Source organism: Curtobacterium sp. MCLR17_051 (genome assembly GCF_003234395.1).
GTDB lineage: Bacteria > Actinomycetota > Actinomycetes > Actinomycetales > Microbacteriaceae > Curtobacterium > Curtobacterium flaccumfaciens.
Window position 1 is genome coordinate 1 of record NZ_QKTA01000004.1, and the last position, 57671, is coordinate 57671.

Sequence of the window (57671 nt, forward strand, 5' to 3'; positions counted from 1 at the left end):
TCGCGGGGGGGGGTGCTGGTTCGTGGAGTGGGGACCGGCCGCGCCGTCGCGCGGATCAGGGGTGCGGCGACGCGACCGGCCGTTCGGGGAGCGCCCGGGTCAGGCGGCGGGGGTGGCCGGTGCTTCGGCGACCGGGGCCTCGGTGGCAGCCGGCGCGGCCTCGGTCCGACTGACTCCGACGCCGCGGATCAGCCCGACCTTGCCGGCGACCACGTAGAGCACGAAGGCGATGACCACGGAGTTGATCGACGGGATGCCGACGGCGACGAAGTACCCGATGAGCGAGGCGACCGCCCAGATGACCAGGGTGGCCGGCACCCAGGTGGGCGAGGTCGCCGGGATGTTCTCGGCGTCGCTCAGCTCGCGGCGCCAGCGCTTCACGACGAAGTACTCCGCCACCATGATCCCGGCGATCGGCGGGAAGACGACCCCGAGCACGGACAGGAACGGTGTGAGGGCCCCGAGGAACCCGACCGCGGCGAGCACCGAGCCGACGACGCCCATCACGAGCGTCACGAGCCCGCGGTTCACCTGCTTGCCGAACACCGCGTCGATGAAGTTCGTGACGCCGAGGCTCGAGCTGTAGATGTTCCAGTCGTTGATCTTGAACGTGCCGAGCAGGATCACGAGGATGCCGACCCAGCCGACGCTCGACGTGATCACGCGGGTGATGTCCGCGGAGCCGACGGCGTGTGCGAGCAGGACACCGGCCAGGCCGATGACGTACTCGCCGAGCGTCACGCCGAGCAGCGTCTGCTTCACGACGTCGCCGACCGAGCGGTTGAAGCGCGTCATGTCCGGCGTGATCACCGCACCGACGATGAACCCACCCGCCACCAGGGTGGTGCCGGCCACGAAGCTCAGCTCCGGACCGGCCGGGGCACGCGCGGCGAGCTCGGCGATCGAGTGCCGGCTCAGCTCGACGATGACCGCCCAGCCGACGAGCACCAGGAACAGCGGCACGGTCACGTTCGCCAGCCACTGCATCGAGTGGAACCCGCGCAGGACGATCGCGGTGACGAGCAGCCCGAACACGAGCGACCACGCCCAGGCGGGCAGGATCGGCAGGATCGAGACGAGGCCGGCCGCCGAGACGCCCGACTGGATGCCGAACCAGCCGATCAGGCTCAGCCCGATCGCCAGCCCGACCAACGCCGAGCCGGCCTTGCCGAACCCCGTCCAGCGGGCGATGACCGAGGTGTTCAGGCCCTCCTTGACGCCGATGACGCCGACGAGCACCGAGACGATCTCCAGGATCACGGCGCCCAGGGTGATCGCCCAGAAGGCGTCCCAGAAGCTCATGCCGAAGCCGAGCGTCGCACCGAGCAGGAACTGGGACAGGGCCGAGATCTGCCCGAAGCGCTGCACGGCGACCTGGAACCAGCCGTAGCGCGCGGACATCGGGACTCGGCTGAGCGAGTAGTCGTCGACGGCGACCGACTCGGAACGGGGGGTTCGTGGTGCTGACACTGCTGTCTCGCTGGCCATCGTGGCTCCTCGGGGAGGGGTGTCGGCGTGGGCCGATCGGGGTGTCAGCCACGGTAGGACGGCTTCGGATTGCGGTACATGTGCAGAACGTCGTTACGGGCATGTGAATCCGTGCCCTCTGCACAGGTGCGTCTTCGCGCTCCCAACTGCGAATTGCCTCTTGTGGAAGTGATGTATCAGGTCCAGAGTTTCAGCATCTGGCAACGACGCTCGACAGGAGAACCCATGAAGCTCAGCACCGTCAACCCCGTCCGCACCGCCCTGGTCGCGATCTCAGCCGCAGCGGTCTGCGCCTCGGCACTGGTCGGCAGCCCCGCCAACGCAGTGGAAGCCGATCCGGACGCGTCGACCTTCTTCTCCGCCACGGATCTCGATGAACTGGCTCCGAACGGCAGCGCAGCACTCGATCCGGCCGTCTTCCTCGAAGGGCTCGAGGAGCTCGAAGCATCGTCCGTGCGCCGCCAGGCGGTCACCGAAGCCGGCCTGACCTCGTACCGGTACATCGTCGACGAAGGAACGCTCACGCTCCCGAGTGCCGCCGACGTCAGGGCGGCCATCGAGGAGGCAGACGAGACCGGATCCGCCGGAACGATCTCGCCGTTCCTCGAGGCCCGCTTTTCGGGGATCAAGACAGCGATCGGGTTCAACACCGTCGACCAACAGGCTCTCGCCGCGGGTGGCGGCGCAGCCATCGGTGCCGCCATCTGCCTCATCCCGGGCGTCGGCTGGGCAGCCTGCGCCGTGATCGGTGTCGTCGTCAGCGTTGCGACCACATACGTGTTCCAGCACGGCATCTGCAGCGGCGGGCGGAAACTGTGGTGGTACGACGTGAAGGGTGGCTCGACCGTCGGTTGCCGGTCATCGGCACCGTTCTGAGCGAGGACAGGGAAGGACGACACCATGCGGTCATGGCTCCTGTACATCGCGATCGTCATCGCTGCCCTCGTGGCACTCCTGGTGCTCGGCAACTGGATGCCAGCTGCTTCGTCGGCCGTGTTCTCCATCGGCACCCCCGTCATCGTGATCGGCGCTGGGCTGGGAGCGAAGTACGTGAAGGAACGGCTCAAGGGCCGACATGCGCACCAGCGATGACGAGACGGCGGCGGCGGCGAGCCCTCCGCCCGGTTAGGCTTCCGGGGTGCGTCTCGTCATCGCCCGGTGCTCCGTCGACTACGCGGGCCGGCTCTCAGCCCACCTGCCGCTCGCGACCCGCCTGCTCATGCTCAAGGCGGACGGCTCCCTGCTCGTGCACTCCGACGGCGGCAGCTACAAGCCGCTGAACTGGATGAGCCCGCCCTGCTCGATCGAGATCACCGAGCCGGACGAGGAGCAGTCGGTCGCCGGCATCACGCAGGTGTGGACGGTGACGCAGAAGAAGACGCAGGACAAGCTCATCGTCTCCCTGTACGAGGTGGTGTCCGACGAGACCCACGACCTGGGCGTCGACCCGGGCCTGGTGAAGGACGGGGTCGAGGCGCACCTGCAGCAGCTCCTGGCCGAGCAGATCGAGCTCCTCGGTGACGGCCACACCCTGGTCCGTCGCGAGTACATGACGGCGATCGGGCCGGTCGACATCCTGGCCCGCGACGACGCAGGGGCGAGCGTCGCGGTCGAGATGAAGCGCAACGCCAACATCGACGCGGTCGAGCAGCTCACCCGGTACCTCGAGCTCATGAACCGCGATCCGCACCTGCGCCCGGTGCAGGGCGTGCTCGCCGCGCAGACGGTGGCACCGCAGGCACGCACCCTCGCCGAGGACCGCGGCATCCGCGTCCTCGTGCTCGACTACGACGCGATGCGCGGCATCGAGGGCGGCCACACCCGCCTGTTCTGACCCGCGTCGGGCCGTCCGGCCTGGAGGCACGGCCCACCCCCGCCCCGCCGCCGACGGATCCCGGATGGTCCCCGCCACGTCCCGGCTAGGGTGGGCAGGACATGACCAGCCCGTTCTCCGCCATCCTGTTCGACCTCGACGGCACCATCAGCGATTCAGCGCCGGGCATCCTCGAGAGCCTGACGCACACCTTCCGCACCGTCGGCGTCCCGGTGCCGGACCGCGACACCCTGATGTCGTTCGTGGGCCCGCCGATCATGGACACGTTCCGGATCGCGATGGGCATGGACGACGAACTGGCCGACCGCACCCTCGCCGTCTACCGCGAGCACTACTTCTCGCACGGGGCGCTCGACTCCGAGATGTTCCCGGACATCGACGTCGTGTTGCGCACCCTGCACCAGGCGGGGCTGCCGATCTCGACGGCGACGAGCAAGCCGGAGACCCCGGCGACCTACATCCTCGAGCACTACGGGCTCACCGGGGACATCGACATCATCACGGGCGCGAGCGACGACGAGGTGCGGTCGAGCAAGGCCGACGTCGTCGAAGAGGCACTGCGACGCCTCGAGGCCCACGGCTTCGACACCAGCCGCCCGGTGCTGATCGGCGACCGGAAGCACGACGTCGAGGGGGCGACCGTGCACGGCGTCCCGGTCGTCTTCGCCGAGTGGGGCTACGGCTCCCCCGACGAAGCCGAGGGCACCATCGCCCGCGCCGCCACCCCGCTCGACCTGCTGCCGATCCTGCTGCCGTCCGCGACGCCGTCCGCATGAACGACGTTGCACGCCGGGGCCTCCGCGGCGCCGCCTGGTTGCTGCCCGCGGCCATCGTCCTGATCGCCCTGAACTTCCGCGGCCCGATCGTCGCGACCGCCCCGGTCATCGGGGACGTCCGCGCCGACCTCGGCCTGACCGCGACGATCGCCGGGCTGCTGACGACGATCCCGGTGCTGTGCTTCGCCCTCGCGACGCCGTTCGCCAGCTGGGTCATCGCGAAGGCCGACCCCGAGCGCGCGGTGTCCCTGTCGCTCGTCATCGTGCTCGTCGGCACCGTCGTGCGCTCGATGCCCTCGTCGGCGGCGCTGCTGATCGGCACCGCGGTCATCGGCATCGGCATCACGATCGGCAACGTGGTGATCCCGGTGGTCATCCGGCGGGACACCTCGCCGGAACGCGTCGGCCTGGTCACCGGCGTCTACACGTCGGCGCTCAACGTCGGGTCGATGATCACGTCGCTCGGCACCGCTCCCCTGGCCGCCCTGTGGGGGTGGCCGGTCGCCATCGCGATCTGGGCGGTCTTCGCACTCATCGCCGCCGCGGCCTGGACCTACACGGTCGGTGCTCGTGCCGCCTGGCGACGCCCGCTGCCCTCCGAGCGGGACGAACCACTGCCCGTCACCGGCCCGATCGACCAGGTGCTCGACACCGGGGCGATCCGGACGGCCCGTGCCGCCGAGGCCGCACGGGTCGCCGCCGCCGAGCCCATCCGACCGGCACGACGGCTCATCACCTGGGGGCTGACGCTCGCCTTCGGCGGTCAGGCGTTCTCGTACTACGCCCTCACCGCGTGGATCCCGACGCTGCTGCACGACGAGATCGGGTTCTCGAAGGCGTCGTCGGGCGCGAGCTCGTCGGTGTTCCAGATCCTGGCCGTCGTCGGGGCACTCGGTGTCCCGCTGCTCGCGACCCGGTGGCGACCGGCGGCGATCATCGCCCTGGTCGGCACCCTGTGGCTGGCGATGCCCCTCGGGCTGCTGTTCGCCCCGCAGCTCTGGTTGCTGTGGTCGGTGCTCGGCGGTGCGGCCCAGGGCGGCGGCATCACCGTGATCTTCATCGTCATCGTGCGGATCGTCTCGAGCGACGCCGACGCCCGTCGGATGTCCGCGTTCGTGCAGGGCGGCGGGTACCTGCTCGGGTCGGCCGGGCCGCTCGTCGCCGGCGCGCTGCACGGTGCGACGGGGAACTGGACGGCACCGCTGCTCGTCGTGCTCGTCGCGGTGCTCACCCTCGGCGTCGTCGGGACGTTCGCCGCCCGACGGGTGTCCTGACCCCGAACCCGAACGCCGGCTGAGACCCCGCTCCGGCTCGACCCCCGAGGCGCTGACCGACGGGGGCCGCACCCGCACGACCCCTCAGCGCGCGGACCGGCTTCGCGGCCAGCTGGCGGCACGGTCCCGGCCGGTCGTCATCCCGGACGGCCAAGGTCCGGAGAGTGGACATCCGACGACCCGCCCGCTGGCGGGACCAGCCGCTCGCGGCACGGCTCACCCTGCTCGTGATCGCGGGCGGCACGACCGCGCTGCTCGCCTGGAACCTGGGCCGTGGCGGGGACTTCAGCTTCTACCAGGCGTCGGCGCGGTCGATGTCCGAGTCGTGGCCGGCGCTGTTCTCGGGCGCGTTCGACCCCTCGGCGACGGTGACGCTCGACAAGCTCAGCGGCTTCGCCGTCCCGCAGGCGCTGAGCCTCCGGCTGTTCGGGCACTCCACCGCCGCACTCGCGTTCCCGCAGGTCGTCGAGGGCCTCGTCACGCTGTGGGCCTGCTCCCTGGTCGGACTCCGCTGGGCCGGTGTCGGGACGGGCCTCGTCGCCGCCGCGGCAGCCGGGTCGACGCCGGTCTTCGTGTCGATGTTCGCGCACCCGATGGAGGACGGCATGGTCACCGCCGCGCTGGCGGTCGCCCTGCTGTGCTGGCAGCACGCGGCACTGACCGGGCGCTGGTGGCCGCTCGTCACTGCGGGCCTGGCGGTCGGCGTCGGGTTCCAGGCGAAGATGGTGCAGGCCTGGTTCGTCCTGCCGGCGCTGCTGCTCGGCACCCTGCTGGCCTCGGCCCGGTACGACGGCGGCTCCTTCCGCTTCGGCACCCGGGTGGTCCGCGCCGGGGTGCTCGGGATCGTCGCAGTCCTGGCGTCGGTGTCGTGGGTCACCGCGCTGGCGCTCACGCCGTCGGGTTCGCGGCCGTGGGCGGACGGCTCCACCGACGACAGTCCGCTCGCGATGGTGTTCGGGTACAACGGCATCGACCGGTTCCTGCCCGGCGCGGTGCCCGGGTCCGTCCGGTCGTTCACGGTGCCGTTCGGTCCGCACACCTGGCGCGGTGGTCCGGCCGGGTTCGGCAAGCTGCTCGGACCGCACCTGGCGTCGCAGGTGGCCTGGCTCCTGCCCGCGGCGGTGTTCGGCGTGGTGGTCGCGGCCGTGGTGCTCGTCCGCCGCCGTGCGGAGCGACCCGGTGCCCTCGGCTCCCCGTTCGGGCACGCGTTCGACACCCGCGCCGGATCCGCCACCCTGGCCGTCCTGGTGGTCTGGCTCGGCACCGCGGCGGCCGTGCTCTCGGTGGCCGCCGTGCCGCACACCGCCTACGTCGCCGCGATCGGCGTGCAGCTCGCCCTGCTCGCAGCGCTCGGGTGGCGCGGTGCGGTCGGGCTCGTCCGGGCGCAGGCTCGAGGGCTCCGGGCGCTCCCGGTCGTCCTCGCCGCGGCGCAGCTCGGCTGGGTGGTGTTCCTCGCGCGGGGCACCGCGATGCCGAGCGTGCTCGCCGTGCCCGCGATCGCCGTCTCGACGGTCGCCGTCGTCGCGACGCTGGTGGCGGTGTGGTGGCGACCCCGCTGGGAGGCGACGCGCGGGCCGGACCGGCACCGGGCCTCCAGGACGGTCATCGCGCTGGCAGCCGGGCTCGCGCTCGTCGCCGGCCCCGCCGCGTTCTCACTGCAGGCCCTCGACGCGACCCGCGACGGCAGCGGCGTCGACGCGTCGGTCGGGCCGTGGCCCGCACGCTGGCCGATCCCGGTCGGCAGTCCGGACGTCTTCCACGTGTCGCGCCCGGACCCGTGGGGCGGGTCGACGCCCTACCCGCGTGCCCTCAGCCGGCTCGTCGCGACCGCGCGACGCCTGGAGGGGTACCGGCACGACGAACCGCTCTTCATGACGGACACGTGGCACATCTCCGCACCCGTGATCGACGCGACCGGACTCCCCGTGCTGACAGACGGCGGGTTCTCGGGCACCGTGCCCGTCTTCACGACGCACCAGATCCGCCGGAGGATCGCCGACGGCCTGCGCGTCCTCGTCGTCGAGGCCCACGCGCCCCGCACGGACCCGGTCCTGCGCGCCGCACTGGTCGGGGGCTGCCGAGCACTCACCAGCGGCACCCGGCACGCACGCCTGCCGATGCAGCCGCGCCGGGCGGACGGCATCGCCTGGACCGTCTGGCACTGCGGGCTGCCCGGGCCGTCCGTCGGACCCGGTGCGCACCGCCACCACGGGTCAGCTCGCGGCGAGCACCTCGCGCAGGGACATCGGCGGACGCCCGGTGATGCGTTCGACGTCGCCGGACACGTGCGCGAGCGCCCCCTCGGCGATGGCCGTGTAGGTGCTCACCCAGGCGTCGGCCTGCCACGGCTCCGGGTTCCACTGCGCACGTGATGCGTACGCCTCGTCGAGGGTCTCCGGGTGGTAGCTGATCGTCCGGCCGCGGACCTCGGACACGATCGCCGCCGCCTGGGCCAGGGTGATCGCCTCGGGGCCGGTCAGCTCGTACGTCTGGTCTCGGTGCGCGTCCGGGTCGTGCAGCACCGCGGTCGCGACGCGGGCGACGTCGGCACGGGCCACCGCGGCCATCGCGCCGTCGCCGGCCGGGCCGCGGATGACGCCGTCCTCACCGACCAGGTCCTCGACGAAGTCCAAGTAGAAGCTGTCGCGCAGGAACGTGAACGCCATCCCGCTCTCGCGGATCGCCTGCTCCGTCGCCCAGTGGTCGCGTCCGAGCGTGAAGGTCGCGTCGGGAGCCGCGCCGAGGAACGACGTGTAGACCACGTGCCGCACGCCCGCGTCGGCCGCCGCGGCGACGAACGCCCGGTGCTGGTCGAGGCGGTCCTGGGCCTCGGCCGCCGAGACCATGAGCAGCACCTCGACGCCCTCGAGCGCCGCTCGGCTTGCGTCGGCGTCGGCGAAGGTCGCGACGGCGACCTCGGTGCCGGGCAGCTCCGGCGCACGCGAGGCGTCGCGCACGAGCATCCGGAACGGCACGGCGTCCGCGGCGAGCGCCGCGCTCACGGCGCCCCCGATGTTGCCGGTCGCTCCGGTGATGGCGATGGTCATTGTCGCTCCTCGTGTCGGTGTCGGTGTCGGTGTCGATTTCGGGTCGCGTCGGTCGGTGGTCACGTCCACACAGTCCTGGAGGCCCGGATCACCGTGGGCGCGACCCTGGCGGCGTTCACGCCGTCCACCTCCACCGCCCACGCCCGGGCGGCGTCGTGGTCGCGGCCGTGCCGCATGTGCCGTCCGACCAGGCGGTCGAGCCGCACGTCGTCGGCGACGGCGCAGAACCAGGTCTCGGTGAAGAGCGCCGGCAGCGCCGACCACGGTGCGGTGTCGTCGAGCAGGTAGTTACCCTCGGACACCACGAGGCGGGCGGCGCGGGGTACCGCGATGCTGCCGGCGACGGGTTCGTCCACGCGACGGTCGAAGTCCGGCGCCCACACCACGTCCTCGTCGACGGTGACGAGTCGGCGGACGAGCGCGACGTAGCCGTCGGCGTCGAAGGTGTCCGCCGCGCCCTTGCGGTCGTGCCGGCCGAGGGCGTCGAGCGCCGCGTTCGACAGGTGGAAGCCGTCCATCGGGACCTGCACCGCCGTGCCGGCACCCAGGCGGTCGTCGACGGCGGTGACGATGCGACGGGCGAGCGTGGACTTGCCAGCGCCCGGTGCTCCGGCGATCCCGAGCACCGTGCGGCGGCTCGAACGGGCCAGTTCGACGGCGCGCTCGACGGCCTGGTCGACGGCCGTGCCGGAGTCGCTCACGGCCTCATCCTCGCAGAGCGCACCGACGCCGGGCCGCGGTGGTTCACTTGCCGCATGGTCGATGCGACGAAGGCGTTCAGCGGGTTCTCGGTGCGCGACGTGCCCGAGGCGAAGGCGTTCTACGAGGACGTCCTGGGGGTCGAGGTCACCGAGGACCACGGCATGCTCTTCCTGCAGCTCGGCGGTGGACACCAGGTGCTCGTCTACCCGAAGGGCCCGGGTCACGAACCGGCGGCCTTCACGGTGCTGAACTTTCCGGTGCCGGACATCGACGCCGCGGTCGACGAGCTCACCGCGAAGGGCGTCGTGTTCCTGCAGTACGAGGGGATGACCGACGACCGGGGTGTGAACCGGAAGGGCGGGCCGCTCATCGCCTGGTTCACCGACCCGTCGGGCAACGTCCTCAGCGTCATCGAGGAGTGACGCCAGCGGTCAGCGGGACAGGGCGCCCGCCCAGCCGAGGGCGATCGGCACGAGCAGGCCGTGGCGGTGGTGCGGGAGCTCGGCGACGGGGATCCACCGCGACTCGTCGGTCGAGCCGTCGAGCTCGTGCCGCAGGGCTCCCCCGGTGATCGTCGCCCGGAACACCACCTGCACGGCCTTCATCGTGCGACCGTTGGCGTGGATGCGGCGCTCCGCGGGGACGATGTGGTGTCGGACCCCGAGCAGGGCACCGGCTTGGGCCTCGTACCCGGTCTCCTCGCGGATCTCGCGCACGACGGCCTGCTCGACGGTCTCGTCGAACTCGACCCCGCCGCCCGGTAACGTCCACGTGCCCGCGTCGGGGTGACGCAGCTTCGCCAGGAGCACGCGGTCACCGTCCGTGATCACGCCGTAGGCGGCGAGCCGGGTGTCGTAGTCCGTGTACTCCATGGGCCGACCATGCCAGGTGGGTGCACCGACGTCTGCCAGCCGCGCCGGGCCTCCAGGCCGTGGACCGGGGTGGTGCGGACGCTCCTCCAGCCCGCTAACCGGTCACGACCCCCCGCGGCCCGCACGCCGAGCGGTCACAGACCGTCGGCCCCGCCGCCCGCAAACGACGGAACGTGACCACGCGACGCAGCACGTGCGGTGTGTCGCGACCACTCCCCGGGCCGGCAGGCGCGAGTCGCCGCCGCCATGGGCCTCCCGGCCAACCGCACCCGACGTGGGCGCCCGACCCGGATCAGGCGTCGACGCGTGCCGCCGCCCAGCCCACGCGCATCCGAGCGACCGCCCGGTCGAAGGCGCTGAGCGGTTCCCCGTCGTCGCGGATCACGGACTGCAGCTGGAGCCCCTCGTACAGCGCCATGAGCTGCTCGGCTGCGTGCCGGGGCGATGCGCCGCGGGGTTCCCGGCCGGCGACGACGTCACGGACCAGGGCGAGGGTGACGTCCTCGAACGCTCGCGTGTACTGCGTGCGGAACCACCCGGCGGCGGGGTGGTCGGGGTTCGAGGCGGCGCTGAGCACGGCGACCCGGAGGCGCACGAGGGCGGGATCTTCCACGCCCGCCGCGAGCCGGGCACGCAGGTAGGCGACCGTGCCGTCCCGCTCCGCGATCGGCCAGAGCTCGAGTCGGCTGCCGTTGTTCCACTTGTCCATGACCGCGACCACCAGGAGTTCCCACATCGGGTACGCCCGGTGGAACTCGTCGGCCGTGACACCGGCGTGCTCGGCGACCTCGTCGGGCCCGACACGGTGGAAGTCCCCGGCTCGGTAGGCACTGATCGCCCCGGCGATGATGCGTGCGCGGAGGTCGACATCGGTCGTGGGCATGCTGACGATTGTGCGGGGCCGGTCAGCGGCCCGCGACCGCCAGTTCAGGGGGCGCGGCCACCGTCGCCGGCTCCCGGTCAGCCGCGGTCGAACGTCAGCGTCTCGTCGTCGGGGGCCCGGACCTCGCCGGTGCGGGCGAAGTCGGCCCAGATCGCCCGGAAGGCCCGACCGCGGCGCTCGACCTCGGGCCAGTCGCGTTCGGGGACGAACCGGGTGCCGGCCCAGGCCTCGCGGCCGCCGAGCAGCAGCGGCAGGTCGCTCATGTGCACGGCTCCGGTCGGGGCGCTCGTGACACCGCGGTGCAGTCGGTACGAGGTCGCCCGGCCGCCGGCGCGTCGGTGCCGCTCGGTGAACCGTCGGGCGTCGCGCCCGTAGATGACGTCGGACAGCGGACGCACGACCCACCACCGCAGGGCCGACCGCAGCACCCGTGACCGGGTGACCCGACGCAGGCCGGGCACGAGCGGCACGTACATGCCGGCCTCGTCGGAACCAGACCCGATCAGCACGTCGACGTCGGGGGCGACCCGGCTCCACGCGGCGTCGAGGTCACGCTCGGCGGGCAGCGGCGCGAAGCCGTACTGGGTGCCGAAGGGCATGCCGGCGGCGAGCCCGTACGGCGCGGCGGCCCGGGTTCCGAGTGCCTGACGGTCGAGCAGGTCCTCGAGCGGGGTGTCGGCGTGCACGGTGCCGACCGCCCGGACCATCGCGCGGTTCATCCGTGCCCGACGGCGGGACAGCCCGAGCGGAGCGCTCTGGATGATCGCGCGGCGGAAGAGCCCTTCGGCGCCGGCACTGATCATCAGGTGCGCGGCCGCGTCCCCGCCGGCCGACTGCCCGAAGACGGTGACCAGGTCGGGGTCGCCGCCGAACGAAGCGATGTTCGCGCGCACCCAGCGCAGCGACTCGACCAGGTCGAGGAGCCCGAGGTTCGCCGGGATCGTCTCGCCGTCACCGAGGAATCCGAGCACGCCGAGCCGGAACGTGACCGACACCACGATCACGCGCTGCTCGGTCACCAGGTCGCGGGCGTCGTAGATCGGCAGGTCGCCGCCGCCGATGACGTACGAGCCACCGTGGATCCAGACCATCACGGGCAGCTGCTCGCCTGGACGGACGTCGGCGGGCAGCGTGATCGAGAGCCGCTGGCAGTGCTCGTCGACCTCGATGCCCTGGATCGGGTTGAGCAGCAGGTCGACGAACTCCTCGTGCGGCTGCGGTGCCACCGGCGACGGGGTGGACGCGTGCAGCTCGCCCGCGAACGGTGGCATCGGCTGCGGCGGGGCGAACCGTTCGGCCTGCGCGTACGGGATCCCGAGCGCCCGCACCACGTCGCCGTCGACCGTCCCGATGATGCGGCCGGCGGGGGTGTCGAACGGGGCTGGGGCGGCGGCGAGCATGTGGATCACGCTATCGGGGCCGGCTGACGCAACCAGGCAGACGGACGGGAGGCCCGTGGCGGCGTCGCCACGGGCCTCCCGTCCCTCTTCTGGTCGCGGTGCGCGACGGGCGTTACCGCACCCGCTTGATGGGGATCACGACGAGTGCGCCGATGAGGGCGATCGCGCCGGCGGCCCAGCACATGAGCTCGTAGTTGTCGGCGGCACCGTCGGACCCGACCTTCAGGAAGAACAGGGCGATCGCCGGCGCGAGTGACTGCGGCAGCGCGTTCGCGATGTTGATGACACCGAGGTCCTTGCCGGGCCGGTCGGCGTTCGGCAGCACGTCGACGACGAGCGCCGTGTCGATGGCCGAGTAGATGCCGTAGGCGAAGCCCATGATGACCTCGGCGACGTAGAAGCCGGTGACCGTGTCGGCGTGCGCGAGCGCGACGAGCCCGACCGCGAACATCGCCGTCGACCCGCCGACGAACACCTTGCGGCGACCGAGCTTGTCCGACGCCCAACCGGACAGCGCCGCACTGACCAGCAGCGCGATCGTGTAGAGCAGGACGCCGAAGGCGACGGCGGCCGTGGCGTCCTTCGGCTTCTCGATGCCGATGTGCTCCTGCATGTAGAGCAGGCGGTACGTCGTGAACATGAACGTCGCGAGGATGATGAGGAAGCGCGACCACCACGCGAACGCGAAGTCCGGGTTCTTGACCGGGTTCGTCCAGAACGACGCGACGAGGTTCAGGAACGTGAACTTCTTGACCTTGTAGGTCGGCAGGTCGTCCCGCGCGACGACGGCGTACACGGCGACCAGGATGATCGCCAGGATGCCCGGCGCGATGAACAACACGGGCAGGTTCGCGACGAAGAAGACCGACAGGTAGGTGCCGGCGAGCACGGCGATGTTCTGCGCCAGCGCGATGATGCTCGAGGACCGGCCGCGCTGCAGCTGCGGCACGTTGTCGGCGAAGCTCGCGAGCAGGGTGGCGAGCGTGGCGTTCGCGGCGAGCTGGGCGAGCAGCCAGGCCAGCGTCAGGTTGAGGACGTCGGGCGAGTAGGCGATCCACGCGAGGGCGATCGCGAAGACCACGACACCGCTGAGCAGCCAGGGGCGACGACGGCCCCAGCGCGTGCGGGTGCGGTCGGACAGGGCACCCGCGAGGGGGTTCATGATGAGCGCACCGAACGCGCCGATCGGCAGCACCGAGCCGATGACGTTCGCAGCGTCGTCGCCGACCAGGGCCTGCGCCTTGAGCTGCATGCTCACGTAGACGGGCGCCATGAGCGCGACGAAGAGGCCGAACTGCCCGAGGAACAGGGCGATCTGGTAGCCGATGCCCACCTTCACCGTGCTGACGGGCTGGGTGATGCCCTCTTCCGGGTTGAGCAGTGCCGGGCTGCCGGGTTCGGGTGTGCTCATGACGCCTCCTTGAGTCGATGAAAACCTTGCCTGACAAGGTTTTTCCGACGCGAGCATACATCGACACGTGTTGTCTGCAACACCGACCGCTTCCCGGGCCGCGTCACACGGGGCAGCAAAAACTACACACCGGGTGGTTTTTGGGGTAGCGTCGTCATCGATCTCGCCGCGGAGCATCGCTCCTCGACGGGCCGCGACACCCAGACAGGATCGAAGGAGCCTCTGCAATGCCCACCACTTCTGTGCAGCTGTACTCGCTGCGCGACGCCATCGCCGAAGACCTCGACAAGGCCATCGCCCGTGTCGCCGAGATCGGGTACGAGAACGTCGAGCCCTACGCGTTCGTCGAGCGCGCCACCGACCTCGAGCGTGCGTTCGCGGCCACCGGCCTCAAGGCTCCGTCCGGCCACGTCGCCGTGATCGACGCCGAGGACACCGCGCCGATCTGGGACGCTGCCGAGCGCCTCGGCATCCGCACCGTCATCGACCCGTTCATCCCGACCAACCGCTGGCAGACCGCCGACGACGTCGCGAAGATCGCCGAGCGCGTCAACGAGCTGACCGCCGAGGCAGCCGGCCGTGGCCTGCAGTTCGGCTACCACAACCACCAGTGGGAGTTCACGAACAAGGTCGACGGCCGCACCGTCTACGACCTGTTCGTGTCGCAGCTGTCGCCGGAGACCGTCCTCGAGGTCGACACCTTCTGGGCGACCGTCGGTGGCGCCGACGCCCCCGCCGTGCTCAAGGGCCTGGGCGACCGCGTCGTCGCGATCCACGTCAAGGACGGCAAGGTCGACGGTGACATCCGCACCGCGCTGCCCTCGTCCGAGAGCGCCCTCATCGTGCCCGAGGCACTGCAGCGCGCCTTCGAGAACCAGACGCCGGCCGGTCAGGGCGACGTCGACGTGACCGCCATCCTCGCCGCCGCACCGCAGGCGATCCGCGTGGTCGAGTTCGACGCGTACAAGGGCGACGTCTTCGAGGGCATCACCGAGTCCCTCACCTGGCTCAAGGACAACGACAAGTGAGCCGTGTCGGGATCGGCATCATCGGTGCCGGCAACATCTCCACCCAGTACCTCGAGAACCTGACCAAGTTCGCCGACGTCGAGGTCCGCTTCGTCGCCGACGTGCTGCTCGACCGCGCTGCTGCCCAGGCGGCGGAGTACGGCGTCGCCTCGTCGGGATCGGTCGAGGAACTCCTCGCCCGCGACGACATCTCGATCGTGATCAACCTGACGATCCCGGCCGCACACGCCGAGGTCGACCAGCAGATCATCGACGCCGGCAAGCACGTCTGGAGCGAGAAGCCGATCGCGACCGACCACGCGTCGGCCGCCGCGGTGCTCGAGTCGGCGAAGGCCAAGGGCCTGCGCGTCGCGACCGCTCCGGACACCGTGCTCGGTGCGGGCATCCAGACGGCGCTCCGGGCCATCGCCCGCGGTGACATCGGCGAGCCGCTGTCCGCGACGACCCTGTTCCACGTGCCCGGACCCGAGGCGTGGCACCCGAACCCGGACTTCCTGTTCGCCACCGGCGCCGGCCCCCTGTTCGACATGGGCCCGTACTACGTGACGACCCTGGTGCACGCGTTCGGCACCGCCTCGCGCGTGCAGGCCGTCTCGTCGAAGTCGCTCGACCGTCGCACGATCGCGTCCGGCCCCCGCGCCGGCGAGACGTTCCCGGTCGAGGTCCCGACGCACCACGCGGCCCTGATCGAGTTCGCCGGCGGGCAGTCCGCCCAGTCGACGTTCTCGTTCCAGCACGCCCTGCCGCGCATGGGCTTCGTCGAGATCAACGGCACGCTCGGCACGATCTCGCTGCCGGACCCGAACACGTTCGAGGGCTCGTCGCAGCTCTGGCGCTACGGGCAGGACGAGCCCGAGACGCTCGAAGCGGTCGGCTCCACCTGGGGCCGTGGCACCGGTGTCGTCGAGCTCGCCCGCGCCATCGCGGAGGACCGCCCCGAGCGTGCCTCCGGCGCCGTCGCGCTGCACGTGCTCGACGTCCTGCTCGGCATCCGTGACGCGGCCGAGTCGGGTTCCGCCGTCGACATCACGTCGACCGTGGACGCGGTCCCGCCGCTGCCCGAGGACTTCGACCCCGCGGCAGCCGTGCTGACCGCGGGCGCGAACGCCTAGGAGCGCCGCGAGCACCACGCGCACCACTTCGTGAGCAGCAATGGTCGGGTCCCGAACGGGGACCCGACCATTGCTGCTCACCAAGCGAAGACCACGACGCGAGCGACGCGAACGACGCCCCCGCGCGCGACGCCCCCGCGCCCGTCAGACCAGCGCGGTGAAGGACGCGTCGCGCACGAGCAGCGTCGCCGCGTCGCCCACCACGGCCTGGTCGGGGTCGCTCGACAGCCCGAGGGACCAGCTGCCCCCACCCGGACGCTCCGGCAGCGTGAACTCCACCGTGGTGTCCGACGCGTTCAGCAGCACGGCCACGGTGTCGTCGCCCTGGTGGAGCACGAGCGTCACGGCCCGGTTGCCGCCGTCCGCCCAGTCGCCGTCCTCGAACCCGGCGGCGTCGGCACGGAGCACGGTCACCGTCGACTCCGAGTCACCCGGTGCGGTGCGGAACCACTCCGGACGCAGGGCCTGGTGCTGCCGACGGAACGCGATGGCCGCCGTGGTGAAGGCGAGCAGGTCCTGGTCGGCGGCGGCCCAGTCGAACCACGAGATCTCGTCGTCCTGGCAGTACGCGTTGTTGTTGCCGCCCTGCGACCGGGCGAGCTCGTCGCCACCCAGGATCATCGGCACGCCGGCGGAGAGCAGCAGGGTGCCGAGGAAGTTGCGGCGCTGCCGGTCGCGGTAGTCGTTCACCGCGCCGTCGTCGGTCGGGCCCTCGATGCCGCCGTTGAACGAGGTGTTGTCGCTCTCACCGTCGTTGTTGTCCTCGCCGTTCGCCTCGTTGTGCTTGTCGGCGTACATCGTCAGGTCGGCCAGGGTGAAACCGTCGTGGGCGGTCACGAAGTCGATCGAGCACAGCGGGGAGCGCCGTGAGCCCTCGTAGACGTCCGGGCTGCCCAGGACCCGCTGGACGGCGTCGCCGAGTGCGCCCTCGTCGCCGCGCCAGAAGGCCCGCAGGTCGTCGCGGTACTTGCCGTTCCACTCGGACCAGTCGGCCGGGAACCCGCCGACCTGGTAGCCGGCGGTGTCCCACGGCTCGGCGATCATCTTGACCTCACGCAGCACGGGGTCCTGGTGGATGATGTCGAGGAACGCGGAGTGCTTCTCGGCCTCGCCGTCCTGGCGGGTGAGCGTCGTGGCCAGGTCGAACCGGAAGCCGTCGACGTGCATCTCCTCGACCCAGTAGCGGAGCGAGTCCATGATGAGTCCGAGGGCCGCCGGGTGCCCGACGTTCAGGCTGTTGCCGGTGCCCGTGGTGTCGAAGTAGTTCGCCTCGTCACCCTCGACCAGCCGGTAGTACGACTGGTTGTCGATCCCCTTGAACGACAGCGTCGGGCCCATGTGGTTGCCCTCGGCGGTGTGGTTGTAGACGACGTCCATGATGACCTCGAGCCCCGCGGCGTGCAGGGCCTTCACCATCTCCTTGAACTCGGCGACCTGCTGCCCGGCGGTGCCGGCGGACGAGTACTCGTCGTGCGGCGCGAAGAAGCCGATGCTGTTGTAGCCCCAGTAGTTGCGGAGGCCCTTGTCGAGGAGCGTCGAGTCCTGCACGAACTGGTGCGTCGGCAGCAGCTCCACCGCGGTGACGCCGAGGTCGGTGAGGTGCTTGATCGCTGCCGGGTGGGCCATGCCGGCGTAGGTGCCGCGGATCTCCTCGGGGACGTCCGGGTGCTGCTTCGTGAAGCCCTTGACGTGCACCTCGTACACGACGGTGTCGGCGAGCGGGGTCCGCAGCAGGGTGTCACCGTCCCAGTCGAAGGACCGGTCGGCGACGACGGACTTGGGCATCGCGGTGGCCGAGTCGGTCTCGTCGATCTGCTCGGGCTCGTTCATGTCGTGACCGAAGAGCGCCTGGCCCCACTCGTAGGTGCCGTCGATCGCGGTGGCGTAGGGGTCGAGCAGGAGCTTCGCGCCGTTGTGGCGCAGGCCGTTCGCCGGGTCCCACGCGCCGTGCACGCGGAAGCCGTAGCGGGTGCCGACGGTCACGCCGGGGACGACGTCGTGGAAGGTGTAGCCGGTGCGGTTGCGGAGCTCGGTGCGGTGCTCGGTGCCGTCGTCGTCGAAGGTGCAGAACTCGACCCGCTCGGCGGTGCTCGAGAACAGGGCGACGTTGGCGCCCCCGTCGACGAGCGTGACGCCGAGCGGGGTGCGCGTGGAAGTGGTCATGCTGCCCTTCTACCGGCCGGTCGCTGTGCCACCGGCGGTCTGGGCGTACCCCTGGCCGCTCAGCGCACCGGCGGGACGAGCTGCTCGAGCAGCCGCAGCACCCGCTCGCCGTCGACGGCGTCGGGGTCGAGCAGCCACTGGACCTGCAGCCCGTCGGATGCCGCGATGCTCAGGCTCGCCAGGTCGACCGGGTCCAGGTCGGCGCGGATCCGGCCGCTCGCCTGGTCCGCCTCGATCAGTTCGGCGAGTTCAGCACGCAGCCGGGCGAAGCGTTCGCGCATGAAGTCGCGCGTGGCCGGGTGGCCCTCCTGCACGGCGTCGGCCGCGAGGGTCGTGTACAGCTGCACCAGCCCCGGCACGGCCCGGTTGCGCGACGCGCTCTCGCGCATGTCGCCGATCGCCGACTTCATCCGGTCGGGCGCGCCCTGCTCGCGGACCTCGTGCTCCCGGTAGACGGCGAGCAGCAGTTCGTCACGGCTCGGGAAGTAGTGGCGCAGTGCCGCGTGCGTGATCCCGAGGGCCTCGGCCACCGAGCGGAGCGACGATGCGTCGACCCCCTGCTCGGCGACCATGCGGATCATCTCGTCGAGGATCTGCGTGCGCCGCTCGGCGCCCTTGCGGTACCCGCCGCGGCGCGGCTGGGCCGCGTCGGCGTCGTCCGCGGGGTGGGTCATGCACCCAACTTACCGCTGGAAGGTTTTCTCGCCACCGTCCGGACTGGAGGCCCGTGGCGGGCGCACCACGGGCCTCCAGTCCGTGTCGGGGTCGCGTCGCACCCGCCGGGTCGCGTCAGCCGGGCGCGCTCACGTCAGTCCTGGTCGTCGACCGTGTACTCGTCGACCGGCGCGGGCGTGCCCGCGGCGAGCGCGTCGACGATCTTCGTGAGCGAGTCGGCGAGGACGGCGTTGTCCGCGTCGGGGAGTTGCTCGAGCACCTCGACGACGGCCGCGTGGAAGCGCGCGTACGAGGCGTCGATCTTCTCGGCGGCCTGGTCGGTCGGGGCGAGCACCTGCGCACGACGGTCGGTGGGGTGCGCCGTGCGCGACAGCAGACCCTTCTGCACGAGCCCGTCGACGATCTTGGTGACCGAGGCGTTCGAGACGGCGAGCATCACGGCGAGGTCCTTCGGGCCCATCGTGCGGCCGTCCCGGTGTGCCTGGAGCATGTACCGGACGGCGAGGAACTCGTTCTTCGACAGGCCGCTCTCGATGCGGGCGGACTCGATCTGCTGGTCCTCGGCGTGCTGCAGGCGGAGCAGCGCGTCGACGGCGGTCTTCGCGACCCCGGACTCGGGTTCGCGGGCGTAGAGGTGGACGTGCTCTCGACGGACGACGGTCAACGGCATGGGGTCATGCGCTCCTTGCTAAACGGCAGGCGTGCTGAAGAAGTCCGCGTAGGACGGTTCGGAACGACCGGCGAGCAGCGAGGGGTCCTGGATGCGACGCTCGACGTACGCGTCGATGATCGCCGGGTCGGTGAGACCGACGCGGGTGTGGCTGCCACCGATCCGTGCCGTCCGAGGCATCCCGGAGTACGTGCTGTGCATGTCGTGTCCCGCCCTTCTTGCTTGCCGTGTGTCCCCTGCGGACGGCTGAACTCTTTCACAAAGTGAACGGTCAGTTCAACGAACCATTCGCACTGTGTACGTTTTGCGCGCCGAACGGTTCGGCGGCACGCGGCACGCGCCTCAGACCATCGCCGCGGACATCACCGCGACCGCGACCCCCATCGCCAGGGTCTCGACCAGCGGCAGCGGACGCGAACGTCGCCGGACGCCGTCACGGAGCATGTGGACGGTGAGCACCAGGTACCCGAGGGTCAACCCGCCGAGCACCACCTGCCACGTCACCGCGACCACCCCGAGGTGCTGGTGCATCCCCGCGGCGCCGGCGTCGTGCGCCATGCCGACACCCATCGCGCCCATCACGAGCAGGCCCAGGGCAGCGTGCAGTCGCCCGTACCGGCCGTGTGCGGAGGCCGCGCCCGGCGGCTGAGCCGACCCGCGCCTCCAGGCGGACGTGGACTGCAACCGGTGCACCCCGGCGACCACCACGGCGAGGAACGCCAGCACCAGGAACCACAGGACACCCGGCAGGACCCGGGGTCCGAACGCCCCGTCGACCATCGCCGCCACCATCGCGACCGCGGCGACCACGTCGACCGCACGGCCGGGGCGCCACGCCCCGACCGTGCAGCAGGCCCCGGCCGACGCCGGCACGATGGCCGCGAGCCCGAGCAGATCGGTCACGTCAGTGCCCGTCCCCGTGCCCGTGGTCGTGCCCGTGCCCGTGCCCGTGGTCGTGCTGGTGCTCGGCTGCGTCGTGTGCGGCCTCGACGGCGCCGGAGACGTGGTGCGAGCAGTGCGACCCGGCCGCCGCCCCGATCGACGCCGGCACGTTCAGGGCCGGGTTCCGCGGGAAGAACCCGTACGGCTTGAGCGTGAACTTGGCGTAGTCGACGGGCATGACGGGCCAGTCCTCGGGCCGGGGGAAGTGCGTGGGGCCGAAGGTGTGCCACAGCACGATGTCCTCGCCGTCGAGCGGACGGTCACCCTGCACGTACCGGGCGACACCGTCCCCGCCGGGGTTCTGGTGCACGAAGTCACCGGCGGCGAAGCGCTCGGCCGGGTCGTACTGCGTCACGTAGAGGTGCTTCCGTGCGAACTCGGCGCGGGCGGCCACCGACGACGAGTCGTCCGCGAGCAGCACCGGGGCGTCCTGCGGGTACAGCACGTACCCGGTCGGGCGGTCGAGGTGGTTGCGCTCCTCGGTGTTCGAGATGAACCAGGTCCGGGCCTTCGACGCGTCGGCGAGACGGCCGGAGGTCGACTCGGACGACAGCCGGGTGACCGACTTCGTGAACGCGTTGCCGTGCTCGTTGCCCGGGCCGACGGGGACCCGGACGGCGTCGACCTCGTCCACCGCGTTCGACAGCCCGTCGACCATCATGTCCAGCCGCGCCGAGAACAGGTGCTGGTGGTACGGGGCGCCGAGTCCGGGCGCGACCTCGGAGGCGTACGGGTAGTCCGCCCCGGACTCCGTCCGACCCGGGTACGACGAGGTGAAGAGGACACCGGTGAGCTTCGCCTCGCACTCGATCGTGCCGTCGAGGTACAGGTACCAGTAGAACCCGTAGTCGTAGTTGCCGACGGTGGTGAAGAACGAGATCACCAGCCGACGGGAGCGCCGGACCTCCTGCGACCCGGTGTAGATGTCCCCGTGCTTCCACAGCGTGCCGAAGTCCTCCTCGTGCATGCAGATGCCGTTGCGGATGGTCTGCGGGTTGCCGAGCTCGTCGGCCAGGACGGCGTCGAAGTACTTGATCTCGCCGACGCAGTCGCAGCCGAGCTCGAGCGAGTTGGTGAAGCGTCCGAACAGGTACTCGCCGGTGTCGAAGTAGTTCTGCCAGAACCGCACCGGCGACGGGTCGCCGTAGGGCACGAGCATCTCGTCGATCGAGGCCCGGTAGACGATCGGCCGCAGCCGCGCACCGTCCTGCCACGACAGCTGCCGGAGCACGAGCCCCTCGCGGGCGTCGAACCCGACCTGGAACCGCCAGTTCGCCCACTCGACGAACTCGCCGTCGACCGAGAACGACGGCCCCTCGGGCTGCGTGATGACGATCGGCTTGAGGTCGAGCGGTTCGCCCTGCACCGCCGGGTCGTCGAAGTTGCCGGACGTGGCGGGCACGGGCATCTCCGCGACGTCCACGATGCGGGTCACGGCGCGGTTGGCGGCGTCGACGTACACGGACAGGCCGTCCACGGGGTGCGCCCAGACGTGGTCGGCGGGGTGGTCCTGGCGGAAGGCGAGCACGCGGAGGATCCGGCGCCCCTCCTCCTCGGGGTAGTCGTAGTACCCGGCGGACAGCGGGACGCACTTCACCTCGTCCGGCGTCAGGCCGCGCTTCGCCAGGGCGGCGACCCAGCGCTCGTCCGCGTTCGCGATCTCGCCGACGGCGTCGAACTCCTCGATGAGGACGGGCAGCTGTCCACGGGACCCGTCGAGCACGTCGGTGGACAGGACGATCCGGTCGGTGATCGAGACGACGCCGTCGGTGGAGCGTCCGGTCGCCATGTCGAGGAGCATCACGCGGGCACGGCGGTCCGGCAGGGGACCGTCGCCGGCTTGCCAGGCCAGGACCTGCTGCTTGTGCGGCTCGTCGAGGCCGACGTAGACGAAGCGCGTGGTGTCGGTCCAGTCCGGCTGCGCCGTGACGACGTCGCGGACGGCGGTGAACTCGTCGGGGCTCAGGTTCGCGAGCGGGTGGGTGGTGGCGGTGACGGGATCGGTGAGCGTCATGCTGGTGGTTCCTTCGGTTCGGTCTGGAGGCGCGGGTCGGGTGGGTCGGTCAGCCGTCGCTGGCGAGACGGTCGAGCATCTGGTCGTAGCGGCGGCGGTCGCGCCGGCGCAGCACCACGGCCTGCAGCACGCCGACGGCGGGCACGACCACGACGAGGCCGGTGAGCACGGTGCTGACGACACCGAAGACGCTCGCTCCGGAACCGTCGACGTCACCGACGAGCGTCGGGAAGTTCGCCCAGATCAGGACGGCCGAGGCGACGAGCCCGACGAACCCCAGGACCGGGGCGATGACGGTGTTCCAGATGCGGCGGTCGGCGCGGTTCCGGCGGAAGTACACGATGACGGCGAGGCTCGTCGCGGCCATCAGGATCGCCACGCCCAGGGTGGCGACGCCGGCGAACCAGCTGAAGACCTGCAGGACCGGGTCGAGGCCGAGGACGGCGAACAGGACCATGAGCACGGCGGCGGTGACGGTCTGCACGACGCTCGAGGTGTGCGGCGACTCGTGCTTGCGGTGCACGGTGCCGAGACGACCGGGCAGGAGCGAGGCGTTCGCCATCGAGTGCTGGTACCGGGTGATGACGTTGTGGAAGGACAGGACGCAGGCGAACATGCTCGTGAGCAGCAGCACGTTCATGACGGCCTCGCCCGCGGTGCCGATGTACCGCGCCGCCGTGGTGAGGATGAGCGCGCCCGGGTCCTTCGCGGCCTCGGCGAGCACACCGTCCGGACCCCAGGCCATCACGAGTCCCCACGACGCCAGCGTGTAGAACACCCCGATGCCGATGACGGCGGTGTAGGTGGCCCGCGGGATCGTGCGCTCCGGGTCCTTCGCCTCGTCGCGGAAGATCGCGGTGGCCTCGAACCCGATGAACGCCGCGATGGCGAACATGAGGCCGACGCCGGGCGAGCCGGACATGACGTGGGTCGGTTCGAACGGCGCGAGCGAGAGCCCGTCGGCACCGCCCCGGAACACGATCGCGGCGACCAGGACGAGCACGATCCCGACCTCGCCGACGAGCAGGACGCCGAGGACCTTGCTCGACAGGTCGATGTGCCGGTAGCCGAGCACCCCGACGAGCGCCACGACGACCAGGGACCACACGTACCAGGGGATGTCCGGTCCGCCGAGGCCCGTGACGGTCACCCCGAGCAGGTACCCGATGTAGCCGTGCACGCTGACCTGGATCGTCGTGTAGGTCAGCAGCGCCAGGGTGGCCGCCCCCGCACCGGCCGGACGACCGAGCCCGTGGCCCACGAACGTGAAGAAGGCGCCGGGTCGTGGCAGGTGTCGGGTCATCGCCGCCAGTCCCACCGAGAACAGCAGCAGGATCACGGCGGACGCGGCGTAGAGCGACGGGAACCCGACGCCGTTGCCGAGCAGCATGCCCAGCGGGGCGGCACCGCCGACGACGGTGAGCGGGGCGGCGGCCGCGACGACCATGAACACGATCGCGGTGACGCCGAGCGAGCCGCGCATCGTCCGCTGGGGTGCGGGTACGGCTCCGAGTGACGCGGGGTCCTTCGTGATGCTGGACATCGTGGCCTTCCGGTTCGGGTGACTGGGTCGGGGTGGGACCACGGTCCCGCGCTGCCGTTGCGCCCCCGTTCCACGGGTGTGAAACCCGCACGCACCCGAATGGGACGGCCCGGGCGAGGCGTCTCATTTGCCCGAGACCACCGCGAAACACGACCGAGACACCGGGGCAACGCAGCGCCCGTACCGTTGCCGCATGACCGCGCTCGACCGTGCCATCGCCGACCCGCCACGGGTGCCGGGCATCGGCACGCGCTCCCCCGTCGACGGGCTGTCCCGGCGGAGCGTCGGCCCGGTCGACGTGCTGGCGCAGTCGGTGTCGGCGGTCGCACCGTCGGCGGCGGCCACCACGATCCCGGTGCTCGTCGCGACCGTCGCCGGGCAGGGCGCGACGTGGTCCCTGCTCGCGGCGATGGCGCTGTCGTTCCTGGTCGGACGCACCGTGAACCAGTTCGTCCGGCGCGTGGCGGGCACCGGCTCGCTCTACACCTACGTCTCGCTCGGCCTGGGGCCGGCGGCCGGTGTGGTCGCGGGCGCCGCACTGCTGCTCGGCTACGGGTTCATCGCGATGTTCTCGCTCACCGGCAGCGGCTACTACCTCGACTACCTGCTGTCCCGGTTCGTCCCGACGGCCGGCACCGGCTCCCTGGTCACGGTCGTGGTGATCACCGCCATGGGTGCAGCGGTGTTCGCCGTCATCGCCCTCGGGGTCCGGTTGTCGACGCGCCTCACCCTGCTCGTCGAGACCCTGTCCGTCGCCGTCATCGTCGTGCTGATCGTCGCCCTGGTCGCACGGCTGCACCCCGTCGACACGTCCGCCCTCGCGCTCGGTCCGACCGCACCGGCACCCTTCGCGGTGGGCACGGCGCTCGCGGTCACCGCCTTCGTCGGGTTCGAGAGCGCGTCGGTGCTCGGCGTGGAGGCCCGGCGTCCGTTCCAGGCGATCCCCCGCGCGATCTCGTGGACCGTCCTGGTCGCGGGCGTGCTCTACGTCGTGAGTGCTGCCGCCCAGCAGACCGGGTTCGCCGCGATCGGCACCGACCTCGCCACGAGCGCGTCGCCGGTCAACGAGCTCGCCACGGCCTTCGGCATGCAGTGGGTCGGGTGGGCGCTCGACCTCGGGATCGCCGCCTCGTTCGCCGCGTGCGCGATCGCCTCGACGACGGCGCTCGTCCGGGTGCTGTTCGCGATGGGCCGTGAAGGGGTGCTGCCGGCCGCGCTCGGGCGGGCGTCGCCACGGTTCCGGACACCCTTCGTCGCGGGCGTGCTGGCGTGCACGGTGCTGACCGCACTGCCGGTCCTCGGGCTCCTCACCGGCATCCCGACCTGGTCCCTGATGGAGGCCGAACTGGTCGTCGCAGCACTCGGGTACCTGACGGCGTACGCGATGACGTGCTTCGCGGCTCCGGTGTTCCTGCGACGCATCGGCGAGCTGACGACCGGGGTGGCGACCACCGCGGTGACGACCGGTGTCCTGCTCACCGCCGTGCTGCTCACCTACGCCGGGGTCGAGGCCGCATCGCCCCGGTGGCCGGCCGTCGTCCTCGCCGTCGGGGCGGTCACCGCGGTCGTCGTCGCGTTCCTGGTGGCGACCCGTCGGCGACCCTGGCGACGGGGTCGGAGCCGGGCGGTGTACGACGTGCCGGTCGAGGCGGACCTGCTGGGCGCCTCCCGGCCGTCCGCCGGATCCGGCCACGGGACGGGGGTGCGGTGAGCGAACCCGGTCTCCGCGCGCGGCAGCCGAAGGCGATCCAGAACGCCCTCGCGGTGCTCGAGGCGGTCGCGCACGCCGGGCCCGGCGTCACCGCCCAGCAGATCTCGGACGCGCTCGGGATGCCGCGGGCGACCACCTACCGGCTCATCACGCTGCTCGTGGAGGACGAGTACCTGGTGCGGCTGCCGGACCTGCGCGGCTTCGCACTGGGGCACAAGGTCTCGGAGCTCGCCGGCGTCGCCCCGGCCGCTGCCCCGTCGGTCCCACCGCTCCCCCGCGCCGTCCGGTCCGTGCTGTCCGACGTGCGCTCGACGGTCCGCGCCGGGGTGCACCTGGCCCGGTACGACGCCGACGGGATCTGCGACGTCGACGTCGACCCGGACTTCCCGCTCCTCGACGCGACCGCCCTGCGAGCGGCACCCGGGTCGAGCGCGATGGGGCGGCTGCACGCAGCCGGCGGTGCCTCGGCGTCGCAGGTCGGTGCCTTCGTGCGGGGCTTCGGGTGCCTGGCGCTGCCCGTCCGCGGCGAGCGCGGTGAGCTCGTGGCGGGGCTGACGTTGTCGGCGCCCGCGGCCCGGGTGGAGTCCCCTGGCCAGGCCCTGGTGCACCTGCGGACGGCGGTCGCGCGGCTCGAGCCCCTGCTCGGCTGAGTTCTCGGCGTCCTCCGAGCGATCTCTTGGCACTCACCAGGGTCGAGTGCTAAAACGGTGGCAGTTGAGTCGAGGGGACTCAACGAGAACCACGAAGGAGTTGATTTCGATGACGATGAACTTCGACCCGTTCCGCGAGCTCGACCGACTCGCGGGTTCGCTCCTCGGCACCGCCGCCGGCCCGCGCTCGATGCCGATGGACCTGTACCGCACCGGGGACCACTACGTCCTCGACGTCGACCTGCCCGGCATCGACCCGGGCTCCGTCGACATCGACGTGGACGGTTCCGTCCTGACCATCCGCGCCGAGCGCACCCTGGGCGCGCCCGAGGGCTCGCAGTGGCTCACCCGTGAGCGCCAGCCCGGCACGTTCGTCCGGCAGCTGACGCTCGGCGACGGTCTGGACGCCGAGCGCATCACCGCCGGGTACGACAACGGTGTGCTGAGCGTCACGATCCCCGTCAAGGAGTCCGCGAAGCCGCGCAAGATCGCCGTCACCGTCGGTGGCGCGTCCGAGCAGCTCGCGGTCGGTTCCGGCGCCGCCGGTTCCGGCACCGCGGAGTGAGGAGCTGAGCGATGACGTCCGTCCTGCTGAACGCGGTGGTCGCGGTCCTCGTCGTCACCGCGGCGCTCGCGCTGACGAGCCTGGACCGGCGCACCGCCCTGCTCCTCGGAGCCACCGGCAGCCTGACCGGCACGTTCCTGACCTGGGTCGCCGCGCCCCGGCTGTTCGAGCAGTCGCTCCTGGCGCCCTGGGTCGCGGCGGTCCTCGGCACGGCCCTGCTGATCGCGGGGTGGAGCGCGGTCCGCGCCTACTCGGGCATCTTCGAGGCACCACGTGACGAAGAACCCGAGACGGGGGCGCTGATGACCGTGGGCGGGTCCGCCCCGTCGGTGCGGTGACCACCTGACGGACAGGAGGCCCGGTGCACGTCGTGCGCCGGGCCTCCTGTCATCCGTCGGCCGCGTGGGCGACCGCCGGGACTACTCCTTGTTCAGCTTGTCCTGCACCAGGCCGGCCGTCTTCTCGACGACGTTCGGCAGCTCGGTGGTGCCGTAGAGCCGGACGTCGGGGTGCGTGGGCGGGGGCATCGGGACCGAGGTGGTCGGGCCGTCGTGGTACGAGTACTCGCCCTTGCCGTCGAACGAGGGGCCGCTCGCCCAGGGGCCGTTCTTCGCCTCGGCACCGTCGGAGAAGTTGAGGTACTGGTAGTTGACCTCCTGGTTCTCCTTCGACTGCGGGAAGTTGCTCGGCACGGGGAAGCCCTCGACGCCCTTCTCGCGCAGCTCGGCGGCAGCGGTCGCCCACATGTTCTGGTGCATGGTGTCGCGGGCGATGAGGAACGACAGCAGGTCCCGCACGCCGTGGTCGTCGGTCATGTGGTAGAGCCGGGCGGCCTGCACACGACCCTGCATCTCGGCGTTCTCGTTCGCCGTGAAGTCGGCGAGCAGGTTGCCGCTGGCGGTGATGTACGACCCCTGCCAGGGGTTGCCGTTGCTGTCCACCGGGCGGGCACCCGCACCGGCGACGATCGCGTGCTGGACGTCGGTGCCGCCGACGATCGCGGCGACCGTGGGGTCGTCCTGCAGCGCGTCCTCGGTGATGCCGAGCGGGGACTTCTCGAGCAGCTGCGCGATCATCGTCGCGAGCATCTCGACGTGGCCCATCTCCTCGGCGCCGATGCCGAACACCATGTCGCGGTACTTGCCGGGGATGTGCATGTTCCACGCCTGGAACTGGTACTGCATGGCGACGGAGATCTCTCCGTACTGGCCACCGAGCACCTCCTGCAGCTTGCGGGCGTAGATCGCGTCGGGCTTGTCGGGCGTTGCCTTGAACTGGAGTTCCTGCTTGTGGAAGTACAAAACGTGCTCCTTCGTCTCGATCGAGCGATTGCACGGCCGATGGTTCGCCGGGGGCACTGAGCGGCCGTCCAAGGTGGCCGGATCACGCAGAGGGTGTCTCGGATGCGCCGTTCCACGGATCCGGGTCAACCGTCGGCTTCACCCGGCAGGACGAGGCCCTTCGGTCGACCGCCCGATGCCCTCGGCCGTCCGGTTGCGCAGGCTTGGGAGCATGCAGACCTCGACCAAGCACACGATCGCCACCCTGCTGCTCTGCGCGGCGATCGTGGTCGCCACCGTCATCGCACTGATGGCCATGGCCCCGCCCGCGTGACGCCGGTACGGCATGGGAGGATCGCTCTCGTGACCGAACGGGGCAGGTTCCTCCGGCCGCTCGCCACCCGGTCGATCGTCATCGACGTGGCCTGGGCGGTCCTGGCGGCGTTCGTGTTCCTGCTGCCCATCGACCTCGAGCTCGAGCACGCGAGCCTCGCCGCGGTCCTGTCGGCCTCGGTGGCGATCGCCCTCCGTCGCATCTCCCCGTCCGCCGCGATGGCGATGGTCGTCGTCCTCGGGGTGATCCAGGTCGGCGGCGGCGAGCGCCCGTCGCTGGTGGACCTCGCGCTCTTCGTCGTGATCGGCACCGCCGCGGTCGTGGGCACCCGCACCGAGGTCGTCGTCTCGGGCGTGCTCGCGGTCGTCGCCGGAGCGGGTGCGACGGTCTACCTGGCGTCGACCGGCTTCCGGTTCCTCGTGCTCATCAACGGCCCGCGCGACCAGGCGTTCCTGGCGATGGCCGCCCCGGTGACCGCGCTGCTCGGGGTCTGGGCGGGCGGGGTCGCCGTCCGGGCCTTCCGCTCGCGCGACCGCGAGTCGGAGCGCCGTGCCGACGCCGAGGCCGCAGCATCACGTGCCGAAGCCGTCGCCACCGAGGCCGAGGCCACCGCCACCCGCGCGATCGACGTCGCCGAGTCCGAACGCATCCGCGCGGACATCGCCCGCGACGTGCACGACGTCGTCGGCCACTCGCTCGCGGTCATCATCGCGCAGGCCGACTCGGTGCCGTTCCTCGACGACGAGGCGCGCATCCGAGCGGTCAGCGCCACCATCGCGAGCACCGCCCGCAGCTCCCTGGTCGAGGTCCGACAGGTCCTCGGGCACATCGACGGCTCCGCCGAGGCGACCGGCCCGGGCTCGCTCGAGGAGATCGTGCAGGGCATCCGCGACGCCGGGGTCGACGTCGACCGCACGGTGCGCGGGGTCCCACTGGCCCTGCGCCCGGACACCGGCACCGCCGCCCGACGCGTGCTGCAGGAGATGCTCACGAACGCCCTGCGTCACGGCGCCCCCGGCAACCCGGTCGTCGTGCGGGAGACCTGGCGGAACGCCGACCTGGTGCTCGAGGTCGAGAACGTCGCCGGAGACGGCACCACCGCCGGCTCGGGCCGCGGGATCGACGGCATGGACTCGCGCCTCGGCGCCCTCGGTGGGTCGTTCGACGCCGCCGTGCTGGACGACGTGTTCACGGCACGCGCCCGCATCCCGTTCGACGTCCAAGGGGGACCCGTCCGATGACCGAACCGATCAGGATCCTGCTCACCGACGACCAGGCGCTGTTCCGCGCCGGGCTCCGGGTGGTGCTCGACGCCCAGGACGACATGCGCGTGGTCGGTGAGGCCTCCGACGGCGCCGAAGCGCTCGCGCTCATCCCCGAGGTGCGCCCCGACGTGGTGCTGCTCGACATGCGGATGGCCGGCATGGACGGCGTGGAGACCGTCCGGCAGCTCTACTCCGGTGCCGTCGCGGGCCCGCTCCCCCGCGTCGTCGTGCTCACCACCTTCGGGCTCGACCCGGCGGCGGCGACCGCGATCCGGCTCGGCGCCAGCGGGTTCCTGCTCAAGGACACCACGCCGCCGTTCCTGTTCGCCGCGGTGCGGGCCGTGCACGAGGGCAGCTCGGTCATCGCACCGAACGACCTCGCGCAGCTGTTCGGCACCGACGTCGCTCGTGCCCCGGCACCGCAGCCGCCGGAGTTCGCGACCCTGACCGAGCGGGAGCGCGTCGTGTTCGGGTGGGCGTCCCGTGGGCTCTCGAACGCCGAGATCGCCATGAAGGAGTACGTCACCGAGTCGACGGTGAAGACCCAGATCTCGAGCATCCTCGGCAAGTTGTCGCTGCGCGACCGGGTGCAGCTCGTCGTCTACGCCCACGACCACGGGCTGGCGGGCACCCGCGAGGGCTAGTCCGCGGCGATCCGGTCGAGCCACTCCGCGAGCATCGTCCGCTCGGCTGCCGACAGTCGATCGAGCCGGGGCGCTGCGGCACGCAGTGTGATCGCGGCGCTCGTCACGGCGTCAGTCCACCGACCGCGACCACCCGGGGCCGCGCCGCCGTCGTCCCTCGTCGGCCCGCTCGGCACGAGGATCCGCCCGAGCACGGCATCGAGGACGTCATCGGCGAGTGACGGGTCCCGCTCGTCCGCCGGAGCGGCCAGGATCGCGAGCACCGCACCGGTGCCGGCCGCGTGCACGAGCTCGACCGCGCGGTGTTCCGGCACGGCCAGTCGTCCGGCCTCGGCCACCCGCCGGATGCGTTCTGCGAGCAGCGCGGTACCGGCGCGGGCGGCCGCCGACCGACGGCCGCGCTCCGGGTCGCTCAACAACACGAACAGGTCGGGGTTCGCCAGCCCGAAGCCGATCGTCATCGACCACCCGGTGCGCAGGTCCTCGACGGGATCGGTCGCCTCGTCACGAGCAGCCCGGACGGCGTCGGCCTTCATCGCCGAGAACGTCGCCATCGCGTGCTCGGCGACCGCTTCGAGCAGACCGTCCTTGTCGCCGAACAGCCGGTAGATGGTCGGTGCCTGGACACCTGCGCCGTCCGCGACCGCCCGCGTGGTCACCGCCGCGGCACCGCGTTCACGCAGCATGGTGCCGGCGACCTCGACGATGCGTGAACGCGTCTCGTCGCGCTGGCTTCCCTGCTCGATCACGGAACAACGATAACGGATCTGTGCTATCACTGTGTTAGCAGCGCTACCGACGCGCTGTTTCCATCGATACGGAGAAGCCATGATCGTCATCACCGGGGCCACCGGAGCCCTCAACGGCGCGACCGCCGACCACCTGCTCGAGCACCTCGCGCCGTCCGACCTGGCGGTGGTGACCCGAGATCCGGCCCGAGCACAGCGGTTCGCCGACCGCGGCGTCGAGGTCCGCCGAGGCGACTACGCCGAACCGGAGACCCTGCCGGCAGCCTTCGCGGGCGCCGACCAGCTCCTGCTCGTCTCCTCGAGCGACCCAGCCGCCGACGCCGTCGCGCTGCACCGTGCTGCGGTCGACGCAGCCGTGGACGCCGGCGTCGGCCGGGTCCTGTACACGAGCCACCAGGGCGCCGCGCACGGTTCGCCCTTCGTGCCCGCCGCGCACCACGCCGCCACCGAGGACCTGCTCCGCGACTCCGGGCTGCCGTGGACGAGCCTGCGGAACGGCTTCTACGCGCACAGCGCCGCCTGGATGACGGGACCGTGGCAGGAGACCGGCACGGTGTCCGTCCCCGTCGACGGCCCGGTGTCGTGGACCGCCCGCGGGGACGCCGCCGAGGCAGCCGCCGCGATCCTGCTCGCCGATCAGCCGTTCGACGGGCCGGTGACGCTCACCGCTCCGGACGCGCCGACCTTCGCCGACCTGGCTCGGCAGGCGTCCGAGGTGTCCGGTCGGACGATCGGGTTCGAGGCCCTGGGCGAGGACGAGTGGCGTGCCCGTGCGCTGGCCGCGGGGCAGGACCCGCACATGGTCGGGTTCCTGCTCGGCATGTACCAGGCCGCCGAGCGGGGCCTGTTCGCCGGCACCGATCCGCTGCTCGGCGAACTGCTCGGTCGCGCCCCACGGCCGGTCCACGACCAGCTCAGCTGAGCGCCGCGACCTCGTCGAGGATCGCCTCGACCGCTGCGGGGTCGTGGGCGAACCGTCCGAGGAACAGCCCGCCGATCCGGCCCCGCCCCCGGGTGAGCAGGCCAGGTCCGGCACTGCCCCCGTAGAGGACGGTGCTGCCGCGCAGCTCGGGTCGCGTGGCGAGGTGCTGCTCGATCCCGGCGACCACCGCCACGATGTGCTCGTCCGGCGCGGGTGCCGGTGCGCCGATCGCCCACACCGGTTCGTAGGCGACGGTGAGGGGGCCCGCGAGCCCGTCCGCGACGGCGGTCGACACGGCCCGGTCGAGCTGCGCCGTCACCGCCGCCACGGCCTCGGTCGGATCGGAGGCCCGATCCGGCTCCCCGACGCAGACCAGCGGACGCAGGTGGTTGCGGAAGGCCGCGTGCACCTTCCCCGCGATCGTCCCGTCGTCCTCGTGGAACAGGGAACGCCGCTCGGCGTGCCCGATCTCGACCAGGTCGACACCGATCTCCCGCAGTTCGGCGCCGGAGACCTCGCCCGTGAACGCTCCCGCGTCGGCCCACGACAGGTCCTGCGCGGCGAGCTGCACACCGGTGCCGGTGAGCAGCTCACGCACCGGGACGAGGGCCGGGAACGTCGGCGCCACGAAGAGCGTCGCCGCTCCCGAGCGCACCGCGGGGTGTCGCCGGGCGATGTCCGCGACCTCGGCCGCCCACGACAGCGTCCGGGCGTGCGAGAAGTACGTCTTCAGCGACACCCCGACGGTGATCACGGGGCGACCGTCTCCACGACGAGGGCGAAGGACAGCGCACCGGGGTCCGCGGTGCCGACGGCCTGGTCGGCGTGCGTGCGCGCCCGGCCCATCTTCGGCACGAGAGACTCCGTGGCGTCCGCGGCTTCGCGGGCGGCACGGACGGCGTCGCCCCAGGCCTCGGCGAGCGCCGCCCCGGCGTCGAGCCGGGTGCGGAGCACCTCGTCGAACGGCACCAGCGCGTCCACCATCGTCTTGTCACCGACGGTGGCGCCGAACGCGAGCACGGCCTCGGTGGCCGCGCGGACCCCCTGCGCGACGGTGGCACCCGACGGACGCGAGTCGTCCCCGACCACGCGACCCAGTGCCTCCAGGGCGGCACCCCAGATCGCACCGGACGTGCCGCCGGCCTTGTCGGACCAGGCATCCGCGGCGACCAGCAGGACGGTGCCGGCACCGGCACCGCGGGTGACCGCGTCGGCGGCTGCGGCGTCGGCGGCGTGCGATCCCCGCTGCATCCCGATGCCGTGGTCACCGTCACCGGCCACGGCGTCGATGCGCCCGAGTTCGTCGGCGTGCTCGTCGAGGACGGCTCGGACCGCCGCGAACCCGGCGGCGACCTGCTCGGCGACCGCACGGGACTCGTCGGTCGCCGGGCCGATGCCGACGCCCTCGGCGTCCGCCGCCACGGTGGACGGGTCGACCCGCTGTTCGGCGACCGCACCGCCCTTGCGGTAGGCGGGCGTGTCCGCGGGTGCTGCCCAGAGTTCCTCGAGCTCGTCGTCGAGCCAGAAGAGCGTCAGGGAGACCCCGGCCATGTCGAAGCTCGTGACGAGTTCGCCGACCTCGGGCTCCACGATGACGACCCCGGCGTCCGCCAGGCGCCGCTGCACCGAGCGGTAGACGACGAAGAGCTCCTCGTACTTGACCGAGCCCAGACCGTTCAGGATCGGGACCACCCGCTGGCCCTCGAGTGCCACGCCGTCGGGCAGTTCGTCGAGCAGCCGGGTCACCAGCAGCTCGGCCAGCCCGTCGGCCGACGGCACCTCCGTCTCGTCGATGCCACGCTCACCGTGGATGCCCATGCCGACCGCCATCCGGCCCTCGGGCACCGTGAACAGGGGTTCCTCGGCGCCCGGCAGCGAGCACCCGGAGAACGCGACGCCGAAGCTGCGCGTCCGGTCGTTCGCCCGTTCGGCGACGGCGGTGACCGTGTCGAGGTCGTCCCCGCGCTCGGCGGCGGCGCCGGCGACCTTGAAGACGCAGAGGTCACCCGCGATGCCGCGGCGCTTCGCGCGGTCGTCGGCCGGGGCGCTCGTCACGTCGTCGGTGACGCGGACCGTCCGCACCGGGATGCCGTCGGCCTCGAGTGTGCGCGCCGCGGCGTCGAAGTTCAGGACGTCACCGGCGTAGTTGCCGTAGCTGAGCAGCACACCGCCACCGTGCTCCGCGGCCTTCGCGACCCCGGTGACCTGCTGGGCGCTGGGGCTGGCGAACAGGTTGCCCATCGCGGCACCGGCGGCCAGTCCGTGTCCGACCAGCCCGCCGAACGCGGGGTAGTGGCCCGAGCCCCCGCCGATCACGACGGCGACCGTGCCGTCGGGGCTCGTGGTGGCGCGGGCGACGCCGCCGTGCACCTTCCGCACCCACCGTTCGTTCGCGGCGACGAAGCCGTCGGTCGCCTCGTCGGCGAAGTCCGCCGGGTCGTTGAACAGTCTGGTCATCGCTTGCTGCCCTTCGGGTCGGTGGTGCGGACGTGCGAGGTGTCGAGCAGTTCGTCGGCCTTGGCCCCGCGGAAGAACTTGGTGCAGAAGATCATCACCGCGGCGACGAACGCCAGGACGCCGAGCGAGACGATGCCGAACGCACCGCTGTCGGTGGGCACCACCTCGTTGATCGCGGTGCGCATGATCGGGGCGACGAACCCGCCGAGGTTGCCGAGCGAGTTGATCAGGCCGATGCCCGCGGCGGCTGCGGCACCGGTCAGGAACGCCGTCGGGTACGCCCAGGTGATCGGGCCGACGGCCAGGAAGCTCGCGACGGCCAGGGTGATGAACAGGATGCCGAGCACGGGCTGCCCGTTCGCACCCGCCCACGCGGACCCGAGGATCGACAAACCGGTCGTGACGTAGAACAGGGTGCCCCAGCGACGACGGCGTCCGACGGAGTCTGCACGCGACCCGATCAGGTAGCAGGCGACGAGCCCGACGAGCCACGGGATCGCGGACACCAGACCGACCTGCCAACCGACGTCCTGCCCGAGCAGCGAGGACACCTGCTGCGGCAGGTAGAACGTCGTGCCGTAGACGGCGACCTGCAGGCAGAAGTAGATGATCGTGAAGTACCAGACGCGCCCGCTCGCCATTGCGCGCCAGATGCCCTTCGGGCCGTCCTCGCTGCGGGCGGTGTCCTCGCGCTCCATGGCCGCGGTGAGCGACGCCTTCTCGCCCGGTTCGAGCCACTTCGCCTGCTGCGGACTGTTCGTCAGGAACACCAGGGCCGCGATGCCCGCCAGCACCGCGAGGATCCCCTCGCCGGCGAACATGACCTGCCAGCCGTGGAACGGGGTGACCTGGTCACCGACGCTGATGAGGCCCCCGGACAGCGGGGCGCCGATCATCTGCGAGAACGGCTGCGCCAGGTAGAAGATCGCGAACATGCGCACGCGCACCTTGTTCGGGAACCACTCGGACAGGTACATGATCACGCCCGGGAACAACCCGGCCTCGGTCACGCCGAGGATGAACCGCAGGATGATGAACATCGTGTCGTTCGTCGTGAAGGCGAACAGTGCGGCGACGATGCCCCACGTGACGGCGATCCGGGCGAGCCAGAAGCGCGCACCGAACCGCTTGAGCAGCAGGTTCGACGGGATCTCGAAGATCGCGTAGCCGATGAAGAAGATGCCGGCGCCCAGGGCGAAGGCGGCGTCGGAGATGCCGCGGTCGACGCGCAGGGCCTCTTCGGCGAAGCCGACGTTCGTGCGGTCGAGGAACGCGACGAAGTACAGGATGACGAGCATCGGCATGAGGTGCTTCGTCGCCTTGCCGATGGCGGACTTCAGGCCGGGGTCGTTCGTCGACCCGAGCGCGGGGGCAGGGGGTAGTGACACGGGTTCGCTCCTTTGCGAGCACGGTGCGGTCGTTCTGGCGTCCGGCGGTCGGTTCGGTCGTCCGGACGGGAGGCACGGATCGCGTCGCCCGGTCGGCGCGCGTTCCGTGGGCGGCTGGCCCTAGTGCATGTACAGGCCGCCGTCGACGTTGAGCGTCTGGCCCGTGACGAACCCGGCGTCCTCGCTGATCAGGTACGCGATCGCGGCAGCGATGTCCCGCGGTGTGCCGATGCGCGGCAGGACGCCGTCGGCGGCCATCTCGGCCTTCCGTTCCTCGGAGAGGGTGCCGCCCATGATGTCGGTGTCGATCGGACCGGGGGCGATCGCGTTGACCGTGACGCCGCGCGGGCCGAGCTCGCGCGCAAGACCACGGGTCAGGCCGATCACGCCGGCCTTCGCCACCGTGTACGGGGTCTTGCTGAAGGTGCCGCCGCCGCGCTGGGCGGAGACCGACGACAGGTTCACGATGCGGCCGTAGCCGGACCGCACCATCGACTCCGCCGCCCGCAGGCTGGCGAAGTGCACGCCGTCGAGGTTGATCGACAGCACCCGGTGCCACTCCCCCTCGGGCAGGTCGAGGTAGGCGTGCACGGACGAGACCCCGGCCAGGTTCACGAGCGCGGTGATCGGCCGGAGTTCGGCCTCGATCGTGTCGAAGGCCGCACGGACGGCGGACTCGTCGGCGACGTTCGCACCGACACCGACGGCCCGCACGCCGTGCTGTTCGCGGATCTCGGCGGCGACCTGCTCGCTCGCCGTCTGGTCGAGGTCGATGACCCCGACGTCCCACCCGGCCGCGGCCAGGTGGTGGGCGGTGGCGCGACCGATGCCCCGCGGTGAGGCGGCCCCGGTGAGGACGACGGTGCGGTCCTGGTGCTGGCCGGCTGACTGGTTCTGCGTGCTCATCGTTCGTGCTCCGGGCTCAGTGGATCGGTGCCGGGCCGAGCTCGTCGAGGAGCTTCTGCATCGCCACGTACGCCTTGTTCCGGTAGGCCACGAGCTCGGGCGTGCGGTCGGCCGGCACCTCGAGGTACCCGGCGCCGGACTTCGTGCCGAGCTCACCGGCGTCGACGTGCTGCTGCAGTGACGGCGGGGTGGCGAAGCGCTCGGGCCAGCGGGTCTGCAGCGACTCGAAGCAGAACGCGTAGACGTCGAGCCCGGCCATGTCGGCGATCGCGAACGGGCCGAAGAACGGCAGGCGGAACCCGAACGTGGTCCGCACGATGGTGTCGATGTCGTCGGGGCTCGCGATGCCCTCGTCGGCGATCTTCGTGGCCTCCTCGAACAGCGCGTACTGCAGGCGGTTCAGGACGAACCCCGTGGAGTCCTTCACCCGCGCCGACTGCTTGCCGGTCGCGGCGACGACGGTCTCGCCGACCTCGATCGCGTGCTCGTTCGTGGTCGGGTGCGGGATGAGCTCGACGCCGGGGATGAACGGTGCCGGGTTCGAGAAGTGCACCCCGAGGAACCGCTCCGGGCCCACGACCGCCTCGGCCAGCGACTCGATCAGGATCGTCGAGGTGTTCGAGCCGATCACGGCGTCGGGGCGAGCGGCCTCGCTGATGCGGCGGAGCGTGGCGTGCTTGATCTCGAGCTTCTCGGGCACGGCCTCCTCGATGAAGTCCGCGTCGGCGACGGCGGCCTCGATCGACTCGGCAGCGCTCAGGTGTGCGCGGACCCGTTCGACGGCGTCCTCGGGGAACAGCCCGTCGGTGACGAACTGTGCGGTCTCGCCGAGCAGTCGCTCCAGGTTCTGCTGGGCGATCTCGGCCGAGACGTCGGCGATCCGGACGGTGTGGCCGGCGAGGGCGAGGACCTGGGCGATCCCGCCGCCCATGTAGCCGGACCCGACGACGGCGATGTCGAGGGTGCTCATCGGATTGCTCCTTCGGTGCTGGTTGCTGCAGTCGAGGTCGCCGTCGCGTCGAGTTTCGTTGTCGCGAGGACGGATCGGATGTACTGCTGGTTGGTGGCGCAGACGCCGAGGCTGTCCCCGCCGTACTGCTCGGTCATGACGATCCCGCGGAACCCGTCGGCGACGGCGTCGCGCAGGACCTGGCGGTAGTTGATGAGGCCCGTCTCCATGGTGCTCGGCGCACTCGTCGCCCAGCTGCCGTCGCCGGCCTCGTCACGCGTGTAGTTCTTCACGTGCAGGTAGTTCGTGTACGGCATGGTCTTCGCGAAGAGCTCCCGCCAGTCCTCGACCGGACGGTGCAGACGGATGAGGTTCGCGACGTCCGCGTTGAGCCCGACGTTGTCGAGCCCGATCTCCTCGACCAGGCGGACCGCGCTGTCGGCGGTGCCGAGGTAGGTGTCCTCGTACAGCTCGAGCGCCATCGGCAGCCCGACGCTCGCAGCGTGCTCGCCGAGCTCCCGCAGTCGCTTGACCGCAGCGGCCCAGACCTCCGGGTCATCCGGGTCCTTCGGGCCCGGCGCCGTCCAGAACCACAGCGCGCGCTTCTGGGCGTCCGTGAACGGCTGGTGCAGTCCGGTCGAGAAGACCTGCATGCCCCACTCGGCCGCCGCGTCGATGGTGCGGTGGGCGTAGGCGAGGTTCTCGTCCTCGTGCCCGGGCTGGATGACGCTCTTGCGCTGCAGGTGCACCGACGGGATCCCGATGCCGTGCGCCTTCGCGACGGCGAACAGCTCGTCGCGGCGCGAGGGTTCGAGGTCTGCGGGCCGGATGTGGCTGTCGGCGAGTTCGGCGAGTGAGAAGCCGACGGCTTCGATCTGCCCGAACACCTCGTCCCACACTTCGGCGGGGGCGTCGTGGAAGGCCGTCCCGACGCGGGTGACCTGCGCGAACCCGTGCAGGCACGCGGCGATCGGCCAGGTCTCCGACGTCCAGGTGGTGGGGTCCCAATCCTGGTCGACCCAGTCCTGTGGAGTGGTCACGGAATGCTCCCTTGCATGTCGTGGTGGTTCAGCCTTGAACCTCTTTCCTATAGGAAAGATACTCGCACGACGCCGGAACGCAACCCCTCTGCCTCAGCTCGTGTGGGACGCGTCCGCGCGCGAACGCAACCGGACGGCGTCGATGTGGAGCCGCATCGCGGCGACGGCCGACGTCGGGTCCGCAGCCAGCGCCTCCAGGATGGCCCGGTGTTCCTGGACCGCACGATCCGTGTCGTCCCCGCCACCCTCGACGATCTGCCGCATGCGGTGCACGCGCGTCGTGATGATCTCGGACATCTCCTCGAGGAACGGATTCCGTGTCGCGTCGAAGATCAGCTGGTGGAACTGCCAGTCGCTGCGGAAGAAGCGGGCCATCAGCTCCTCCGGCGCCTGCGCTGCCCCGACGGACGCGACCTCGGCGGCCACCGCAGCCTGCTCGTCGAGCGCTGCCGCCAGTCGCTCGCGCAGGCCGTCGACGTCGCCGCGGGCTGCGAGCTCGACGGCGCCGCTCTCGACGATGAGCCGGGCGTCGAACAGGGCCTCGAGCTGGTCGCCGGCCAGGGGCGGGGAGACCCGGTAGCCCTTGTTCGCTTCACGGGTGACGAGGCCGGTGCGTTCGAGTTGCACCAGGGCTTCGCGCACCGGGGTCGGGGACACCCCGAGACTGCGAGCGAGGCCGTCGATCGACAGTCGCATGCCCGGTTCGACGTCGTGGCCCATCAGGACCTCGAGCACCCGGTCGTAGACGCGGTCGCGCAGGCCGAGCTGCGTGATGCGCTCCGTCCCGAAGCCGGGCATGGTCGTGGACATGGGTCGATCCTAGAGAATCCACGACTCGGGCTCGGCGGGAAGACCCCGGTCCACGCTGCACCATCACGAGCTGTCACCTTCTTCGACGTCGCCCCGCCCTCGCGCTCATGTCGCCCATCGGCTTGCTCGATTGCCGCTCCTCGCGCGCCGATGTGGCGCTCTTATGTCACAACGGGACGTGGACTTGCGCGAGCAGGATGAGCGATCAAGCGAGAACACGACGGGCCGAGGAAAAGGGCACTCTATCTGCCACGAATCGTGGTGATGTCGGAGCGAGCTTGCATACTGTGCAGGTGAGCCTACTTGACGAAATCATTGACGGAGCTAGCGACGACTCAGTGTCGACCTCCAACCTTCTCCGGAAGGTCCAGGTTGCCGCCGCTCGCCTTGGCGCCGAGGACGTGGTTGCTTGGGTGAAGCACGAGCTCGGCGGTTACCCTTCGACGGACGGCCTCCCGGCCTATCGTGCAGCGCGAGACATGATCGTTCAGGGCGTATTTGTGGGCCCGATGCGGTCCTCCTTAACACACGACCTACCTCGCCCTTTGGTCGACGCTAATGATTGGGCTCGGTGGTACCGGTCAGCATTCACGCAACCGGTCGCTGAATTGGAGGCATTTGCCAACGAGGATGCAGATAGCCGATTCGAGTGGCCAACCTATATCGTGAAGCGATACGAGGAAACCCAGACTTTCCGATTTGAGTACCATGCGCTCTACAGCGCCCATCAAGTACTAACAAAGCAGATGTTGCGCGGGTTGGTCGACAGCATTCGCACCGCAGCTCTCGAGTTTGCTATCGCGCTACAACTGGCCAATCCCGATGCAGGCTCCGTCGGAGGGCCGACCATTAACTCAGACGCGAAAGTTGCTTCAGTAGTCTACAACGTCACGAATAACGTCACCGGGCACGGCACGAATATTGCTGCTGGCTCATCGATCAGCCAAAATTCCACAGTGTCGACCGGAGACCGAGACGCACTTCGCGCCGAGCTTGCCAAAGTGGGGTTATCAGCTCCCGACGCAGACGATTTCGCCGACGCACTTGACGCAGATCGCTCACTCGAGGGACCAAGGGTTCGCACTTTCCTCGATCGCGTCAAGTCGGGCGCAGTCAAAGTATCTACCGACGTAGGCGTTCGGATCGTAACTGGTCAACTGGCCGCTCTGGCCATGGAATATCTCGGATCCCTCGGCTAATCTGAGTTGTGGACTGCTCGGTGAGCAGACATCCCGGTAGACCTGAGCCGCGCTTACTCCGGCGAGTCGTTCGCCGACCGGCAGTACGAACAACTCTAAAAATCTAACGCGATCGAGGTAAGAATTAATGGTTGAACCTGGCGCGGTGGCAGGAGCGGTTGCTCGTGCGACGGACGAAGCAGCAGCCGAAGGTGCGAAGGTAGCCGGGAACCTTCTAACGCGACTACTAGGACCGAGCGCGGACGTGGTAGGCGCAGACTGGGCAGAGAAGCTCCGCCGACATAACTTGGAACGCCTTCTGAAGAAAACGCAGACGCACGCCGACAGGGACGGAGCAAGTGAGCCTGGGTTTGCTACGCCGCGTCTCGCTGCCTCAACATTTGAAGTTGCCCAATACGCGGACGAGGAAATAATTTCCGAGTATCTCAGCGGCGTACTTTCGTCCTCTCGGAATCCTACCGGCGGTAACGATTCAGGAATTCCCTGGTCGGCAATCATCTCGCGCATGTCCTCAGACCAGCTTAAGCTTCATTATCTGATCTACTCAAGTTGCCGAGAGGATCTTATCCAGCTCGGCAAAGACAAAGCAAACCAACTTCATCAGACTGACATCCTGCTCGCTACGGAAGATGTGTTTGCACGGCTCGAGCTCAACCGAGCTAATTTCTACCGACTTTCGGACGCAATCGACGGCCTCATGCGTGAAGGTCTGATTGACAGCACGTTTGGCTACGCGTTCGGACCAATCGCGGTCCTTGCCGAGCAACAGCGGAAATACGGCAACAGCCTCGCCGCGGACTTTGCTTCTGGCATCCGGCTCAGTATCTCAATTCATGGCATCAGATTGTTTCTGTGGGGACTCGGCCGAGGAGATGGTTTAGTGGATCAGTACATCGACAAGAACGTCGCCCTAGCACCCGCCGATGCTCAGCCTAATCTCTTGCCGGTTCGAGGCGGTGCATACGCCAACTACTGGACTTGACGTATCGGTAGCTTGATCGACACTCAATTTTGGTTAGGTAGCGATGACTGTGACCAGGTCGCGGTGTCGCAAAACCAGGCGGTAGCACCAGTCTCAGTCCCGTTGACACCGGCGTTCGCATAGGGGTCACGGCCGACGTATGGATCCGTCGGCTTCTGGATTCAGCCATGTGACGTTCTGGGGTATACCCCAATGCAACAGTCGAGGGAGTAGCGTTTCTGTGTTGTTTTGGAGTCCCTGTTGACACTTCTGCCACAGTTCTGTGCAAGGGTCTAGACCACTCAGAGCGGTGCGGAGCATCCCTCACGCTCGCTCCCCCAGATAGGGGGGGTCGAAAGTTGCAGGACGAAACCGATACGGTCCTGCGCCGCACGCCCTGCGGAGCAGGACGGTAGCGTGCCGCCATGCACTGGGGAGACACCGGACTCGAGGACGATCAGATCGCGTTCGTGCAGCAGACGCTTCCCGATGCCGTCGTCGTGGCTGATGAGTCGTGGGGGCTCCTCGACACGAGGGTCCTGCACGTCCGCGCCGGCGACGACGGCTTCACCGTGAAGGCCTCCGGCCCGACCAACACCCACTTCCCCCGCGAGCTCGACGCCCACTACACCGCCACCGCCGCACTCCGAGCCAGCGGGGACACCGGTGCCCTCGTCGCCGCGAACGAGGAGCACCGCGTCCTCGTGCTCGAACGCGTCCCCGGGCACCTCGCCCTCGGGACCCCGGACGAGCACGACATTGACGTCCACCGTCAGGCCGGAGCACTGCTCCGACGGCTGCACGACCAGGACACCCGCTACGACCCGACGTTCCTACTGCACGAGCAGGCGAAGGCACTGGCCGCGCTCGACGCACCGCATCGGATCCCCGACGAGGTGGTCGCCCGCGCACGAGCGGCACTGCGCGCACTCCCGACCGACCACACGACGCAGTCCCTCGTCCCGACCCATGGCGACTTCCACCCGCGCAACTGGATCGTGGACGACGGACGGCTCCGCGTCATCGACTTCGGCCGCTTCGGCTGGCGCCCCGTGTCCTTCGACCTCACCCGCCTCGCGGTGCTGCACTGGCAGCACGATCCCGCCCTCGAAGCGGCGTTCTTCGACGGGTACGGCGACGATCCGCGCACTCCGGACGCGTGGCGCTGGCTGCAACTCCGCGAAGCAGTGGGCACCGCGACCTGGGCCTACGCTGTCGGCGACGAGGGCTTCGAGGCCCAGGGCCACGACATGCTCCGCCGCGCCCTCGCCGCGTTCTGACCCGTCAGACCAGGACGCAGCTCACGGCACCCGCACGAACCGCGGCGCCCCACGGTCCCGCAGCCGGAACCCCAGGTGCTGGTACAGCCCGATCGCCCCGGTGTTCCCGGCGGCTGCGTGCATCAGCGGGGTCTCGCCCCGCTCCCGGATCCCGTGCGCGACGGCGAGCACCAACCGACGCCCGAACCCCTGCCCCCGGTACGCGTCGTCCGTGCACACCGCGCTGATCTCGGTCCACCCCGGCGGGTGCAACCGCTCCCCCGCCATGGCGACGAGCCGCCCGTCCCGCCGGATGCCCAGGTACGTGCCGAGCTCGATCGTGCGCGGCAGGAACGGCCCGGGCTTCGTCCGCTCCACCAGCGCGGTCATCTCCGGCACGTCGTCGGGCGTCAGCACGACGGCGTCGTCGTCCGGCGCACCCTCGATCGCCTCACCGGTCAGCTGCACGCCGCCGGCACCCTCGACGAGCTCCCACCCCTCGGGCAGGACGGCAGCCGCACCGACGCCGAGCATCCCGCCCGACCCGAGCAGCGCCCGGACGTCCTCCCAGTCCTGCGCGGTGGGCTGCTCGGGGATCCCCGTCCACACCGACACGTCGGTCTGGTAGCGGACGACGTCGCCGCGCCGCTCGGCGAACCGCGCATGGTGGCTGTTCAGTGCGGCCATGGCGGGTGCGTCGAGCATGCGCGTCGGGGTGCCGTCGTCGGCGATGGTCAGGTCGAGCGTCCGGAGCGCTTCGCCGCGGGCATCACCACCACGGAACCCGAGGTCCTCGATCCGCCGACGATCGCCGTCCGCCCACCCTGCGGTGTCCGCGACGACACCGGAGGCGTACTGGTTCGTGGCACGGTGGACGACCTGCTCGACCTCCGCTGCCGAGGCCACGAAGACCTCTCCCGGTCGGGGCAGCGCGGTCGAGGTCGGCGCAGTCGTCGTCATCCCACCATTCTCCGCCCGCGGCGAGCGCCGCCGGCGCATCGTTGCACCCGGTGACGCCGTGCCGCGGCTCGCACGGTGCGAGGGGCCCACGGCCCGTGCGAGGTTCCGTGCTCGGTGCGGGGGCACGTGCGCCGCACGGAGTACGGAACCTCGCACCAGACCGAGCGCCCCGCCCCGCCTCACCCCAGCCGCGCCGCCACGAACTCCACCATCCGCCGCACGAGCAGCGCCTGCGACGCCGCCCGCCGGTACTCGTGCCCCTCACCCTCGAGCTCCAGGTACTCCACGTCGTGCGCCCGCTCCCGCAACGCCGCGACGACCTGGTGCGCCTCACCGATCGGCACGTTCGTGTCGAGCTCACCGTGCACGACGAGCAGCGGCGCCGTGACGTCGTCGATCGCGCGCATCGGCGACAGTGCCGCGAGCAGGGCTTCATCCTCGACGGGGTGGCCGTACTTCGTGGCGGCAGCGGCCGCGATCCACGGTTCGGTGTCCCGGTAGAAGGTCGCGAAGTCGCTCATCCCGCACACCGCGACCCCGGCCGCGAACACGTCGGGCGTGAACGCCAACGACGCGAGGGTCGCGTACCCGCCGTACGAGCGTCCCTCGACTGCGACCCGGGACCGCTCGGCGTACCCGTTGGTCACCAGGAACCGTGCGCAGTCCACGACGTCGGCGAGCGCGTTCCACCGCAGCGCCAGGTCGTCGGCGTGCACGAACTCGTGGCCGTACCCGGAGGACCCGCGGATGTTCGGTGCGAACACGGTCACCCCGGCGGCGGCGAGCGCCTGGTGCTGCGGCGAGAACGTGGGTCGTTCCTGCGACTCCGGTCCGCCGTGCAGGTGGACGAGCGCTGCGCGGCCGGGAGGCCCGACATGCGTTCCGACGTCGGCTCCCGCCACCGACGCGGTCGGCTCCACGGCCCGGTACAGCCACCCGGTCAGCTCCAGTCCGTCGCGGGCGGCGAACCGCTCGAGCGTCGGCTCGACCAGCTGCACGTCCGGCAGCACCGGCACGTCGGTGACCCGGCTCCAGGTCAGCGCGTTCGTGTCGAGCCGCCACAGTTCGCGCGGCCGGGTCGGTCCCTCGACGGCGAGCAGCACGCTCCGGCCGTCACGGCTGAGCACGGGATCGGTGACGACGTACCCGGGCAGGTCCGGCACGGGGGTGCGCGACGCGTCGTGCGTGTTGATGAGGTCGAGTTCACTGCGACCGTCGACGTTCCAGACGAGCAGCAGGGTGCGGCCGGCGTCGTCGGCGTCCAGGTACTCGAGCTCGGCGTCGTCGCGCTCGACGATCCGCCGCGGTGTGCCGCGCCAGCCGTGCGGGCCGACCGGCTGCGCGACGAGTCCGCGGCGGGGCAGTCCGGCCTCGGTGGCGACGTAGGCGACGAGCGGACTGGTCTCGCTCGCGGGCGAGGGTCGCAGGAACGCGATCTCGGCGGACCCGTCGGGGTCGTCGGCGAACAGGGCGTGGCTCTCGTCGGTCAGCCGGTCGACGACCACGACGAACTCCTGGCCGCGCTGGCCGTCGCTCAGCACGACGAGCCGTTCCTCCACCGACAGGTCCAGGATGTGGATGAGCTCCCCCACGGCCAGGTCGTCGCGATCACCGGTGACCGGGTCGACCAGGTACGCACGGGCCGGCTGATCGGGCTCGGTCGACGGCAGGGTGATGACGACCCGGTGGCCGCTGCGGCTCCACGGTCCGAGTTCGGCGTGCTGGTACCGCGAGCCGGCGATCTGCGCGGCGTCGGAGCCGTCCGGCCGCACCACCCAGACCTGTTGCTTCACGCCGCCGTCGGTTGCGATGGCGACGGCGAGCCACTCCCCGTCGGAGGACCACGACACCCGGATCACCGGGTCGTCGGACAGCGCGATCCGCACCGGTTCCGGCAGCTCGCCGTCGACGACGACGTCCTGCACGAAGACCTCGGGGGTGCCGTGCCGGTCGCTCACGAACGCCACCCGCCGGGCGTTCCGGGTCATGGTCGGTCCCCACGACCCCCAGGCGGCGGTGAGCCGCGCACCCAGGTCGGCCGCGGCCCTGGTGGTGACCGACGGCTCGACGGCGGCCGACGACGCGACGCCCTGCGCGCCTCCAGTCCGGACGGAACCCACGGTCACCGCACCCCCTGCTGCTGCAGCCACATCTCGATCAGGCCGAGCTGCCAGAGCGCGTTCGCGCCGATCGCGGTCCTGGTGCTGTTCGGGTCCTGCAGCATCCGCTCGACGGTGGCGGGGTCGAAGAGCCCGCGCTCCCGCGCCTCGGGTGCGTGCAGCGCGTCGCGGACGCGCTCCAGGTACGGGCCCTCGAGCTGCCGGATGGCGGGGACCGGGAACGAGCCCTTGCTGCGGTCGATGACGGTGTCGGGCACGATCCCGCGCGAGGCGCGCTTCATCACGCCCTTGCCGCCGTCGGTGAGCTTCATCGACGGCGGGATCGCGGCGGCGAGCTCGACGAACTCGTGGTCCAAGAACGGCACGCGGGCCTCGAGCCCCCACGCCATCGTCATGTTGTCGACCCGCTTCACCGGGTCGTCGACGAGCATGATCGTGGTGTCGCTGCGGAGCGCGGCATCCACGCTCGTCTCCGCGCCCGGCCGTGCGAACTGGCGGTCCACGAAGGCCGCCGGGGTGTCGTCGTCGCTCTTCCACCGCTCCCCGAGCAGGCCCTGCAGCGCCGGCCAGCGGCGGTCCATGAACACGGAGCGGTAGGCCTCGGCCGCCTGGTCGCGCGGGACGTCGGCGAGCGGGGGGTACCAGTCGTAGCCGGCGAGCACCTCGTCGGCGCCCTGGCCGGACTGCACCACCTTGACGTGCTGCGAGACCTCCTGCGACAGCAGGTAGAAGGCGACGCAGTCATGGCTGACCATCGGTTCGCTCATCGCGGCGACCGCACCGTCGATGCCGTCGAGCAGACGCGACGAGGGGATGTGGATGCGGTGGTGGTCGGTGCCGAAGTGCGCAGCGACCTGGTCGGAGTACTCGAACTCGTCGCCGGACTCGCCGCCCGCCGCCTCGAACCCGATGCTGAACGTGGCGAGGTCCTGCTGCCCGGCCTCGGCGAGCAGCCCGACCACCAGGGACGAGTCGATCCCGCCGGAGAGCAGCACCCCGACCGGGACGTCGGCGACCATCCGGCGCTCGACGGCGGTGCGGAACGAGCCGATGAACGCCTGCTCCCAGTCCCGCTCGGACCAGTCGGACTTGGCTGGGTCGCGCTCGAAGCGGGGCTCCCAGTAGACAGTGTCGTGCGCGGTGCCGTCGGGGTCGATCACCCGGACGGTGGCGGGCGGGAGCTTGCCGACGCCGGCCAGGATCGTGCGGGGTGCGGGGACGATCGAGTGGAAGCTCATGTACGAGGCGAAGGCGACGGGGTCGATGGACGTGTCGACGCCGCCAGCGCCCGTGCCGCCGCCGGCGCCCGTGCCGCCGCTGCCGCTCGTCCCGCCGTTGCCGGCGTCGCCGGCCAGGATCGCCGGCAGGGAGCTCGCGAACCGGAGGCCGCCCGGGACGGGCGCGACGTAGAGCGGCTTGATGCCGAGCCGGTCCCGCGCCAGCACCAGTCGGCCGCTGCCGTGCTCCCAGATGGCGATGGCGAACATCCCGATCAGGTGGTCGACGAACGCGGTGCCCCACTCGGCGTACGCCAGGGCGATGACCTCGGTGTCCGACGTCGACGCGAACCGGTGCCCCTTGCCGTGCAGCTCGTCGCGGAGTTGCCGGTAGTTGTAGACCATCCCGTTGTAGGCGATCGTCAGCCCGGCCTCGGCCAGCACCATCGGCTGCGCGCCCGCGGTGGACAGGTCGACGATGGACAGCCGGCGGTGCCCGAGCGCGACCGGGCCGCGAGCCCACAGGCCGTCGCCGTCCGGGCCGCGGTGCGTCATGCAGCCGGTCATCCGGGCGACCGCCCCGACGTCCGGCGCTCGGCCGTCGAACCGGATCTCACCCGCGAGTCCACACATCAGCGCTCTCCCTCGGTGTCCGCCGGGGCGTTCCCGACGATCCACGTGTCCTTCGCGCCGCCGCCCTGCGACGAGTTGACGACCATGCTGCCCTCGGGCGCGACACGCGTCAGGGCGACGTCGGCCAGGTGCACGTCGTCCGGTCCGGTCCCCGTCGCGTACACGAAGGCCCGCAGGTCCACGTGCCGCGGGTCCAGCCCGGCCGGTCCGATCGTCGGGTGCGAGGACAGCTGCACCACCTCCTGCCCCACCCACCCGGCGGGGTCCGCGGCGATCTCGCGCCGTCGCTCGGCCACCTCGGGGGCGCTCGCGCTCGGTCCGATCAGGACCCCGCGGCCGCCCTCGCCGTCGACCGGCTTCGTGACGAGTTCCCCGACGCGGTCCAGGACCGACAGCCGTTCGACCTCGATGCTCGTGCGGTACGTCGGCACGGATGCCAGCAGGGGCTTCTCGTCCAGGTAGTACCAGATCAGGTCCGGCACGGTGACGTACATCGCCTTGTCGTCGACGAGCGCGTTGCCCGGCGCGTTCGCCAGGTAGACGCGTCCTGCCTCCGCCGCGTCGAGGATCCGCGCACCCAGGTCGGGAGCGTGCTCCGCCGTCAGCACGCTGACGTCACGGTCGATCCGCAGGTACAGCCCGTCGAGCACGTCACCCGTCGTCGCGTCGACCACGCGTCCGTCACGGACGTCCAGGTCCGACCCGGACAGGAGGCGCAACCCGGCCCCGTCGGCCAGCCTGCGGTGCTCGAACCACGCGCCGGCGGCGGGGCCGTCGCTGACCAGCGCGATCACGGGATCGGTCGCGCCCGTCACCGCGGTGGTGTTCGCGCAGAGGGTCCGGTGCAGCCGGTCGATCACGCCGTGCGGGTCGCGCAGGTGCGCCGGGCGCGGGGCGTCCGGCACGACGTCGTCCATCAGCTCGCGCAGGGCGATACCGTACGCGACGCCCGAGGGCGAGCGGACGTTGTCCTCGAGCACCCGCCAGCCGCCGAACTCGTTGCGCACCAGGTCGAACCCGAGCACCGGCGCACGGACGGCGGTCGCCGGCAGCCGGGTGGCATCCGGGTCCCAGCCCTTCGCGCCGACGAAGTGCTCCGCGTCCAGCACGCCGTCGGCCACGATCCGCCGGTCGCCGTACGCGTCACGCAGGAACAGCTCGATCGCGCGGGCACGCTGCCCCAGGCCACGCTCGAGCTGCGACCACTCGTACGCGCTGATCGTCCGGGGCACCAGGTCGCAGCCGAACGCCTGCGCCCCGCCGTCCACCACGAAGCCGACGTGGTGCTCGCGGGTCCAGACGTCGCGGGCGGTGCAGCGCTCGATCGCCGTCTCGGCGTCCCAGCCGTCGAAGAACGCCGCCAGGTCTCGGAACGCCGGACGAGGGCGTGCACCGGGGCCGACCGCCTCGTCGCCGGCGCGGACGCGGTACCCGGGGATCGGGACCACGGGGTCCTCGTCGCGTCCGGACGGGAGCCCCGCGGTGTCCTCCACCACCAGGGCGACGACGTCGTCCATCTCCCCGCGCTCGGCGTAGGCGGTGCGCTGCCGGTCGGTGGAGTTGCCACGTGCCAGGGTCGCGTCGAGGAGCTCCGTCACCGTACCCCAGTCGCCGAGCTCCTCGAGCTCCGGACGCAGCCGGGACACGAGCTGGCGCACCGCGACCTCGGCGGGCAGCCGTTCGGGGTGCTGCCCAAGGCCGACCAGTTCCCCGCTCAACCCGGAGCGGGCGGCCTGCCACATCGCCGCACGGTGCAGGGGTTCGCTGCGCGGGTGCCACTCGGCGCCCGACACGACCGACTTCTCGGCCTTGCGCACGGCGGCGCGGAAGAGTCCGGCGATGAGCACGGCGTCGTCCACCACCGGGGTCGCGTCGCAGACCCGGAGCTCGAGCGTCGGAGCGTGCGACGACGGCCGCACGTCGAAGTAGGCCATCTTCTTGTCGGCGATCACGCCCGAGGCGATCAGGTCGTCGAGCACCCGGTCGTACTCGGCGGCGTCCTCCACCGGCCCGAAGCTGCCGGCCGACGGCCACCGCTGCCAGATGATGCTGCGGAACGACGCGTACCCGGTGTCCTGCCCGTTCCAGAACGGACTCGACGCGCTCAGGGCGAGCAGCACCGGGAGCACCGGCGCCACCCGCTGGGCGATCAGCACCGCCAGGTCGCGGTCGCTCACCCCGACGTGCACCTGCAGGCCGCAGATGAGCTGTTCGTCGACGAGCATCCGGTACTGCTCCTGCATCCGGCCGTACCGACCGCCGGAGCTCAGCTCGAAGTCGGCGTACTCCGACCTCGGCGCGGTGCCGACGGCCGCGATGGTGACGCCGGCCGGGGCGATCGCGGCACTGAGCTCACTGCGCAGGTCGACGATCACCCGCCGCAGGTCGTCGAGGGTCCGCACCACCGGGGTGTTCGTCTCGATCGTCGTGCGCTGCAGCTCGGCGCCGAAGCGGTCGGTGGGCAGTTTGGGCAGAAGGCGCGGGGCCTTCGCGGAAAGTCGGCCGGACTCGAGGTCGATGAGGTGCAGCTCTTCCTCGGCGCCGAGCGTCAGCTCTGCACTCATGGCTGGAACCTACGCGCGGCGGCTGTGGTGCGCACTGCGGCACACCGCCTGACTCGTGCCCGTAACACGCACGTCCACCGAGCGTCACGAGCACTGAACTCCTGCCCGCACCGTGCGAGGCGCGCCACCCCGTGCGAGGTTCCACGCACCGTGCGCCGCTACAAGCACGCACCACGCGCGCAACCGCGCACCAGCCCGCGCACCCCGCCCCGTGCGACCCGCGCCAACCCCGCACCAGCCCGCGAAAGCCGCACCGTGCGGTGGACGCACCACCCGCACTCGGGAGGCACGGCGCCAGCCCACCACACGCCTCCCGTCCGCACCGTGCGCACCTCTTCACCCCGTGCGAGGTTCCACGCACCGTGCGCCGCCACGAGCGCGCACCACGCGGCCAACCCCGCACCAGCCCACGCACCCCGCACCGTGCGGTGGACGCACCACCCGCAGTCGGGAGGCACGGCGCCAGCCCGCCACGCGCCTCCCGTCCGCACCGTGCGCACCTCTTCACCCCGTGCGAAGTTCCAGGCACCGTGCGCCGCCACAAGCGCGCACCACGCGCGCAACCCCGCACCAGCCCACGCACCTCGCACCGTGCGCCCCGCGCCAACCGCGCACCAGCCCGCGAAAGCCGCACCGTGTTGTGGACGCACCACCCGCACTCGGGAGGCACGGCGCCAGCCCGCCACGCGCCTCCCGTCCGCACCGTGCGCACCTCTTCACCCCGTGCGAAGTTCCACGCACCGTGCGCCGCTACAAGCGCGCACCACGCGGCCAACCCCGCACCAGCCCACGCACCCCGCACCGTGCCGGTGCCAGCGCGCGCCGGCGCCTACCCCCGCGTCCGCGCCAACCGCCGGTTGAGCGCCCCGTTCAGCAGCGCGACGAGCAGCCCCACCGCGAACACGAGCGTCCCGAAGCACAGCACCTGCGGCGGCATCCCGGCCTTCGCGGCGCCGTACACGAACAGCGGGAAGGTGACCGCGGGCCCGGCGACGAACGAGGTGATCACGTAGTCGTCGATCGACATCGCCAGCGCCAGCAACCCGGCGGCGAGCATGCCCGGCGCCAGCAGCGGCAGGGTGACGAGCCGGAAGGCCTGGAACGGTGTCGCCCCGAGGTCACCCGCGGCCTCCTCGAGCGCCCGCGAGGTCCCCGCGATCCGGGCCCGCAGCACCACGACCACGTAGGCGACGTCGAACGCCACGTGCGTGATGAGCACGGTCAGGAACCCGGTGCCGAGCCCCACCGACAGGAAGAAGGAGAGCGAGGCGGACCCGACGACGATCGACGGCGCCGCGATGTCGGCGAACACGACGGTGTTCACGACGCCGCGACCCGGGAACCGGTACCGCTCCAGGGCCAGCGCGAGGGGCAACCCGATCGCGACGGAGATGACCGCGGCGAGGAACGCGACGAGCACCGAGGTGACGAACGCGGCCCCGAGCCCGGACACGTTCACCAGGTTCGCGTACCAGTAGGTCGTGAAACCGTTCCAGGCGAACGACAGCCGGTTGGTGGGGGCGTCGTTGAACGAGTACACGATCATGTAGACGATCGGCACCATGGTGATCGCGATCGTCACCCAGTACACGATGGCGAGCCAGGGCCCACGACGGTTCACCCCGTGACGACGCGGACGGCCGGCGACGGAACCGGTCACGGGCGAGGCCTGAGCGGCGGCGGATCGGGACGGTGCGACGGCGGTCATACGAGGTCCTCGAGGTCGTCGGTGCCGGAGACGCGGGCGTAGATGAACAGGATGATGCCGAGCACGACCATGAGCACGGTCGACAGGGCTGCGGCGACGTTGTACTGCTGGTTGCCGGAGTAGGCGTCCTGGATCGCCTGACCGATCGTGTACGTGTTCGTGCCGCCGAGCAGGGCCGAGTTCACCGGGTCGCCGACGCTGTCGATGAAGACGAGCAGGACCCCGGCGAAGATGCCCGAGCGGGACAGCGGCAGCGTGGTGTGCCAGAACGCCCGGAACTTGCCGGCGTACAGGTCGTTCGCGGCCTCGCCGAGTCGTGGGTCGATGCGCTCGAGGGCGGCGTAGATCGGCAGGACCATGAAGGCCAGGTCGTTGTAGGCGTCGCCGAAGATCACCGCGCCCCCGGTGCCGAGGATGTGGAAGTCCTTGCCGGCCAGTCCGAGCGCCTGCAGCGTCGTGACGACCGGCCCCTGCGACGCGAGCACGAACGCCCACATGTCGGTGCGGATGATGAACGACACCAGGAAGCTGATGAACACGAGCATGAGCAGCGGGTTCTTCCACCGCGGGGACACCCGGAACGCGATGAAGTACGCCACCGGGTACCCGACGGCGATGCAGGCGATCGTGGCGGCGGCGCCGTACCAGAGCGACCGGAGCAGGAACGTCAGGTAGGGCACCTGCGGGTCGACGAACAGCGAGCCGTAGATCCCGAAGTTCCAGGTGAACGTGTAGCCGTCGTCCGGGTTGCCGGTCATGAGCGAGACGATCAGCCCGGACACCAGCGGGATGACGAAGAACACGCAGAGGTACGCGGTGCCGACGAGCGCCAGGAAGAACGGTGTGCTCCGACGGCGCCCCCGGCCCACCGACGCGGAACCGGAAGGACCGGCAGGACCGGCGGAACCACCGGGACCACCGGGAACGAGCCCCGGCGCCACCCCGACCGCGCTCACGACTGCACCACCGCGTTGAAGATGCCGTTCCACTCCGAGTACTCGTCGTAGTTCTCGAACACCCGGAACTCGTGCGACTGCTCCAGCACGTCGGCAGAGGGGAACACGAGCGGGCTGTCCGCCACGGTGGCGTCGTCGAGTTCGTCCCGCACGTAGTCCTCGGCAGCGGGCACCGGGCAGACGTAGTTGACCCAGTCCTCGACGATCCCGGCGACCTTCGGCGTGTAGTAGAAGTTCATCCACTCGAGCGCCGACACCGGGTTCGCGGCCTGCCGTGGGATGAGCATGTTGTCGTGCCAGGTCATCTGCCCCTCTTCCGGCGTGATGAACTCCAGGTCGGGGAACCCGGACTGCTGCGCCTGGAACACGTCGCCCGACCACGCCTGGGTGATCCAGGTGTCGCCGTTCTCCAACCGGTTGATGTAGCTCTGGTCGTAGAAGCCGGTGACGCTCGGCCGCAGTTCGCGCAGCCAGGCCTGGGCCTTCCGCCAGTCGGCGGGCGTCGAGGTCTCCGGGTCGATGCCGAGCGCGAGCAGTCCGAGCGACCCGAGTTCGGTGTTGTCGCTCATCAGCCCGATGCGGCCCTTGAAGGCCGGGTCCTGCAGGTCCTTGAGCGAGGTGATCTTCCGCCCGGTGTACTTCGGGTTGTAGGCGAGCCCGGTGAACCCGGTCTGCCACACGACGGAGTGCTTGTTGCCCGGGTCGTAGATGGGGTCCTTCACGGAGTCCGAGGCGTTCGCGGCGAAGTTCGGCAGCCGCGAGTGGTCGAGCTCGCACACGAACCCGTTCTTGATCATCTGGGTCAGCTCGAACCCGTTCGTCATGACGACGAGGTCGTAGCCGGTCGCACCGTGCGCCCGCAGGATCGGTGAGACGGTCGCGTAGAAGGTCGCGTTGTCCTGGATCACCGCCTGGTAGTCGACCGCGATGCCCGTCTCCTTCTTGAACAGCGCCAGGGACTCGGACTTGCCGTGGTCGGAGTCGATGTACAGCGGCCAGTTCGCGAAGTTCAGGGTGCCGGTCGCCTTCGCGTCCTTCCAGAACGCTGCCCAGTCGACGGTGTCCTCGGCGCCGGCGGCGGCGGAGCCCTTGATGCTGCACCCGGTGAGCAGGGCGGCCAGCGCGGCGGCCCCGCCGCCGGCCAGCAGGCCGCGTCGGCTGACGCGCGCCGACGTCAGCCCGCGCAGCAGGTCCGGACCGGGCACCGCGCCGGTCACGCGAGCGATCCTGCCGTGGCGGGGACGGCCTGGAGGCCCGGGTCGTCCTGGGTGGTGACGGTCGCGTCGGACGCGGGGTGCGCCTCCAGGCCGAAACCGTGGTCGACGCCCCACGTGAGCCAGACCTCGGTACCGGTCGCGATCCGCGGCCCGCCCTTCGAGTTCTGCGCGAACACCGAGACGCGCCCGGCGCCCGGCACGTCGACGAGGTACTGGGTGCTGACGCCGGAGAACGAGACGTCCACGACCCGACCGGGGCCGAGGATGTTCCGTCCGGCCTCGGGGGTCGGTTCGGCGGTGCGGATCTTGAGCTTCTCCGGCCGGACGCCGACGACGACGCGCCCGGTCGTGGCGACGGCTCGGTCGGCCGGCACCGCGATGGAGCCGGCCGCGGTCGCGACGACGAGCAGGCCGGCATCCGTGCCGCGCACCTCGCCCTCGAGCAGGTTCGACTGGCCGAGGAAGTTCGCGACGAACGCCGTGCGCGGCAGCTCGTACAGGTCCTGCGGGCTGCCCATCTGCTCGATCCGGCCGCCGTTCATGACGGCGACCGTGTCGGCCATCGTCATCGCCTCTTCCTGGTCGTGGGTGACGTGCAGGAACGTGAGCCCGACCTCGGCCTGGATCGTCTTCAGCTCGAGCTGCATCTGGTGGCGGAGCTTCAGGTCGAGGGCGCCGAGGGGCTCGTCGAGCAGCAGCAGGGCCGGCCGGTTCACGATCGCTCGGGCCAGGGCGACGCGCTGCTGCATGCCGCCGGAGAGCTGGGCGGGCCGCTTCGACGCCGACCCCTCGAGCTCGACGAGCCGCAGCGCTTCCGTGGCCTTCGTCATCGGGTCCGGGATCCGGCGCCGCTTCAGCCCGAACGCGACGTTGTCGAGCACGCTCATGTGCGGGAAGAGCGCGTAGTTCTGGAACACCGTGTTGACGGGCCGCTGGTACGGCTTCGTGTCGGTGACGTCCTGGCCGCCGATGGTGATGGTGCCGCTCGTGGGTTCCTCGAGCCCGGCGACGAGCCGCAGGGTCGTCGTCTTGCCGCAGCCCGACGGGCCGAGCAACGCGAAGAACGAGCCGGCGGGCACCGTCAGGTCGAGGCTGTCCACCGCGGTGTGGCCGGGGAAGGACTTCGTGATCTGGTCGAGCCGGAGATCGGCTCCCGATTCGGCGAACGTTCCGGTCATTGCCATGGTGCCTCCAGGGGGTGGTCGGCCTCAGCCGATGTAGGACATGACGTGCTTGATGCGGGTGTAGTCGTCGAAGCCGTACTGGGACAGGTCCTTGCCGTAGCCGGAGTGCTTGAACCCGCCGTGCGGCATCTCGGCGACGATCGGGATGTGCGTGTTGATCCACACGCAGCCGAAGTCCAGGTCGCGGGCGAAGCGCATCGCCCGGGAGTGGTCGGTCGTCCACACCGAGCTGGCCAGGCCGTACTCGACACCGTTCGCCCACGTCAGGGCCTGCTGTTCCGTCGAGAACCGCTGCACGGTCTGCACGGGGCCGAAGATCTCCTGCTGCACAGCCCGGTCGTCCTGGCGCAGGCCGGCGACGATCGTGGCCTCGTGGAAGTACCCGCGGTCGCCCTGTCGTGCACCGCCGAGCTCGATCGTCGCGTGGTCGGGCAGCGTGTCCAGGAACGACTGCACGTGCGCGAGCTGGTTCGCGTTGTTGACGGGGCCGTAGTAACCGTCCGACCCGGTTCTCGCGTTGAGCCGTGCCTCTGCGGCGAGCGCCGCCACGAACTCGTCGTGGATGCCGTCCTGCACGAGCAGCCGGGTGGCCGCGGTGCAGTCCTGTCCGGCGTTGAAGAACCCGGCGGCGACGATCCCGGCCACCGCCGAGGGGATGTCCGCGTCGTCGAACACGATCACGGGTGCCTTGCCGCCGAGCTCCAGGTGGGTGCGCTTGAGGTCACCCGCGGCGGCACGGGCGACTTCCATGCCGGCGCGGACGGAGCCGGTGATGGACACGAGCTGCGGGGTGGGGTGGTCGATCATCGCTGCGCCGGTGGTGCGGTCCCCCACCACGACGTTCAGGACCCCCGGCGGCAGGAACTCGGCGGCGACCTCGGCGAGCAGCAGGGTCGACAGGGGCGTCGTGTCGCTCGGCTTGAGCACGGTGGTGTTCCCCGCGGCGAGCGCCGGCGCGAACTTCCACACCGCCATGTTGAGCGGGTAGTTCCACGGGGTGACCTGGGCGACGACACCGATGGGTTCACGCCGGACGAACGAGGTGTGGTCGGCCAGGTACTCGCCGGCGCTCCGGCCCTCGAGGTTCCGGGCGGCCCCGGCGAAGAAGCGGATCTGGTCGACGGAGAGCAGGATCTCGTCCTCGACCAGGGTGGCGCGGGGCTTCCCGGTGTCGAGCGACTCGAGGTCGGCGAACTCCGACGCCCGCTGCTCCATCGCGTCGGCGATCCGGAACAGGGCGAGCTGCCGTTCGCCGGGGGTGGTGCGGCGCCAGGTCTCGAACGCGGTCGCGGCCGCACCGAAGGCGGCGTCGACGTCGGCGGGGGTGGACACCGGGGACGTGCCGTAGACGTGCTCGTCGGTCGGGTCGACCAGGTCGAACGTGGTGTCGGCGGTCGACTCGACGGAGGCGCCCCCGACGAAGTTCCGCAGGACCCGGGTGTCGGTGTCCGCCGTCGCCGTGCTCTGTGGGTCCAGCATGGCGGTGATCCTGACACGGATTCCGGCGGTGCGGAAGACGGATCCGGAGGTTGTGGAGAACTGTAACAACGGAAATCGTCGCGAAACACGGAGTTCACAACGGAATCCCTTGCGCACCCCGAGCCTCGCTGCCATGCTGTCCGGCATGGCGGCAGCACCACGACGTCCGGGACCGATCGACGACACCTCGAAGCGGATCATCGAACAACTCCAGGCGGACGGGCGCCGCCCGTACGGCGAGATCGGCAAGGCCGTCGGTCTCAGTGAAGCGGCGGTCCGGCAGCGTGTGCAGAAGCTGACCGAGACCGGCGTCATGCAGATCGTCGCGGTCACCGACCCGATGCAACTGGGCTTCCACCGCCAGGCGATGATCGGCATCCGGGTCAGCGGCGACACCCGAACCGTCGCCGATGCCCTGGAGCAGCTGCCGGCGGTCGACTACCTCGTGATGACCGCCGGCAGCTTCGACCTGATGGTCGAGGTCGTGTGCGAGGACGACGACGACCTGATCGAACTGCTCAACGGCACCATCCGGGCCATCCCGGGCGTCGCCGGCACCGAGACCTTCGTCTACCTGCAACTCCGCAAACAGCTCTACGACTGGGGAACGCGATGACCATCTCCGAACAGGCCACAGGCCGGACCACGACGGGCCCGGCCGCCCGCCTCCACTCCTACGACCCGTTCGCACCGGTCGACGACGCCGACCT

52 protein-coding genes and 1 pseudogene (1 of these 53 running past the window's edge) are annotated in these 57671 nt (G+C 70.9%); 21 read left to right on the plus strand and 32 right to left on the minus strand.

Going from position 1 to position 57671, the window contains the following annotated elements; genetic code table 11:
- Positions 1-99: 99 nt before the first annotated feature.
- The gene (locus DEJ06_RS05315; protein ID WP_111022444.1) at positions 100-1488 is read right to left on the minus strand and encodes a cytosine permease; all 1389 of its coding nucleotides are present in this window, start codon (positions 1486-1488) and stop codon (positions 100-102) included.
- Between the two features lie 111 nt (positions 1489-1599).
- On the opposite strand from DEJ06_RS05315, the gene DEJ06_RS05320 reads away from it, so the two are divergent.
- The 6 genes and pseudogenes from DEJ06_RS05320 to DEJ06_RS18550 all read left to right on the plus strand — a co-directional run.
- Positions 1600-2364 carry a hypothetical protein gene (locus DEJ06_RS05320; RefSeq protein WP_146245791.1) on the plus strand — a complete coding sequence of 255 codons (765 nt, stop codon included), beginning with the start codon at positions 1600-1602 and terminating at the stop codon, positions 2362-2364.
- Between the two features lie 24 nt (positions 2365-2388).
- Positions 2389-2580, plus strand: coding sequence for a hypothetical protein (locus tag DEJ06_RS05325; protein WP_071404448.1), 192 nt, complete (start codon positions 2389-2391; stop codon positions 2578-2580).
- A gap of 46 nt (positions 2581-2626) precedes the next feature.
- Positions 2627-3322, plus strand: a complete 696-nt coding sequence (nucS, locus tag DEJ06_RS05330; protein WP_017887754.1) for an endonuclease NucS — start codon at positions 2627-2629, stop codon at positions 3320-3322.
- 101 nt (positions 3323-3423) lie between these two features.
- Positions 3424-4098 (plus strand): HAD hydrolase-like protein, encoded by a 675-nt coding sequence (locus DEJ06_RS05335; protein ID WP_071404447.1) that lies wholly within the window; start codon positions 3424-3426, stop codon positions 4096-4098.
- Entirely contained in the window at positions 4095-5372 is a 1278-nt protein-coding gene (locus tag DEJ06_RS05340; protein WP_111032463.1) for a CynX/NimT family MFS transporter, read from the plus strand. Before DEJ06_RS05335 ends, DEJ06_RS05340 begins: the two co-directional genes overlap by 4 nt.
- A 314-nt stretch (positions 5373-5686) precedes the next feature.
- A pseudogene (locus DEJ06_RS18550) lies at positions 5687-6184 on the plus strand (ArnT family glycosyltransferase); the annotation flags it as partial.
- Positions 6185-7585: 1401 nt separating this feature from the next.
- On the opposite strand, the gene DEJ06_RS05350 reads toward DEJ06_RS18550, so the two are convergent.
- Positions 7586-8419: an SDR family oxidoreductase gene (locus DEJ06_RS05350; protein ID WP_111038645.1), complete on the minus strand. Its 834-nt coding sequence runs from the start codon at positions 8417-8419 to the stop codon at positions 7586-7588.
- 59 nt (positions 8420-8478) lie between these two features.
- Positions 8479-9120, minus strand: a complete 642-nt coding sequence (locus DEJ06_RS05355; RefSeq protein WP_111038646.1) for a nucleoside/nucleotide kinase family protein — start codon at positions 9118-9120, stop codon at positions 8479-8481.
- A gap of 54 nt (positions 9121-9174) precedes the next feature.
- Between DEJ06_RS05355 and DEJ06_RS05360 the strand changes: the two genes are divergently transcribed.
- Entirely contained in the window at positions 9175-9543 is a 369-nt protein-coding gene (locus DEJ06_RS05360; RefSeq protein WP_111038647.1) for a VOC family protein, read from the plus strand.
- A 9-nt stretch (positions 9544-9552) separates the two neighbouring features.
- On the opposite strand, the gene DEJ06_RS05365 is transcribed toward DEJ06_RS05360, so the two are convergent.
- From DEJ06_RS05365 to DEJ06_RS05380, 4 genes are all read right to left on the minus strand, one after another.
- A complete protein-coding gene (locus DEJ06_RS05365; protein WP_111038648.1) occupies positions 9553-9993 on the minus strand; it encodes an NUDIX hydrolase in 441 nt (146 codons plus the stop codon).
- Between the two features lie 292 nt (positions 9994-10285).
- Complete coding sequence (locus DEJ06_RS05370; protein WP_111038649.1) at positions 10286-10876, minus strand: TetR/AcrR family transcriptional regulator; 591 nt, start codon at positions 10874-10876, stop codon at positions 10286-10288.
- A gap of 77 nt (positions 10877-10953) precedes the next feature.
- Positions 10954-12276, minus strand: a complete 1323-nt coding sequence (locus DEJ06_RS05375; RefSeq protein ID WP_111038759.1) for a carboxylesterase family protein — start codon at positions 12274-12276, stop codon at positions 10954-10956.
- Positions 12277-12388: 112 nt separating this feature from the next.
- On the minus strand, positions 12389-13687 hold the full coding sequence (locus tag DEJ06_RS05380; RefSeq protein WP_111038650.1) for an MFS transporter: 1299 nt from the start codon (positions 13685-13687) through the stop codon (positions 12389-12391).
- 227 nt (positions 13688-13914) lie between these two features.
- Here DEJ06_RS05380 and DEJ06_RS05385 point away from each other — a divergent pair, with 227 nt between their 5' ends.
- The gene (locus DEJ06_RS05385; protein ID WP_181436688.1) at positions 13915-14715 is read left to right on the plus strand and encodes a sugar phosphate isomerase/epimerase; all 801 of its coding nucleotides are present in this window, start codon (positions 13915-13917) and stop codon (positions 14713-14715) included.
- A complete protein-coding gene (locus DEJ06_RS05390; protein WP_111038652.1) occupies positions 14712-15827 on the plus strand; it encodes a Gfo/Idh/MocA family protein in 1116 nt (371 codons plus the stop codon). Before DEJ06_RS05385 ends, DEJ06_RS05390 begins: the two co-directional genes overlap by 4 nt.
- Before the next feature lie 144 nt (positions 15828-15971).
- Here the strand turns inward: DEJ06_RS05390 and glgX are convergent, their stop codons facing one another.
- The 7 genes from glgX to DEJ06_RS05425 form a co-directional block, all read right to left on the minus strand.
- Positions 15972-17990: a glycogen debranching protein GlgX gene (glgX, locus tag DEJ06_RS05395; RefSeq protein ID WP_111038653.1), complete on the minus strand. Its 2019-nt coding sequence runs from the start codon at positions 17988-17990 to the stop codon at positions 15972-15974.
- Positions 17991-18049: 59 nt separating this feature from the next.
- Positions 18050-18664, minus strand: a complete 615-nt coding sequence (locus DEJ06_RS05400; protein ID WP_027466979.1) for a TetR/AcrR family transcriptional regulator — start codon at positions 18662-18664, stop codon at positions 18050-18052.
- 134 nt (positions 18665-18798) lie between these two features.
- Positions 18799-19335: a MarR family winged helix-turn-helix transcriptional regulator gene (locus tag DEJ06_RS05405; protein WP_071248777.1), complete on the minus strand. Its 537-nt coding sequence runs from the start codon at positions 19333-19335 to the stop codon at positions 18799-18801.
- An 18-nt stretch (positions 19336-19353) separates the two neighbouring features.
- Positions 19354-19536 (minus strand): hypothetical protein, encoded by a 183-nt coding sequence (locus DEJ06_RS05410; RefSeq protein WP_071248776.1) that lies wholly within the window; start codon positions 19534-19536, stop codon positions 19354-19356.
- A 141-nt stretch (positions 19537-19677) separates the two neighbouring features.
- Entirely contained in the window at positions 19678-20238 is a 561-nt protein-coding gene (locus tag DEJ06_RS05415) for a hypothetical protein (RefSeq protein ID WP_111028786.1), read from the minus strand.
- 1 nt (position 20239) lies between these two features.
- Complete coding sequence (locus tag DEJ06_RS05420; RefSeq protein ID WP_111038654.1) at positions 20240-22291, minus strand: primary-amine oxidase; 2052 nt, start codon at positions 22289-22291, stop codon at positions 20240-20242.
- Positions 22292-22340: 49 nt separating this feature from the next.
- Positions 22341-23834 (minus strand): APC family permease, encoded by a 1494-nt coding sequence (locus DEJ06_RS05425; protein WP_027466974.1) that lies wholly within the window; start codon positions 23832-23834, stop codon positions 22341-22343.
- A 193-nt stretch (positions 23835-24027) separates the two neighbouring features.
- On the opposite strand from DEJ06_RS05425, the gene DEJ06_RS05430 reads away from it, so the two are divergent.
- From DEJ06_RS05430 to DEJ06_RS05450, 4 genes are all read left to right on the plus strand, one after another.
- The gene (locus DEJ06_RS05430; RefSeq protein WP_111038655.1) at positions 24028-25545 is read left to right on the plus strand and encodes an APC family permease; all 1518 of its coding nucleotides are present in this window, start codon (positions 24028-24030) and stop codon (positions 25543-25545) included.
- Entirely contained in the window at positions 25542-26195 is a 654-nt protein-coding gene (locus DEJ06_RS18480; RefSeq protein ID WP_258372373.1) for a helix-turn-helix domain-containing protein, read from the plus strand. Before DEJ06_RS05430 ends, DEJ06_RS18480 begins: the two co-directional genes overlap by 4 nt.
- A 109-nt stretch (positions 26196-26304) precedes the next feature.
- Entirely contained in the window at positions 26305-26760 is a 456-nt protein-coding gene (locus DEJ06_RS05445; protein ID WP_111038656.1) for an Hsp20/alpha crystallin family protein, read from the plus strand.
- 11 nt (positions 26761-26771) lie between these two features.
- Positions 26772-27098: a hypothetical protein gene (locus DEJ06_RS05450; RefSeq protein WP_071404424.1), complete on the plus strand. Its 327-nt coding sequence runs from the start codon at positions 26772-26774 to the stop codon at positions 27096-27098.
- A gap of 81 nt (positions 27099-27179) precedes the next feature.
- Here DEJ06_RS05450 and DEJ06_RS05455 read toward each other — a convergent pair whose 3' ends face one another.
- Positions 27180-28061: a manganese catalase family protein gene (locus DEJ06_RS05455; protein WP_111022461.1), complete on the minus strand. Its 882-nt coding sequence runs from the start codon at positions 28059-28061 to the stop codon at positions 27180-27182.
- Positions 28062-28403: 342 nt separating this feature from the next.
- Between DEJ06_RS05455 and DEJ06_RS05460 the strand changes: the two genes are divergently transcribed.
- Both DEJ06_RS05460 and DEJ06_RS05465 read left to right on the plus strand, forming a co-directional pair.
- A complete protein-coding gene (locus DEJ06_RS05460; RefSeq protein WP_244993310.1) occupies positions 28404-29615 on the plus strand; it encodes a sensor histidine kinase in 1212 nt (403 codons plus the stop codon).
- Positions 29612-30283 carry a response regulator transcription factor gene (locus DEJ06_RS05465; RefSeq protein WP_111038658.1) on the plus strand — a complete coding sequence of 224 codons (672 nt, stop codon included), beginning with the start codon at positions 29612-29614 and terminating at the stop codon, positions 30281-30283. Before DEJ06_RS05460 ends, DEJ06_RS05465 begins: the two co-directional genes overlap by 4 nt.
- On the opposite strand, the gene DEJ06_RS05470 is transcribed toward DEJ06_RS05465, so the two are convergent.
- A complete protein-coding gene (locus tag DEJ06_RS05470) occupies positions 30280-31032 on the minus strand; it encodes a TetR/AcrR family transcriptional regulator (RefSeq protein ID WP_258372374.1) in 753 nt (250 codons plus the stop codon). The two genes, DEJ06_RS05465 and DEJ06_RS05470, sit on opposite strands and share 4 nt — an antisense overlap.
- Positions 31033-31111: 79 nt before the next feature.
- On the opposite strand from DEJ06_RS05470, the gene DEJ06_RS05475 reads away from it, so the two are divergent.
- A complete protein-coding gene (locus DEJ06_RS05475; RefSeq protein ID WP_111038660.1) occupies positions 31112-31954 on the plus strand; it encodes an NAD(P)H-binding protein in 843 nt (280 codons plus the stop codon).
- Here the strand turns inward: DEJ06_RS05475 and DEJ06_RS05480 are convergent.
- From DEJ06_RS05480 to DEJ06_RS05510, 7 genes are all read right to left on the minus strand, one after another.
- Complete coding sequence (locus DEJ06_RS05480; RefSeq protein ID WP_111038661.1) at positions 31947-32708, minus strand: triose-phosphate isomerase family protein; 762 nt, start codon at positions 32706-32708, stop codon at positions 31947-31949. The two genes, DEJ06_RS05475 and DEJ06_RS05480, sit on opposite strands and share 8 nt — an antisense overlap.
- Positions 32705-34411 (minus strand): dihydroxyacetone kinase family protein, encoded by a 1707-nt coding sequence (locus DEJ06_RS05485; RefSeq protein WP_111038662.1) that lies wholly within the window; start codon positions 34409-34411, stop codon positions 32705-32707. Before DEJ06_RS05485 ends, DEJ06_RS05480 begins: the two co-directional genes overlap by 4 nt.
- A complete protein-coding gene (locus DEJ06_RS05490; RefSeq protein ID WP_035809316.1) occupies positions 34408-35799 on the minus strand; it encodes an MFS transporter in 1392 nt (463 codons plus the stop codon). The genes DEJ06_RS05485 and DEJ06_RS05490 overlap by 4 nt, the downstream gene beginning before the upstream one ends.
- Before the next feature lie 120 nt (positions 35800-35919).
- Positions 35920-36705: an SDR family NAD(P)-dependent oxidoreductase gene (locus DEJ06_RS05495; RefSeq protein WP_111038663.1), complete on the minus strand. Its 786-nt coding sequence runs from the start codon at positions 36703-36705 to the stop codon at positions 35920-35922.
- 16 nt (positions 36706-36721) lie between these two features.
- Positions 36722-37675, minus strand: coding sequence for a 3-hydroxyacyl-CoA dehydrogenase family protein (locus DEJ06_RS05500; RefSeq protein WP_111038664.1), 954 nt, complete (start codon positions 37673-37675; stop codon positions 36722-36724).
- Entirely contained in the window at positions 37672-38694 is a 1023-nt protein-coding gene (locus tag DEJ06_RS05505; protein WP_111038665.1) for a sugar phosphate isomerase/epimerase, read from the minus strand. The genes DEJ06_RS05500 and DEJ06_RS05505 overlap by 4 nt, the downstream gene beginning before the upstream one ends.
- A gap of 93 nt (positions 38695-38787) precedes the next feature.
- A complete protein-coding gene (locus tag DEJ06_RS05510) occupies positions 38788-39504 on the minus strand; it encodes a GntR family transcriptional regulator (protein ID WP_110863648.1) in 717 nt (238 codons plus the stop codon).
- A gap of 293 nt (positions 39505-39797) precedes the next feature.
- On the opposite strand from DEJ06_RS05510, the gene DEJ06_RS18000 reads away from it, so the two are divergent.
- The 3 genes from DEJ06_RS18000 to DEJ06_RS05515 all read left to right on the plus strand — a co-directional run bounded on the left by DEJ06_RS18000 (position 39798) and on the right by DEJ06_RS05515 (position 42944).
- Positions 39798-40703: a hypothetical protein gene (locus tag DEJ06_RS18000; protein WP_146245792.1), complete on the plus strand. Its 906-nt coding sequence runs from the start codon at positions 39798-39800 to the stop codon at positions 40701-40703.
- 127 nt (positions 40704-40830) lie between these two features.
- Positions 40831-41685 (plus strand): DUF4393 domain-containing protein, encoded by an 855-nt coding sequence (locus DEJ06_RS18005; protein ID WP_146245793.1) that lies wholly within the window; start codon positions 40831-40833, stop codon positions 41683-41685.
- A 404-nt stretch (positions 41686-42089) separates the two neighbouring features.
- Positions 42090-42944 carry an aminoglycoside phosphotransferase family protein gene (locus tag DEJ06_RS05515; RefSeq protein WP_111038666.1) on the plus strand — a complete coding sequence of 285 codons (855 nt, stop codon included), beginning with the start codon at positions 42090-42092 and terminating at the stop codon, positions 42942-42944.
- A gap of 21 nt (positions 42945-42965) precedes the next feature.
- On the opposite strand, the gene DEJ06_RS05520 is transcribed toward DEJ06_RS05515, so the two are convergent.
- The 9 genes from DEJ06_RS05520 to DEJ06_RS05560 form a co-directional block, all read right to left on the minus strand.
- On the minus strand, positions 42966-43883 hold the full coding sequence (locus tag DEJ06_RS05520; protein WP_220036482.1) for a GNAT family N-acetyltransferase: 918 nt from the start codon (positions 43881-43883) through the stop codon (positions 42966-42968).
- 179 nt (positions 43884-44062) lie between these two features.
- Entirely contained in the window at positions 44063-46009 is a 1947-nt protein-coding gene (locus DEJ06_RS05525) for a prolyl oligopeptidase family serine peptidase (RefSeq protein ID WP_111038667.1), read from the minus strand.
- Positions 46006-47853, minus strand: coding sequence for an N-acetylglutaminylglutamine amidotransferase (locus DEJ06_RS05530; RefSeq protein WP_111038668.1), 1848 nt, complete (start codon positions 47851-47853; stop codon positions 46006-46008). Before DEJ06_RS05530 ends, DEJ06_RS05525 begins: the two co-directional genes overlap by 4 nt.
- Entirely contained in the window at positions 47853-50417 is a 2565-nt protein-coding gene (locus tag DEJ06_RS05535) for a carboxylate--amine ligase/circularly permuted type 2 ATP-grasp protein (RefSeq protein ID WP_111038669.1), read from the minus strand. The genes DEJ06_RS05530 and DEJ06_RS05535 overlap by 1 nt, the downstream gene beginning before the upstream one ends.
- Before the next feature lie 829 nt (positions 50418-51246).
- Complete coding sequence (locus tag DEJ06_RS05540; protein ID WP_111038670.1) at positions 51247-52125, minus strand: ABC transporter permease; 879 nt, start codon at positions 52123-52125, stop codon at positions 51247-51249.
- On the minus strand, positions 52122-52994 hold the full coding sequence (locus DEJ06_RS05545) for an ABC transporter permease (RefSeq protein ID WP_111038671.1): 873 nt from the start codon (positions 52992-52994) through the stop codon (positions 52122-52124). The genes DEJ06_RS05540 and DEJ06_RS05545 overlap by 4 nt, the downstream gene beginning before the upstream one ends.
- Before the next feature lie 83 nt (positions 52995-53077).
- Positions 53078-54298 (minus strand): PotD/PotF family extracellular solute-binding protein, encoded by a 1221-nt coding sequence (locus tag DEJ06_RS05550; protein ID WP_220036483.1) that lies wholly within the window; start codon positions 54296-54298, stop codon positions 53078-53080.
- Complete coding sequence (locus DEJ06_RS05555) at positions 54295-55476, minus strand: ABC transporter ATP-binding protein (RefSeq protein WP_027466951.1); 1182 nt, start codon at positions 55474-55476, stop codon at positions 54295-54297. The genes DEJ06_RS05550 and DEJ06_RS05555 overlap by 4 nt, the downstream gene beginning before the upstream one ends.
- Before the next feature lie 30 nt (positions 55477-55506).
- Positions 55507-56961, minus strand: a complete 1455-nt coding sequence (locus DEJ06_RS05560) for an aminobutyraldehyde dehydrogenase (protein ID WP_111038672.1) — start codon at positions 56959-56961, stop codon at positions 55507-55509.
- Between the two features lie 133 nt (positions 56962-57094).
- Here DEJ06_RS05560 and DEJ06_RS05565 point away from each other — a divergent pair, with 133 nt between their 5' ends.
- Entirely contained in the window at positions 57095-57577 is a 483-nt protein-coding gene (locus tag DEJ06_RS05565) for an Lrp/AsnC family transcriptional regulator (protein WP_035809531.1), read from the plus strand.
- On the plus strand, positions 57574-57671 hold the 5' end (the start) of the coding sequence (locus DEJ06_RS05570; RefSeq protein ID WP_084740608.1) for an aspartate aminotransferase family protein. It continues 1360 nt past the right edge of the window; only the first 98 of its 1458 coding nucleotides appear in the window; it begins with the start codon at positions 57574-57576; its stop codon lies beyond the right edge, outside the window. Before DEJ06_RS05565 ends, DEJ06_RS05570 begins: the two co-directional genes overlap by 4 nt.

Excerpts from the sequence above, each read along its gene's own strand:
- DEJ06_RS05555 (WP_027466951.1), bottom strand. The coding sequence starts at position 55,476 with ATGACCGGAACGTTCGCCGAATCGGGAGCCGATCTCCGGCTCGACCAG.
- DEJ06_RS05475 (WP_111038660.1), top strand. The coding sequence starts at position 31,112 with ATGATCGTCATCACCGGGGCCACCGGAGCCCTCAACGGCGCGACCGCC.
- DEJ06_RS05465 (WP_111038658.1), top strand. The coding sequence starts at position 29,612 with ATGACCGAACCGATCAGGATCCTGCTCACCGACGACCAGGCGCTGTTC.
- DEJ06_RS05340 (WP_111032463.1), top strand. The coding sequence starts at position 4,095 with ATGAACGACGTTGCACGCCGGGGCCTCCGCGGCGCCGCCTGGTTGCTG.
- glgX (WP_111038653.1), bottom strand. The coding sequence starts at position 17,990 with ATGACCACTTCCACGCGCACCCCGCTCGGCGTCACGCTCGTCGACGGG.
- DEJ06_RS05500 (WP_111038664.1), bottom strand. The coding sequence starts at position 37,675 with ATGAGCACCCTCGACATCGCCGTCGTCGGGTCCGGCTACATGGGCGGC.
- DEJ06_RS05370 (WP_111038649.1), bottom strand. The coding sequence starts at position 10,876 with ATGCCCACGACCGATGTCGACCTCCGCGCACGCATCATCGCCGGGGCG.
- DEJ06_RS05495 (WP_111038663.1), bottom strand. The coding sequence starts at position 36,705 with ATGAGCACGCAGAACCAGTCAGCCGGCCAGCACCAGGACCGCACCGTC.
- DEJ06_RS05530 (WP_111038668.1), bottom strand. The coding sequence starts at position 47,853 with ATGTGTGGACTCGCGGGTGAGATCCGGTTCGACGGCCGAGCGCCGGAC.
- DEJ06_RS05485 (WP_111038662.1), bottom strand. The coding sequence starts at position 34,411 with ATGACCAGACTGTTCAACGACCCGGCGGACTTCGCCGACGAGGCGACC.
- DEJ06_RS05400 (WP_027466979.1), bottom strand. The coding sequence starts at position 18,664 with ATGACCCACCCCGCGGACGACGCCGACGCGGCCCAGCCGCGCCGCGGC.
- DEJ06_RS05430 (WP_111038655.1), top strand. The coding sequence starts at position 24,028 with ATGACCGCGCTCGACCGTGCCATCGCCGACCCGCCACGGGTGCCGGGC.
- DEJ06_RS05325 (WP_071404448.1), top strand. The coding sequence starts at position 2,389 with ATGCGGTCATGGCTCCTGTACATCGCGATCGTCATCGCTGCCCTCGTG.
- DEJ06_RS05565 (WP_035809531.1), top strand. The coding sequence starts at position 57,095 with ATGCTGTCCGGCATGGCGGCAGCACCACGACGTCCGGGACCGATCGAC.
- DEJ06_RS05425 (WP_027466974.1), bottom strand. The coding sequence starts at position 23,834 with ATGTCCAGCATCACGAAGGACCCCGCGTCACTCGGAGCCGTACCCGCA.
- DEJ06_RS05515 (WP_111038666.1), top strand. The coding sequence starts at position 42,090 with ATGCACTGGGGAGACACCGGACTCGAGGACGATCAGATCGCGTTCGTG.
- DEJ06_RS05365 (WP_111038648.1), bottom strand. The coding sequence starts at position 9,993 with ATGGAGTACACGGACTACGACACCCGGCTCGCCGCCTACGGCGTGATC.
- DEJ06_RS05410 (WP_071248776.1), bottom strand. The coding sequence starts at position 19,536 with ATGCACAGCACGTACTCCGGGATGCCTCGGACGGCACGGATCGGTGGC.
- DEJ06_RS05360 (WP_111038647.1), top strand. The coding sequence starts at position 9,175 with ATGGTCGATGCGACGAAGGCGTTCAGCGGGTTCTCGGTGCGCGACGTG.
- DEJ06_RS05510 (WP_110863648.1), bottom strand. The coding sequence starts at position 39,504 with ATGTCCACGACCATGCCCGGCTTCGGGACGGAGCGCATCACGCAGCTC.
- DEJ06_RS05445 (WP_111038656.1), top strand. The coding sequence starts at position 26,305 with ATGACGATGAACTTCGACCCGTTCCGCGAGCTCGACCGACTCGCGGGT.
- DEJ06_RS18005 (WP_146245793.1), top strand. The coding sequence starts at position 40,831 with ATGGTTGAACCTGGCGCGGTGGCAGGAGCGGTTGCTCGTGCGACGGAC.
- DEJ06_RS05335 (WP_071404447.1), top strand. The coding sequence starts at position 3,424 with ATGACCAGCCCGTTCTCCGCCATCCTGTTCGACCTCGACGGCACCATC.
- DEJ06_RS05540 (WP_111038670.1), bottom strand. The coding sequence starts at position 52,125 with ATGACCGCCGTCGCACCGTCCCGATCCGCCGCCGCTCAGGCCTCGCCC.
- DEJ06_RS05315 (WP_111022444.1), bottom strand. The coding sequence starts at position 1,488 with ATGGCCAGCGAGACAGCAGTGTCAGCACCACGAACCCCCCGTTCCGAG.
- DEJ06_RS05385 (WP_181436688.1), top strand. The coding sequence starts at position 13,915 with ATGCCCACCACTTCTGTGCAGCTGTACTCGCTGCGCGACGCCATCGCC.
- DEJ06_RS05405 (WP_071248777.1), bottom strand. The coding sequence starts at position 19,335 with ATGCCGTTGACCGTCGTCCGTCGAGAGCACGTCCACCTCTACGCCCGC.
- DEJ06_RS05450 (WP_071404424.1), top strand. The coding sequence starts at position 26,772 with ATGACGTCCGTCCTGCTGAACGCGGTGGTCGCGGTCCTCGTCGTCACC.
- DEJ06_RS05560 (WP_111038672.1), bottom strand. The coding sequence starts at position 56,961 with ATGCTGGACCCACAGAGCACGGCGACGGCGGACACCGACACCCGGGTC.
- DEJ06_RS05375 (WP_111038759.1), bottom strand. The coding sequence starts at position 12,276 with ATGCTCGCCGCCGCCCCAGCCCCGTTCGACACCCCCGCCGGCCGCATC.
- DEJ06_RS05420 (WP_111038654.1), bottom strand. The coding sequence starts at position 22,291 with ATGACGCTCACCGATCCCGTCACCGCCACCACCCACCCGCTCGCGAAC.
- DEJ06_RS05380 (WP_111038650.1), bottom strand. The coding sequence starts at position 13,687 with ATGAGCACACCCGAACCCGGCAGCCCGGCACTGCTCAACCCGGAAGAG.
- DEJ06_RS05350 (WP_111038645.1), bottom strand. The coding sequence starts at position 8,419 with ATGACCATCGCCATCACCGGAGCGACCGGCAACATCGGGGGCGCCGTG.
- DEJ06_RS05535 (WP_111038669.1), bottom strand. The coding sequence starts at position 50,417 with ATGAGTGCAGAGCTGACGCTCGGCGCCGAGGAAGAGCTGCACCTCATC.
- DEJ06_RS05520 (WP_220036482.1), bottom strand. The coding sequence starts at position 43,883 with ATGACGACGACTGCGCCGACCTCGACCGCGCTGCCCCGACCGGGAGAG.